Below are 57,671 nucleotides of genomic sequence, written 5' to 3' on the forward strand. Positions count from 1 at the left end.
ATAGGAGTGCAATCCTTAAAAGAAGACGATTTAAAAAAATTAGGTAGAACTCATGATTGTATGCAGGCTATTAAAACAATTGAGGCGGCAAATACGATTTTTCTACGAGTGTCATTTGATTTAATATATGCACGTAGCGGTCAGACATTAAAAGACTGGCAAGAAGAATTAAAACAAGCTATGCAGCTCGCTACCTCGCATATTTCTCTTTATCAATTGACTATTGAAAAAGGCACGCCGTGTTATAAATTATTTAAGGAGGGTAATCTGATTTTGCCGCATTCAGATGCGGCAGCTGAAATGTATGAATGGACGAATCATTATCTAGAATCTAAAAAGTATTTTAGATATGAAATATCTAATTATGCTATGATAGGGCATGAATGTTTGCATAATTTAACTTATTGGAATTATAATAGCTATTTAGGTATAGGCCCCGGAGCTCATAGTAGAATCATTGAATCCTCAAGTTCGGTATCGGCAATTATGATGTGGCATAAACCTGAAAAATGGTTAGATTCGGTTAAAACAAAAAATGTTGGTATTCAAACTAATACTAAGTTAACATATCAAGAGATTATTGAAGAAATGCTAATGATGGGTTTACGCCTTAGCAAAGGTATAAATATTTCTACATTGGAGCAGAAATTAAACACGAAATTAGAGAATATTTTAGATATGAATAATCTTAAGCATTATCAAGCGTTAGACTTAATTAGACTAGATGAAAATATCTATCTTACCGGCAAAGGTTTAATGCTGTATAGCTACATAGTACCTAGATTGATTATATGAAAATTATTCAAGTAATTTTTAGTATGGAGCAGATCAAAAAATTAAAGATTTCAAAGGGCACAGAGCTTTAGATTGGATAGCGGTGGATACTAATAGAACTTTACATGCTTCTGACGCAGAATACTATACTGCTTTATTTGTTGCCCCATTTAAAACTAAACTGAAAATTATAAAAGAAAGAAATAGCATAAAGACTCAAAACAAAGAAAAGAAATAAAAAAGCTTCTCAATTCTCACCGTTAAATTTTTATAGTGTTTCTATTTATACTTCACAAGTTAGGATAAAAATTTTTTTATTATTTTTTGGGGAGTCCATGTAGTCTACGACTGTGATGTTGTTGCATGTATCGGACAAACGCATACGATTTCATACTATAGTTTGACTATTTATTATATCTATAAAAACAACTTCTGATACTAATAATTTTAGTATTTTAAGCTGGATACCACGATCAAGTCGCGGTATGACAACTGCAAAATCGATCCATGCAACAAGATCCTATCTACTAGACAATTACCACTATTCTATGAATGCTTGCAATCATATTTTTACGTGATTTACATAAAGCCACAGGAGCTTAACCCCTGGCATCTTTATTTATTAATTCTAGATTAGGTTTAGGCATAAATTAAATAAAGGAATTGCGAGTAGTATTAGCTATGTTTGATAAAAATAAAGATTTATTGATTCTAAAAAATACAAATGCAACAAATAAAGAAAAAATTTAAAAAAAGTTTTTCTTTTCATCACCATTTCTAATAATATTATTAATGTTTTTTTATTATCTTCTTAATATCTTAGAAGTAAAATATTTCTAGATTTTTTAACTAATTAAGCTGTTAACTCTAAATTTTCTTACTGAAAATTATAGAGATACGACAAATTATCTTCACTATTTTACTAGTTATTTCTGCAAATATTGCCTCAGTACTATCATTCATTATAGCAATATTTTTATGTTCAATTTCATCAAGTCGAAATTTAATAATATTATTTAATAATTCTGGCTCAACATTTTTATTTTCTAAATAATTTATTTGCTGTTCATAATGTTTTTCTATTACTTCTTCTACACTCGCAGTAATAAGCATCGCCGTTTTTATTCCCATCAAGGAAGATAAAGCACCAAGTAAAAATCCATAATGATGCCAAAAAAATAATAAAAACGTAGGTCTTACTTCTTTTGCCAGTAATTTTTTTGCAAAATAATTTAAATGCACTTCTTCATGGTCAAGCATTTCTTTAATCAATATATAATCATTTTGAGATTTAATATATTTTAGTTGTCCTTGATAAATTCTTTTTGCACCATATTCTCCGGCATGATTAACTCTAATTATCTCGTGAATTTGTTTGTCAGGGTCAGAAAAATCAGGTCTAGGCATAATGTATACTCGTTTAATTTGAAAAATTGGCTACGTCATCTTATAAGAGCTACGGTGCTCACGTATTAAGTATACGCTCCGCGCCTCGCCTTATAGTCTCCTTGCTCTTTTCCAAATTAAACTTCGTCTACTCTTCATTTACTTTGGAGTATACTTTGGAATAAATCGAAACTAGCAGGATTTAACTTATAATCCACTTCTGCCTGTTGTAGCACTTTTAAAGTCTTTAGACATTCAGTGAGGCTAAGACCGTTTGCTATCTTCGTAAAATCATTAATATACTGATAGAAAATCGGTGGTGATAATGATTTTATTGCGAGTTCCAAACACTCACCGTTTTTTACTTTCGACAAAACTATATATAAATTTAAATAATGCCTTATTAAGGCTCTAATAATTAAAATTTCATTGATATTTTGTTTTTTTAATATGTCAAGCTCTTGCAGAAAATTACTATAATCTTTTTTTGAAAAATACATTGCTAAATCACTGCCGTTTGCCGTAATTTCGCTACTTATAACTTCTAGAACGTCGTTTAAAGTAATTTCGCGTGCGTCGTGAACAAAATATATTAATTTATTTATTTCACTACAAATTAAATCATGATCACCTTTTAAATGAGCTTTTAAATAAGTGATAGCTTCTTTACTTATAACTTTATTAGTTTTTTCTACTTTACCTAAAATAATTCGTTCAATTTTTGCTTCATCGTCATGATAACAAGCAACTGCCGCTAAATATTCTTCCGTTTCAAAAAACTTTCTAATGCTCCCACTAGAAGTCATTTCTTCACCTATAAATACAGGAAAATTTATATAATCACTGTTTAGAATTGTTTTTAAATTCTTATCGATTGAATTCCCAACTGATCTGATTTTAATTAATTCTTTTTGACCAAAAAAATTAGACGAATTAAGTAATATTTCTAAAGATGAAATATTAAGATCTGCGTATTCTATAGAAGTTTGTAGCATATTTAAGCTTTTTACTAAATGCTTACAAATTTTTTCTATATAACCTTTATCAGGACCATATAGTAAAAGAGCTCTAATCTTTCCGGATGTTATTAGTTCAAATAATCTACCTATTTGTGACAAATAAAATTTCATAGCTTAACTATTTTCGTGTAAAATATAAAATTAATCTGCTACGAATTTCTTCTGCTGCTTGATATGCCAAGTCTATTCCTGTTTTATCTCTTTCAACATTTGTTGCATATGGTGTACAAATAGCATTATATGACGTGTTTTGGTAAAACTTCTCTTCAATTAAAACCTTTTGGCTTTCTATATCAATTAATTTATATCTAACTAATTGATTAATATATCCCCTTAAAACATTGGAGTTTTTTTCAATAGTAGTAGCAGGCATAGTTGTTGCGATAAGCTTTACTTTAAGCAGGTATTTTGCTTGTGCTTTCTGAGGTAAAATACTAGTTAAACGATGATAAAACTCAGCTCCTTCAATTGTTTGAATTGGTTCAACTTCAATAGCTTCTAAATCATTATTTCTACTGTATTTTTCACTATATACCGGTTTTAAATTACAACTGCTCATTAGAAAGAATATAATTATTACAAATAAAGAACGCATATATTAGATTAAGATTGGTTTTTTATATTAATAACAGTTTATTTCGATTTTGTGAAAGAAAATTATAATAATTAGCATTGATTAATATTTATAGTAATAAATGTTAATTTATGTTGACACTAATAAGTGAGGCTTGTATGCTTTCACTTCAAAAATTTTAAGGTATTTAGATGTCATTAAATAAACTTATTCTAAGTATTGCAATACAAATACAAATAGTTTTGGTAAAAATAAGAACATGTTTCCCCCTACTAGAAACAGTAACTTTAACAAAATATAGCTCAACAGAAAATATTGAAACACTCAAAGTAAATACAGATGAAGTTAAAACTGTAAAGATTACAAAAGAGGATTTAGACAAATCTTTTGAGTTATATGAAGAAAAATTGGTAATATTAGCACAAAAACTATCATCACAAACATCAATTAGTTATGATGCTTATAACCCTCAAACAGCGTATTACCCATTGATAGGAGAAGATGGAAATATCAAGTATATCCCTATTACTGAATTATAATTTTTTAAGCTTTAAATTTAATCGGTAAGTTTTACATACTTACCGTTTTTTATTAAAGAACTCTCTATATCTTCCTTGCAAATCTAATACTCTATGTTAAATTTACAAGGAAGATGCTTGTCTGATAATTTACAAATTTTTTATACAAGCTCCATTATTGTATGCTTATTTTTCCCGATTATAGACATATCGTCTTCTAAATATTTGTGCATATCTTCTGCCCAACCGTACCATGGTTCTATATTAAGCCGGTCTATAATATCTCGTTCACAATTTTGCAATATTTCTAATATTGCTTTACTAGTATTATAATATGATGGAGTAAGACTTGAAGCATCTTTGATCATTACTAAATAAGGATTTTTTGCTAATAAAGCTTTGATAATCTCTTTGTTAGCAATTCCTGTAACTGCTGAATGTAACACTGTTGAATCGTTATAGGTTATCTCTGTTACGTATTTAACTAATTCTAATATTTTTTTCAACTAATGTTTGTTCTTTATCCTCAACCGCATCATGTAAGATATATTATTTTTATCAAATAGAAATGCTGTTAGTGCAGCTGCATCATTCTTGTCTATTAATGCTTTGAATTTTTTGAAGAAGCTTCTTTTTTAGAAACATCCAGCTCTATATCATCATCTGAACGTGGTGATGTTAGTGAATCCTGAGTATTAGAGTTATTACTATTTTTTGTAAAAAACTTAAAAAAAGATGTTTTTTGTTTTATCTACTGTAGGTATTTGTTCTTTAGTCATTAATGCTCCTAAATTTATTAATTATTTTAGGAGGAATTGTTAATTAGTATGTTTCTTAGGTAGTGAGTAAGGGGCATTTTTCTGTCATTGCGAGGAAATTGTATAGCAATTGACAAAGCAATCTCATGAGTTTGTTATTATTTCATGAGATTGCCACGCAGCCTACGGCTGCTCGCAATGACGGTTTTAGTATGTATCCACGCAACAATGCTGTCTCGCTTTTGCAGGAATAACATAAAGAATATTTATCAATCCACACAAAAATGACCTAGTTTAGTTGGCGAACTACTCTGAGCTAATTTGCAATTCTCCTAAAATATAAGATTATAAATTTAAGAATAATAACGCAACAAACCAAGTTGAATTATATATTACTTCATTGATTAAGAATTGTTAATTTATCACAATGTCATTAGTTACTGAAGTTTTATATTTTCCATATCCCAATCATAAGAAATAGTATTATACTTTAATATATAAGGCTTAGTATCTATAGAATCTAGAGTTACATCAGCAATCATATCATTATGCGACGAGATAAGTTCATTATAACCGAAATTAGCATAATAAGGTTGATAATTTCTAAATCTAACCGTTATAAACTTCTCTTTAGTAATAGCAGGTAAGAATTTCACCAAATCATTAAGATTACTTAAAGCTAAATCTTTCATCTCAAAAATTTGCAATCTATAAACATTTTTATAATCTTTAGTAAAAAACGTTGGTATAGAGCTAAAGCTACTACCGGATTGAACGGAAGCTATACTTAGAGCTTTAAGCGGAATACCTGATTTATTACTAAAATAATCATCGGCTTCAAAAAATACTGCACCGCCGAAATTGATCATTTTAGCGATTTTATTATTGTTCACATCATATAAATCTACTGCTTGTTCTAGCTTTTTTCCGTCACGAAATATAGTAAGTTTAATAGCTATTCCTTTGAAATTATCCATTTCTCTATCAAATAATGCTAGATTGCCGCCGAGTTCCTTATCATTAACTGCCCAAATAATATCACCGGCTTTTAAAGATTTTTCGGCAGGTGATCCGGCTAGAACTGCCTTAACGCTTATCACTCTATTTCTACTATCAGGAAATTTCTTTATATATTGATCCATTTCTTCTTTAGGGAAATTGTGATGTCTAACTGCTTTATTTAAAGAATATAATTCGCTTATTATTCCTATATGTTTTCTGCCTGGTTGTTTATTATTCTTTAAACTTTCTAAAGTGCGAACTACATAATCACCGTGCAGCGCTAGAGAATGAGTTTTACCGCCACCATATAATACTCCTATAGCCTCAATCTTATCGTTTAATACCGGTGAACCGCTAGCACCTCCTGTAGTATTTAAATTAATAACATAAGTACATTGCGGCATTAAACCTTCAATATTATAAAGATCGGATAAATAACCGGTATGGAAAGAAAAACCTTTTGCTTCTGTGTTACCGACTACAAAAACCTTTTGATTTAATTTTGGAAGTTCGCTTGCAAAAGATATTTGTGTTGCTGATGCCGGTATATCTTTACTCTCTACTTTTAAAACGGCATAATCTTGCCAAATATCGTAATAGATAAGTTTTGCTTCTGCCTGCTCACCGTTATAAAAAGTAACAAAATAAGTTCCGATAGACGCACCGCCGACAACATGAGTATTAGTAATTATATAACCGTTGTTCTTATCGTTGATAAATCCCGTTCCAGTCCAACTACTTGTATCGTCATATGCCGATACGGCAATTCTAGTATCGATCGTTACGATTGCTTTCTTTGCTTTTTCAAATATAATAGTGCGTGTTTCGCTAGATGCTAAAACTATATTATTTAGGAAAACTAAATTAATAATAAATAAAAGTTTTAGTAAAATCGGTAGTTTTTTCATTGTCACCTCTTGTAAAATTATTTAAGCCGCACTATATCAAATCAAAAGTCATAATAAAATAAAAAAAAGAAAACGAGGAATCTTATGGGAAAAGTAATAGGTATCGACCTTGGGACTACCAACTCTTGTGTTGCGGTTATGGAAGGTAAAGAACCAAAGGTAATAGAAAATGCAGAAGGTGAAAGAACTACGCCGTCAATAATAGCTTTTGCAAACGGCGAAAAATTAGTCGGGCAAGCTGCTAAGAGGCAAGCAGTAACTAACCCTCGCAATACTATATATGCGGTAAAGCGATTAATCGGTAGAAATTTTATCGATCCTATGGTTAGGAAAGACCAAGGTATTGTACCGTATAATATAGTTAAAGCCGATAACGGGGATGCATGGGTCGAAGCGGATAATAATAAATATTCACCAAGTCAAATTAGTGCATTCATTTTACAAAAAATGAAAGAAACTGCTGAGAATTATTTAGGGGACCAAGTAACACAAGCAGTAATTACCGTACCTGCTTATTTTAATGATGCACAGCGTCAAGCAACGAAAGATGCCGGTAAAATAGCAGGTCTTGAGGTCCTTAGAATAATCAACGAGCCGACTGCTGCAGCTCTTGCTTACGGTTTCGAGAAATCGGCAAGTAAAACTATTGCAGTATACGATCTTGGCGGCGGAACATTCGATGTTTCAATTCTTGAGATCGCTGACGGTGTTTTTGAAGTGAAATCAACAAACGGTGATACATTCCTTGGCGGTGAAGATTTCGATACAAGAATATTAAACCATTTAATAGATGTATTCAAAAAAGAAAACGGTATAGATTTAAGTAAAGATCCTTTAGCACTTCAACGTTTGAAAGAAGCCGCAGAAAAAGCTAAGAAAGAGCTATCTTCTGCAGTAACTACCGATATTAATTTACCTTATATTACGGCTGATGGTAGCGGTCCAAAACACTTAAATATTAAATTTACTAGAGCTGAACTAGAAAAATTAGTAGATGATTTAATTGAAAAAACAATTGAGCCTTGCCGTAAAGCATTACAGGATGCAGGTTTTAAAGCTTCTGATATTCAGGAGGTAGTATTAGTAGGCGGTATGACTAGAATGCCGAAAGTACAAGAAGCCGTAAAAAAATTCTTCGGACGTGAGCCGCATAAAGGCGTAAATCCCGATGAGGTTGTAGCTCTCGGTGCTGCTATTCAAGGCGGAGTACTTAATAAAGAAGTAACGGATATATTATTATTAGACGTTACACCTCTATCCCTTGGCATTGAAACTCTTGGCGGCGTATTTACAAGGTTAATCGATCGTAATACTACTATACCTACTAAGAAAAGTCAGATATTCTCAACTGCTGATGATAACCAGCATGCTGTAACTATTAGGGTATTCCAAGGTGAACGTGAAATGGCAAAAGATAATAAATTACTTGGTCAGTTTAATCTCGAAGGTATACCTCCTGCACCAAGAGGTTTGCCGCAAATAGAAGTAACGTTTGACATTGATGCTAACGGAATAGTGCATGTTTCAGCTAAAGATAAAGCAAGCGGTAAAGAGCAGAAAGTAACTATTCAAGCTTCCGGTGGTCTTAGTGATGCGGAAATTGAACAAATGGTTAAAGATGCCGAACAAAATGCTGATGAAGACAAAAAGCGTAAGGAACTTATTGAAGCAAAAAATGCTGCCGATAGTTTAGTTTATTCTACTGAAAAAACTCTTACAGAATATGGCGATAAATTATCATCAGACGATAAAGGAGCTGTTGAAGAAGCGCTAGCCGCTTTAAAAGCCGTGCTTGAGTCGGAAGATGCTGCTTTGATTAAAGAAAAGACCGAAAGTTTAACTGCAGCTAGTATGAAAATCGGTGAAGCGATGTATAAAGCACAAAGCAAGAGTCAACCTGCTGAAGAAAGTGCCGCTAATGATGAAAAAATAGTCGATGCCGACTTTCAAGATGTAGAGAAGAAGTAGAAGTAATTTCGTCATTGCAAGCAGCCATAGGCTGCGTGGGCAATCTCGTTAAATATCCTGAGATTGCTTCGTCAAATTACTATGTAATTTCCCTCGTAATGACGTTACAATCTCATTTTATAAATTAAATTATGTCACAAAATTATTACCAAATACTAGGGGTTAGTAAAACAGCTAGCCAAGCTGACCTTAAAAAAGCCTACCTCAAGCTAGCCAAGCAATATCACCCTGATACTACTGATGCTAAAGATGCTGAAAAGAAATTTAAAGAAATCAATGCCGCTTATGATGTTCTAAAAGATGAGCAAAAAAGAGCTGCTTATGACCGTTTGGGACACGATGCTTTTCAAAATCAACAATCACAAGGGGGAGGAGGGAATCATGGCGGTTTTCACCCTGATATTAACGACATATTCGGTGACTTCTTTAGCGATTTTATGGGAGGTAGCAGAAGATCATCACGCCCAACTTCAGCTAAAGTTAGAGGCTCAGATTTAAAATATAATCTGACAATTAACCTAGAGGAAGCATTTCACGGTATAGAAAAAAATATTAGCTTTTCTAGCGCAGTAAAATGCGATACTTGTCACGGTAGCGGTTCTGAAAAAGGTGAAACCGTAACTACTTGCGATGCTTGCAACGGTGTTGGAGCGACTAGAATGCAGCAAGGATTCTTTACGATCGAACAAGCTTGTCATAAATGCCAAGGTAACGGACACATTATAAAAAATCCTTGCAAGAAATGTCATGGCATGGGACGTTACCATAAACAACGAAATTTATCGGTAAATATTCCTGCCGGTGTTGAAAACGGTACTAGAATAAGACATACCGGAGAAGGGGAAGCAGGTATTAGAGGTGGTAATAGCGGTGATTTATACGTTGATATAGCAATAAAACCACATGATATTTATAAAGTAGACGGAGCACATCTACATTGTAAACTACCTATTAGTTTTGTGAATGCTGCTCTTGGAGGAGAGATAGAAGTACCGGTAATTGAAGGCGGGAAAGTAAAATTAACAATTCCTGCAGGCACACAAAACGGTGATCAATTAAGGCTACGCAGCAAAGGTATGTCTAAAATGAGATCAACTATTAGGGGTGATATGCTTGCGCATATTCATGTTGAAGTACCTAAAAATTTATCTAAAAGACAACGTGAATTACTAGAAGAATTCAAACAAGAATCCATAAATGAAAAAGAAAATGACGGCAGCTTTTTTAATAAAATGAAAAGTCTGTGGTCGTAAATTTTATTTACCTTTCCTATAGAAATGAAACCTCCAATATTATAAAATATTATTTGCATAATATTACCCGAGGTTTTTATGCCTTATAAAAATAATAACGATTTACCTGATTCAGTTAAAAATCATCTTTCGAGCTATGCTAAGGATATTTATCGTGCAGCTTTTAATCATGCATTTGAACCATATAAGGATGTCGATAAAAGACGTGGCAATGATTCTCGAGAGACAGTTGCATATAAAGTAGCATGGTCGGCCCGTAGAAAAAAATACCATAAAAATGATAAAGGACATTGGGTAGAGAAATAAATCCCAGAAGACCTATTCAGAAACTCTACTTCTAGGGGTAATTTGTACGTCGAGCCGGTACTCGAATCCTTACAAGTGTACGCTGCAGTTCTGCGTTCTGTGTTTCCTTCAAATTTCTCCCTATAAACGAGTTTCTGAATAGGTCTAATTTATAAGTTTGTGAGATTTTAAATTGAATCCTTGAAATTCTGTAAGCCTATATGTATATTTAGTTATTAACTGAATTTAAGTTCTTATGAAATTAACAAAATTATTGAGTACCTTTTTAGTTATAGGGTTAGTTTTAGGCGGGTGCAAAAACAAAAAAAACAGTGATGACATAGTAGTCCCTATCCCTACCCTTTATAATGAAGGTATTAACTTATTGGAAAAGAAAAAATATAAGAAAGCTGCAGAAGAATTCGGAAGAGTATTTTACCAGCATCCAGGTAATGAAATGACGCCGCAAGCCGAATTGATGCAGGCTTATTCTTTATTTCTCGCCGCTCAATATGAAGAAGCGGTTGATGTGCTTGATATGTTCATTAATTTGCACCCTGCAAATGTTGATATTGCTTATGCATATTACCTTAAAGCATTATCATATTATATGTTAATTTCAGACGTAAATCATGATCAATCTAGAACTTTCCTAGCTAAAGATAGTTTTGAAGACGTAATAGCAAAATTCTCAAATACTAAATATGCTATTGATTCATCTTTAAAAATTGACCTAGTAAACGATCATTTAGCAGGTAAAGAGATGATGGTAGGTCGGTTTTACTTAAAGAAAAAGAATCCGATGGCAGCTATAAATAGATTTGAAGAGGTAATTGATAATTATCAAACTACTTCTCACTCGGTAGAAGCTCTTTACCGTTTAGCCGAGAGTTATATGATGCTCGGACTTCTGGATGAAGCAAAAAAATATGCCTCAGTGCTAGGTTACAACTATCCTAATAGTCAATGGTATAGTTATGCGTACAGGCTAGTTCAGAACCACCAAAATTAAGCGGCATATGTTCTGCAGCCTCTCAGTTAAAAACTTCATTCTGATAGACGAGCTGGAAATTGAGTTTAATAAAGGTTTATGTGTTATTACTGGTGAAACGGGAGCCGGTAAATCTATTTTACTTGATGCTATTTTATTTTGCTTAGGTTATAAAACTTCAAATAATATAATAAAGCGTGGAAAAGATTACGCTGTTGTTAATATAATATTCTCTTTAAATGAAGAAATAAAAAATTTTCTGATTCAAAATTTTATTGAACCTGAAGAGTTATTGTTTGTAAAGTATCTGCAAAAAGCCGAAGGGCGAAAAAATTTTTTCATTAATAATCAAGTGGTTACTAAAGCTCTTATGCAGCAATTAGCTACTTATTTATTCGAGTTTCATGGACAAAATAATAATATTTCTCTTCTAGAAGCAAATACGCAGCTTGATATTTTAGATAGTTATGGAAATCTTTTGGACTTGCGAGCGGAGCTTTCCAAATGCTATCAGACTTGGCAAAATACTCGGAAAGAAATGGCCGAAATAACACTTAAGCAAAATTCTATAGAACAAGAAATTGATTATTTGAGCTTTGCAACGGAAGAATTAACTAAACTGAACATTCAAACAGGTGAAGAAGAAAAATTAGCAAATCTACGAAAAGATTTGCAAAATAAAGATAAGGATTTACAGCTAATAAAAGATATTCTAGAACAGATTAATAATCCTGAAATAAATACATCGATTAATAGAGCAGAGAAATTATTAGCAAGGCAAGGCAACAATGAGCGTTTTGAAGCTATTGTTACAAGTTTAGAGGAAGCCTATAATAATCTAGAAGAAGCACGCCAAGAATTATCAAATCTGTTAGATAGTTTTAATTATGAGGAATATAATCTTGAAGAAACAGAAGAAAGATTATTTTTAATAAAAGCTATTAGCCGTAAATATAATGTTCCTGCTGATGAGTTAGGTATATTTTTAGATAAATCTTTAGAGCAGCTCAGTATATTAAAAAACAAAATAGCAAATAGTAATGAGTTGAAAGCTCAAGAAGTACTACTGCAGAAAAAATATTATGAACTAGCGAGTAATTTATCTGCAAAGCGTCTTATTGTTGCAAAACATCTAGAAGAATCGTTGCATCAGGAGCTAAAGCAGCTTAAAATGGCGAAAGCAATTTTTGAGATTGAGATAAATGCTAAAGAACCAACAGCCGACGGTAATGACGATATTGTGTTTAAAGCGTCTACTAACCCGGGAACGGCAGCTGCAGCAATTAATAAAATCGCTTCCGGCGGTGAATTATCAAGATTCATGTTAGCTTTAAAAACTTCTTTGTTTGATAAAATGGTAAAACCATCTATTATATTTGATGAAATAGATGTCGGGATTGGCGGGGAGGTCGCAGATAAAGTAGGTGAGCGATTAAAAAAACTTAGTAGCGTTACTCAAGTAATAGTTATTACGCACCAGCCGCAAGTAGCAGGTAAAGCGGATTTGCATATAAAAATCGAGAAAACACAGCTAGAGAAAGAAACGAAAGTAACGGTAAAAGCTTTAAATTTAGCTGAAAGACAGGAGGAACTCGCCCGCATGATTTCAGGTAAAACAGTCACCAAAGCAAGTTTAAACGCAGCAAAGGAGTTGTTGCATTTGTAATAGGCACTAGCGGTACGGTTTTCATGTCATTCCCACGAAAGCGAGAATCCAGTAAAATTTTTTATAGGTTTTACTGGATTCTCGCTTTCGTGGGAATGACATAATAGGGGACATATGAACAACAACTACATAAAATTAGAAAACAAATTTGCAACCATCTCACATTTTAATAATATCTTAAGCATATTATACTGGGATGTTGCCGTAAATATGCCTATGGGTTCAGGTGAGAGTAGGACAAACGAAATAGTAACTTTAACGTTGCTAGTTTATTCTATGCTCAAATCTCCTATTCTAAAGGAGCTACTTAGCAAAGCAAAAGAAGAATCAAAGAACCTTGATGAATGGCAGAATGGTAATATTAGAGAGATTGAGAGAAAAGTAACAGATGCAAATTGTATTGACGAGCAACTACAAAAGAAATTGGTAGCAGCTACTACTAAAGCCGCACTTGTTTGGCGAGAAGCAAGAAAACATAACGACTATAATTTATTCAAATCACACTTACAAAAAGTCTTAGATTATACGAAAGAAGTTGCTAAAGTACGAGCAGATGCTTTTAATTGCGGATTATACGACTCATTAATAGATATGTTTGATCCAAGCAGAAAAAGTAGCGAGATCAAACAAGTTTTTGCAGTACTTAAAAAAGAACTCCCGCAGCTCATAAATAAAATTTTAGAAAAACAGAAAACCGAGAAAGAACTAGTAAAGCACAGTGAACTAGCTCCTGAAATGCAAAAGCGTATCGGAAAACGTATTATGGGAATTATGCAGTTTGATCTAACAAAAGGACGATTAGACGAATCGACTCATCCTTTTTGCGGTGGAACGCCAAACGATATACGTTTAACTACTAGGTATGATAAAGATAATTTCATAAGCGGTTTAATGGGAATTATTCATGAAACAGGACATGCTTTATATGAGCAGAATCTACCGGAAATGTATAAAGGGCAGCCGGTTGGGCTTGCTAAAGGTATGGCCTTCCATGAAAGCCAATCTTTATTTATGGAAATGCAAGTAGGTAGATCAAGAGAATTTACCGAATTTTTAGCTAAATTACTTAGAGACGAATTTGCTTTTAAAAGTGAAGAATATTCAGCGGCAAGTTTATATAGAAAAATTACAAGAGTTACGCCTGATTTTATAAGAGTAGATGCGGATGAAGTAACTTATCCGATGCATGTAATATTACGTTTTGAGATAGAGGAAATGCTTATCAATGGCGACTTGAATCTCGATGAGTTACCAAGCTGTTGGGATAGTAAGATGCAGGAATATTTAGGCGTTAAACCGGTAAGTTTTAGTAATGGCTGTCTTCAAGATATTCATTGGTCACACGGAAATTTCGGTTACTTTCCCGCCTATACAAACGGTGCAATTATTGCATCAATGGTGATGGAAAAAGTAAAAGAGATGCATTCAAATATAAAAGATGATATATTAAAGGGTGATTTTAGTAATCTAAATAATTATCTAAATAAGAATTTTAGAAATCTCGGTTCGTTAAAAAATTCAGCCGATTTGTTGAAAAGTGCTAGCGGTGAGGAAAAAATTAGCCCTGAGGTGTATATAAGATATTTAGAAGGGAAGTATTTATAGTAATAAAATCGTTATTGCGAGGAAATTACGAAGTAAGTGACGAAGCAATCTTGGGAGAATTGCTGAGATTGTCATGCTCCTTGCAGTCGCTCGCAATGACGATTAGGTATCCTCGCAATGATGGCTTATGACAAAAACTAAACAATACAAACAATAATATGGAAGAAGACTTTAAAAAAACAGGTTATTTATTTGGCGGGAATGCTGTTTTTGTTGAAGAGCTATATAAGCAATATCTAGCCAACCCTGCCTCGGTTGATCAAACTTGGCAAGAATTTTTTGCCGGCATTAAGGATAATAATACTTTACTCAATAAAAGTACGGCAAAAATAATTATTCCTAATGAAATAAAAAAAGAATCGTTAAATAATAATTTATCTTCTGAAGACTTAAATAGTTTAAAAGCTAAGGAAATGATCAATGCTTATCGCAAGCATGCTCACTATTTAGCGAATCTTGATCCGCTTGGCCTTGAGCTACGTAAAACAAAAAATGATTTAAAGCTTAATATAGAAACTTTTGGTCTTGATAGCGGTCAGCTAGAAGAAAATATCAATATTACGGATGAATTTGTCGGTAATTGGAACTGTAAATTATCTGAATTAGTGACCAAGTTTGATAAAGTTTATACAGGTTCTATAGGTGTAGAGTTTGAGCAAATAGAAAATGTAGCAGGGAAAAACTGGTTATATAATAAGCTAGAAAGCGAAGTTACGTTTTCTTCTGAAGACAAAAAAACTATCTTAAATGATTTAGTAGAAGTAGAAGGGTTTGAGCAGTATTTACATACAAAATTTCCCGGAGCTAAGCGTTTTTCCGTTGAGGGTGGTGATGCTTCTATAGTTGCTATGAGTAAAGCTATAGATTTATCCATGCATCATGGCGTCTCAGAAATCGTTATCGGTATGGCACATCGAGGGAGATTAAACGCTCTAACTAAAGTAGTAGGTAAGCCATATAAAGCCGTTATTGCGGGTTTCATAAGTGGCAGCGTATTTCCTGATGAGCTAAATGTTTCAGGCGATGTAAAATACCATTTAGGCTATTCGTCCGATAGAATTCTAGAGGATAAGAAAATACACTTGTCACTAGCCGATAACCCTTCACATTTAGAAGCGGTAAATCCTATAGTTGCAGGCAAAGTAAGAGCAAAGCAAGATATGCTTGGAGATACTAAACGCAGCAAAGTCAAAGCTATTTTAGTGCATGGCGATGCTGCTTTTTGCGGTCAGGGCGTGGTTGCCGAGAGTCTATCAATGTCACCTTTAGCTGCTTATGATATTGGCGGGATATTGCATTTCGTCATTAATAATCAGTTAGGTTTTACAGCTAATGCTGCAGATACTAGAGCTAGTAGATATTCTACGGAGTTTGCTAAAATCATAGCAGCCCCGATTTTACACGTTAACGGTGACGATATAGAAGCAGTGTTAAAAGCCACCAATATTGCGGTAGAATACAGGCAGAAATTCGGTAAAGATGTTGTAGTAGAAATTATTTGTTACCGTAAATATGGGCATAATGAGGGCGATGAGCCGATGTATACTCAAGGCAAGATGTATAACATTATTAAAAACAAACTGACCCCTGGAAATATTTACGCAAATAAGTTAGTAAAAAGCGGTGTAATCGACAATAATTATTTTGCTAAGTTAAAAGAAGAATTTAAAGCAAAACTAGATAAGGCATATGAGCAGGCAAAAAGTTATAAGCAAGAAGCACATTTCTTAGGCGGATTATGGCAAGGTATTTCTCGTACTCGTACACAAGCTACAATAACGGGTATCAATAAAAAAACATTACACGATTTAGGAACTAAACTATGCGAAATACCGAAAGATTTTGCCGTTAATCCAAAACTTGTAAAACTATTTGAAGCTCGAAAAGCTACTCTAACAGCTGATCAACCTATTGATTGGGCGACGGCAGAGCAGCTAGCTTTTGCAAGCTTGCTTGCTTCAGGCACAAATATAAGGTTAACCGGACAAGATTCGGGACGCGGTACTTTCTCGCATCGTCATTCAGTATTGCACAACCAAATTGATGGTACTACCTATATACCTCTAAATAATTTATCTAAAGAACAAGCAAAATACGAGGTAGCCGATAGTAATTTATCTGAATATGCGGTGCTTGGTTTTGAGTATGGTTATTCACTCGCAAACCCCAAAAATTTAGTTTTATGGGAAGCACAATTCGGTGATTTTGCTAATGGAGCTCAGATTATTTTTGACCAGTTTATTTCAAGCAGTGAGACTAAATGGCTTCGTATGAGCGGGCTTGTAGTTTTGTTACCTCATGCATTTGAGGGACAAGGACCGGAGCATAGTTCGGCAAGGCTTGAGAGGTTCTTACAACTGGCGGCTGAGAACAATATATATGTTACATACCCTACTACCCCTGCTTCGATTTTCCATCTGCTACGTCGCCAAATACTTGATGATACCCGTAAACCGTTAATCGTAATGTCGCCAAAATCATTATTACGTCATAAATATGCCGTATCTAAACTTGATGAGCTAGGTGAAAATACTACTTTCTTACCGGTTTTAGATGAAGTAACTAAAGTAGATACAAACAATATTACTAAAGTAATTTTATGCAGCGGTAAGGTATATTACGATCTATTTGAAATGCGTGGCAATAACAGTAATATAGCGATTATTAGGCTTGAGCAATTATACCCTTTTGAAAAAAAACTTGTAGCATCGCTATTTAAAAAATATAATAGGACGCAGGAATTTATTTGGTGTCAGGAAGAACCAAAGAATATGGGAACTTGGTGTTATATAGTTTCTCACTTAAACGATGCTTTAAAAGAAGCAGGAATTAATAATGAATTTAAATATGTAGGTAGAGAGGAATCAGCCTCTCCGGCAGTAGGCTCGCTGCAAGCACATAATAAACAGCAAGAGAAGCTATTAAGGGCAGCATTGGGAATATGATTCTTAGGGTATTGCCTAATAATCATCATTGCGAGCGACTAAAAGGAGCTTGGCAATCTCAGGAATTTGCCTGAGATTGTTTCGTTGACGCTTATAGCGTCTTCTCGCAATGACGATAAAACTATACAGGGCGATGCTATACAAATATAGGAGTAAAATAAATTATGAGCGTTAAAATTGTTAAAATTATAGTACCGTCGCTTGGGGAGTCTGTAACGGAAGCCACTATTGCCAAATGGTATAAGAAAGAAGGCGATTCGGTTAAAACCGATGAATTACTGTTAGAAATCGAAACCGAAAAAGTGACTTTAGAAGTTAATGCTCCTTGCAATGGTACTATAGGTAAAATATCGAAAACTGACGGTGCAAATGTAGCAGTTGGCGAAGAAATAGGCGAAATAAATGAAGGGGCAGCTGCAAATACTGCCGGTACTAATAATGAATCTGCTCAAGCTCAAGCAGTGACGCAACCTACTTCAGAAAAGCCTGTAGAAAAACCTCCCGTGGCTAATAATACTCTTGCTCCTTCTGTACAAAAATTAGTTACCGATAATAAGCTTGACCCCAATAATATAAAAGGAACAGGTAGAGATTGTAGAATTACCAAAGGTGACGTGCTTGCAACAATAAACGCTATGGCTAGTTTTGCTCCTGCAATAAGTAAATCTAATGAAGAAAGAGTGCAGCGTGTTCGTATGTCACGCTTGCGTAAAACTATTGCACAGCGTTTAAAAGATTCACAAAATACAGCAGCTATTTTGACTACTTTTAATGAAATCGATATGTCAAAAGTAATTGCTTTGCGTAATCAATATAAAGAAGAGTTTGAGAAAAAGCACACTGTAAAACTTGGGTTTATGTCTTTCTTTGTTAAAGCAACAATTGAAGCTTTAAAGCTTATTCCGTCGATAAATGCTGAAATAGATGGTGATGATTTAGTATATAAAAATTACTATGATATAGGTGTAGCTGTCGGAACAGACCAAGGGCTTGTTGTCCCCGTTGTTAGGGATGTCGATAAAATGGGATTTGCCGAAGTGGAGAAAGCTATAGGAATTTTGGCTAAAAAAGCTCGTGAGGGTAAGCTTTCTATGGCTGATTTGTCAGGTGGGACATTCTCGATTTCTAACGGGGGTGTATATGGTTCATTATTATCTACACCGATTATTAATCCTCCTCAATCAGGTATTCTAGGCTTACATAAAACCGAGGAAAGAGCTGTAGTTATAGACGGTAAAATTGAAATACGTCCGATGATGTATATAGCTTTATCTTACGATCATCGTATAATTGACGGGAAAGAAGGAGTATCGTTCTTGGTAAAAATTAAGCAGCTTATTGAGAATCCTGAAAAGTTATTGTTAAATTTGTAAAAAATTGTCATTGCGAGCAGCCCTAGGCTGCGTGGCAATCTCATGAAATAATAACCAAACTTCTGAGATTGCTTCGTTAATTACTTCGTAATTTTTCTCACAATGACGTAGCCTCGTTTTTACTCTTTGAAAAAAAAGTAAAATCATTCAAAGAAAGGAAGTATATAATAATGATAAAATGTACTCGTCGTATTGAGTTCGATGCAGGACATAGAATTATAGAACATCAAAATAAATGTCAATTCCTGCACGGTCATCGTTATGTTCTTGAGATCGCTATAGCTGCAAACAAAACCGATAAACTTGGTATGGTAATCGATTTTGGTTTAATTAAGGATTTAGCTAAAAAATGGATTGATGAAAATTTTGATCATAGCTTAATCCTACATCAAGACGATAAGGAAATGGGGCAGCAAATAGAAAATTGTACTGGTCAAAAAATATATTACATGCAAAATAATCCGACTGCAGAAAATATAGCGATGCATTTAAAGAATGAAATTTTTCCTAAACTTTTCGTAAGTCAAAACTTCTTTGTAACGAGCCTCAAACTATATGAAACACCGAATTGTTTTGTTGAGGTTTAGGCATGCAAGATTGCTGTTTAATTTTAACTACTACTAATGATTTGCAAATTGCCGAGAAAATAGCATCTGTTTTGTTAGAATTAAATCTTACTGCCTGCATTCAAATTGACGATGTCAAAAGTTACTTTAGATGGAATGGTAGAGTAACTTTAGAAACTGAATATAGACTTGTAATTAAAACAAAATCTTCTAATTATAACGAAATAGAAAATAAACTTCTGGAAATTCATAATTATGAATTACCGCAAATAATAAAAATAAATATTGACTATGGCTTTCCAAAGTACTTAGAATGGATTAATCAAAATAATAAACAAACTTATAGTTGAGTAAATTTAAAAATTAAGTAAATTATGAAATTATGGCAAAAAGTTACCTTAGGATTAATCTTAGGTATTATATTTGGTATATACTTACCACAATATGTTAATTATATTAAACCTATCGGTGACATTTTTTTACGTTTGATCAAAATGATCATTACCCCTTTAATTTTCTTCAGTTTGGTTTCCGGTATCACTAGTATGAATGATAATTCTGCCCTTGGTAGAGTAGGAATGAAAGCGGTAGCCGCTTTTTTAGGTACTACTTTTTTTGCCACGGTTTTTGGACTCACTGTTGCCTTAGTATTAAAGCCAGGAGTAGGCGTACATATAGATTTCACCTCTTCAGGAACGACAAGCAGAACTTCATTTAATATAATTGATTTTTTTGTAAATATCGTCCCTAATAATGCTGTTGGGGCTTTTGCAAACGGTAATGTCTTACAAGTTGTATTTTTTGCTATTTTTGTTGGAATTACCTTAAACAAAATGAAATCTATCGGTGAACCTATTACTGATTTAATGCATGTAATGTCAAAATTAATATTAAAAATGATATCGTTTGTTATTCAATTGTCCCCTTACGGTGCTTTTGCTTTAACAGGCTGGATTGTAGGCATGCAGGGAGTTGAGGTAATGATTAGTTTATCGAAACTTGTTGTAGCGGTAGTTGTGGCGATGACATTCCAATATTTAGTTTTTGGCTTACTTATATGTGTATTCTGTCGTGTTTCACCTATACCTTTTTATAAGAAAAGTTTTGAGTATCAAATACTTGCTTTTTCTACTTCAAGTAGTAAGGCGACTCTTGCAACTACTATGCAAATTTGTCGTGAAAAGCTTGGCATTTCAGAGTCGAGTACTTCGTTCGTACTTCCGATAGGTGCGTCAATTAATATGGACGGTTTTGCTATAAATTTATCTCTTACCACCATATTTTTTGCTCAGATGATGGGAGTAACGCTTGCTCCTCACGACTATTTAGTCATTATTCTCACCTCAACACTTGGATCTATCGGTGGTGCTGGTATTCCCGGTGCCTCTTTGATAATGCTTCCTATGGTTCTTTCTTCAGTTCACTTACCTATAGAGGGAGTAGCAATTATTGCTGGTATTGACCGAATACTTGATATGCTACGTACTACTATCAATATTACCGGCGATGCAACAATTACTATGATTATAGATAACAGCGAGGATACTTTAGATAAGGAAGTATATTTATCTTAATGATATTGCTAACTCAGACCAGACATTGTCATTGCGAGCAACTATAAGCATTGTTGTCTGAATTGAAAAATGTGTTTTATGTTCTCCCCGCGTAGGCGGGAATCCAAGGAAAAGCGAAATTAAAATATAGTTAAAATTTCCTGTCTTATTTTCAACTTTAAAAACTATTGATTTTAGAATCTAAAGTGTGTATTACAATGGTTATATTAACTTAAGGTTGGAGTACGTTGGAGTACATGTTAAAGTTCCTAAATAATACAGTACAATCAAAAAGGTTTGTATCTATAAATAATAGAACTTCAGTAAGTGATATACCTGAATCGTTTTGGTATTCTATCGCTGAAAATAGCTGTGATATTAATTGGGGAAATATACCATTACAAAAAAGTCCTTTTCAGATTGTTACTACTCAAGGCTTAATTCAAGTGTTAAAACTCAAAACCATAATTGAATTTGGAAGTTTTAAAGGAGCTTCTACCCTTTGGTTAGCAGATATACAAAGTTTATCGGTAAAAGACGGTAAAGTTATTAGTATAGATATCGATTTTGAAAATATTGATCAAGCCGTAACAGAAGATAATAGAATAGAATTTTTACAAGGTGATTCTAATAAAGTAGAGGCAATATTCCCAAAAGAGAAAATATCTGAAATAGTACATCCTATACTTTGAATAGAAGATGCTTATATTAATACTATAGGTATTTTGGAATATTTTCATAATAATCTTTTTGCAGAAGGGGATTATTTCATAATTGAAGATACTAATATTGACTATAATGAATGCGTGCTATGATGTTTGGAGGAAAATTTTAGATGAAAAAACTTGTATAGCAAAATTAGAAAATTTAAACAATAAAATCGTTAGATTAACTCGCTGGTTAAGATTTATATTTAGTAGATACAAAATATGTAGATCCTTTCAGTATTATTAGTGCTTCTAAAAATTGGAACTCAGTTATAAAAAAGATTTAGATAAATTATGAGAAAGGAAATTTATCTAAAAAATGTTAATATTAATATTGATGAGGTTTTAAACAATTTTACTAAAAAGCCATATAAATCTACTGTATTTTTTAAAAATTTTTTAGAAACAAAATATGTAAATTATACAAAAAAAATTAAAAATGCCGTAAACAATAATGCAGAAATTATACATATAAAAAATATCAATCAAAAAAATTATAATATAATGACTCTCTATGACGGTGAGGTACGGATTAGTGGAATAGAAGAATTAATTTGTCATATGTATGGAGTAATAGGGATACTTGGTAAGTGATAACTTATCTCCTATAGTGGACTATTTAATTTGGGGGATTGTACATAAAAGACATGAGAATCTACCTATAAGTATATATTAGCCTTAAAGATATATTAAATCACTTGAGCTACCAAGATATCTTAATCGGGCTTAGTAATGAATTTACAGTAACAAGTACAGATTCTTTTTCATGTAAAATAGTGAGCAAGTAACTCCCTTTATTAGTAGAACATGCTACCGGTTATTATAGCAGAATAAAAATGGATGCTATTCCTGCAACACAAAGAGCAGCAGGGTTTTTAAATCAAATTAGAGAAATCGTAGATCAAAAATCTACGCAAAACTATATATATGTTACGTCCGGTGTGTTATATTAAGCAATAAAACGGTTTTACGTAAAAGAGATAGCTATAGTCCTAAATGGGATGGAAAAGACCGTTATTTTATTAGAATATATTCAGTGAAAGATATAAACCAAGGTATATTAGCAAATGTTGCTCAACCTTAGATATAGGTATAATAACCATCATACCAAGATGGCTGTAAGACAACAACCTCCATTATACTTCATGATTTTACTCACTTATAATAATAGACCCCTGGTATAACTTAATATTAAGTTTTGACAGATTGGTCTTGCAACAATGGAGCTTAAACATTATTAGCGGTCTATATATTAGTTGAATAATATAAAGAGTCAAGAGATTTAAGTTGTCATTAATAATAAATAATGTAATTCTGAGTTACGTGGTATATTTTCTATATAATTTGCTTCTAGCATTTGCTTTTACATCAATAATAATTTATATTTATTTTCACTCATGCGAATAGCAGATTACTTTTGTAGTTTATTATTGGTGATAATTAGGAAATATAAAATAACAATATGAGTCAAAAGATAATTTTAAATAATTCATATTCTATTACTAAATTGCACTTATTCCATATAGTAGACCCAAGCCCTTGGCCCGTCCTAACATCTTTTGCTTTACTTCTTTTGGTTATAGGTGGCGTCTCATTCATGCATGGCTACAAATTTAATATATATATTTTATCTGCAGGGATTATTTCAGTAAGTTACTGTTTATATTCTTGGTGGAGAGATGTAGTGAAAGAAGGAATAGTCGAACATCAGCATACTAGTCCTGTTAGAAAAGGTTTACAAATAGGTATGGCGTTATTTATCTTAACGGAAATAGTATTTTTTAGTGTATTTTTTGCTTCTTTTTTTAAAGCAAGTCTATCACCCGTAGGTCTTTTAGACGGTGTATGGGTTGTAAAGCAGGGCATTTGGCCTCCACCTACAATTAAAACTTTTGAGTCGTTTGATATTCCTTTTATCAATACTTTAATACTACTCTTATCAGGCACTACCATTACTTGGGCTCACTACGCCTTAAAAGAAAAAAATCAAAAAGATTGTGTAACTGCACTTGCTCTTACCATATTGCTTGGAATATTTTTTACAACTATGCAGGCATATGAATATTACCATGCGGCGTTTAAATTTACAGATGGTATATATGCTTCTAATTTTTATTTAACCACGGGTTTGCATGGAACCCATGTAATTATAGGTACTATATTTCTAATAATTTGCTACTTTAGAGCGAAAAGAGGAGATTTTACTACAGAAGGTAATGGACATTTAGGGTTTGAATTTGCTGCATGGTACTGGCATTTTGTGGATGTGGTTTGGTTATTTTTATTTACGTTTGTTTATATATTTGGAAGTTAAATTATACTATATGTGATTATAATGTTACTTAAAATAAGTGTTTTTAAAATATTTTTGTATATTAATTAAAATTGCATATATTTAGGAGTTGATTTATATATAAATAAATTATACATTATTTTTTAAATGCTAATTATTTTATTGAGGTAAAACATATGAACTTTTCTATTCGTAAATTAAACGAAGAATTAATCGATTATAATCTATCATTACGCATATTATTTACTATTCTAAGCGTGGCTATTATTATGGTAGCTTTTGATAGCTTAGGTAGTAATGACGATCCTGTAGGTGATGCATTATGTAAGTTAATTAAAGTATTCAGAGGCAATACTGCAAGAGGTATAGCTGTTGTCGGTATAATTGTTCTGGGAATTCAAACATTAAGAGGAAAATTGCAGTGGGAAGTAGCTTTAGTGGTAGTTACTGCAATCATTATATTATTTAAAGCTCCAGATATTGTTAATATGGTATCAAGTGATACTAATAACTCAAATTGTGGTGTTTCCTAATACATAAAATTATTATATCTTTAGTAATACCCATAAGCTTTAGCTTGTGGGTATTTTATTTTTAAGTGATGTTGTTGCATAGCTCCTATGTCATTTCCACATGACATCCATTGCCTTTATACTCAGGTCAAGGGCAATATTCGTACAATACTCAATAGTGTTTTAATTGTTTTGATGGACCACGTGGTTAAACCACGGGATGACAGTGGATTTTATCGGTCTATGCAACAACGTCCTCACTTAAATAAAAGTCCTAATCTATTACCTATAACAATATCAATATATTTTGCTGTAATAGGGATCCCTTCAATATTCATTTCTAGATATATTGCTTGTTTTGCAGGGATTTTTGTTTGTAGTTTTGTAATTGATACATATTCATCTAAAGCTTGATTATTAGTATCCATTACTCTCACTTTGATTATAGGATCGGAAATTAAATAATCAGACTCATTAGATAATTTATAAAATATCTTCATACCGCCTATATGACGAGATTGGCCTAAATTAATTTCTTCTATCTTTAATTGATCATATTTACCTAAGAATTTAAAGCTATCTATTAGTAATATCACTAAACAAAAAATTATAAAGCTAGTCCATAATATTGGAAATATGTTATATTTTTTCTTAGGAGGAATATACGGGAAAATAACCGGTACATTAGCATTGTAATGATTTTTAATAGGAGTTTTAATAGTTCCCGTGTTTACTTTATCTTTAAAGTCATTTAATGTACTAATATTATAGTCTAATTTCTGATACCACAAATGGCTACATTTGGAACATTTTACTCGTCGTCCGTTAATACCTATTTGATTGCTTGTAACAATAAATCTTGTTTGGCAATTTGGGCAAGTAATATACATAGTTAATTATAATTATTATATTTGTATTATATTTGACTTTCATGATAATCTCATTTATTATTTTTGGCAATAAAACAGTTAAAAGATATGTCCTCTCTTATTAAAGAAATTGAAGAAGCTTGGCAAATTAAGGACAAACTTCTTCATGATTCTTCAAAGCTTATAACATTAAAGCAAGCTCTTAATGATAGTATAGAAAGCTTAAATCAAGGTACGATTCGTGTTTGTGAAAAGAAAGAAAATAGTTGGCAAGTTAATGAATGGGTAAAGAAAGCTATATTGCTATATTTTATCACTACGGAATCACAACTTTATAATAACAATTATAATAGTTGGTATGACAAAGTTGCTCCTAAATTTTCTGCAGATACTGATAAAAATACATTCAAAGAAGCAGCTATACGCAAAGTGCCTGGAGCTGTTGTTAGAACTGGTACTTATATAGCTAAAAATGTTGTAATTATGCCTTCTTTCATTAATATAGGTGCTTATATAGATGAGGGAACAATGATTGATACATGGGTTACTATCGGCTCATGTGCTCAAATCGGCAAGAATTGCCATATTTCAGGCGGCACGGGAATAGGTGGGGTGCTTGAGCCGTTGCAAGCCAAGCCTGTTATCATTGAAGATAATTGTTTTATCGGTGCAAGATCGGAAATAGCAGAAGGTGTAATAGTAGAGGAAGGAGCAGTAATTAGTATTGGGGTGTTTATCGGTAGCTCTACAAAAATAGTATACAGAGATACAGGTGAAATTATTTACGGCAGAATTCCGGCTTATTCCGTTGTAGTTCCAGGAGTATTACCTGCTAAGGAAGCCGGTAAGCCTGGACTTTATTGCGTAGTTATCGTAAAACAAGTCGATAAAACTACTAGAGCTAAAGTAAGCATAAATGATTTATTGAGATAGATAGATCAATGTGAGCGTTCATGGGTCATATAAAAATGAATTTTTATATTTTTTACTGGATTCCGTGAATAAATCACGGGATGACAGAGAGGAATAATAAGCCGCTTAATACTAGTGAACGGTCACAGATCAATAATGTCGCCAATTATACCATTAAGATATCCCTTTCTTTGTTGTTGTTCTGAAATATCTATTTGTTGAATTGCGTTATTATTTGGGTTTCCTACGAAAGTATTGTATGCCATAAGCATTGCATCTCGTTGTTTTTGAGGATCACGTACAACACCAGCTGCTTTAAAATATGATAGCTTAGCTGGGTTTTCACGTCCTAAATTAAATAGCATATCGCCGATTTTATTGTACATTTCCTTAAGTTCTTCATTACATGTTAGAGCTCCATTATAATCTTCTTCTTCGCTCAATATATCGCATATTTTAGAGTAGCAGCTAGCTATAGTTTGAGTTACTTCTGCTTTGTCCGAGTACTTATTTAACCACTATATGGCTTCTTTATAATATTGCATTGGTTGATCGTGTTTAGGTTCTATTAGATTACTAAGAAAAGTTTTAGCCAATAATGTAGCTGGTTTATCTAAAGCTTCTAAAACCATTACAGAGAAAAATATAACAGACACCGTACAAAATAATTTTAATGCAAAAATGAAAGCTTTAATACCTAATACTAAAGATTTCTCAAAAGAGGTAAAATTTCTTAATATAATAAGTGGTGAGAAAATAGAAGCGGTATTTAATACCCCTGTTGTTGTACCGGTAATAGTGGTAGTAGGGATCGCCACTACCTACGAGGGAATGGGCTTGGTATAGACGGTTTAGTTAGAAAGAGAAACAGTCTAAAGCCTATCGAAAATCTTTTTCTTAAAAAAAATGCTGCGGTTGCAATGGCAGTAGCTTATATTGCTCCTACTTCTAAAATAGGGAAAAAATCCGCAACCGCTGTTCAAGCTATAGCAGCTTCAGTTGACAAAAAAGAGAGTTAGCAATAAAGACTCAAGGAAAGGAAAAACTAAAAGCATTAATTGTAGAAGAAGTTTTTGAGAAATATACAACTAAAAATGCAGATGCACTTGATGGTAATATAAATCAATTAGCTCAAGCTATAAAAGAAGGAACCAATATTGAGTTCATAGGTTCTAAAAGAGAAGTAGCAAGTGGTATAGATCAGGAAACAAGAAATCTATGTGTTAGCATGAATCAAGATGCAGGATTAATGCAGCAACTGAAAGCGAATAATTCTAGGTTAGCAGCAATTATAGAAGTGGCAGCTGTAAATGAAGCAGAAGTTGCTACAAGACGTTCTGAGTCAGCAGCAAGCAGCACAAGTAGTAGCAAATGGAGACAGACGTAAGCTATGGTGGAGTAGTTGTAGTAGCTCCTGTTGCACCATTGGTTTTACCGGCAGATCCAAGAGAAGAGGACGTAGAAGAGGTAATAGCTGTTCCTGCAGTTGCAGCTCCATTAGCACCGGTACCGGTAGTTATTAATATGGAAGATGTAGGGGGAGTGCCGCCTCCGGTGGAAGAAGCATACTGGTGCAGAAATTATGATTGTTCAACGTATAGAGAGGATTGTTCTTGTAGAGGGCAATATTGAAGGCTTTGATGATGATGAAGATGATGATTATAATATAATACGGGAGCGAACAAAGTAGAAGTATCTAGTAGTACAAATAAATCAGAATCTAAGGATTCTGAAGTTAGCCTTGAAAACTCGAAGCAAGAGGAAGCTAGACAAGAAGAGGAGGCAAAAGTAGTTGCTTCTATACAGGAAGCCGCAGAAGCAAGCATTGCTGAAGCTGCTGAAGTTGTAGAAATGCAAAATGCAGTAAAACAAGACGAAGAAATGATGGGAGCAATATATAATCCGATTCATGATATCACTCAAATGAGCTGTAATATTATATCGCATAGAATGTTCTTTAGTGCTGCGGTTGCTGCGGGTGATGAAGATGAAAAAGTGTTAGATAAAAGCCTTTGGATTGCAGGTACTTACGGTACTAATACGCAACAAGGTTGTGCCGGTTATAAAGGTCATGCTTCGGGCGGTACTATAGGTATAGGTTTTGATATTGGTTCTGATAACTACAAAGATTTAGTCGGTATTGCTTATACTAAATTGGATTCAAAGTTTGAGTCTAACGGTAGCAGGTCAAATACTAATATCGATAGCCATATCGTAACTTTATACGGACAAAAAGAATTACCGAAAAACTTTATGATACAAGCTATGTTTGCTTACAATCATAATATAGTAAAGGGTAAAATCAACCATTTAGGTACTATTGCAACCGGTAAATATAAGAATTATAATTATAACTTTGAAACTTTATTAAGTTATCATCTTATGAATGGTGATATTACTCTTACTCCAAATCTTGGTATAAGATACGGCCACTCTAAAGACGATACATATCAAGAAAGTGATGTAGGTATTCAGTATTTGAGTATTGCTTCTAAAAAGCAGTATTTATAGAGCGGTATTTTAGGCGGTAAGGTAGAAGGTAGCTTTAGCACCGCAGAAAATAGCTGAAGGTTTCAGTGTTACGCCTGCACTTCAAGCATCTGTAGAACATTACTTTAATGATAATAGTAAAAAACTTAATGCTAAAGTAAAATGGAACGATAGAGAAGTTAATGAAACTATCGCATTACCGAAGCAGCCTAAAGTTGCTTATAATATCGATGCTAGCGTTTTAACTAAAAAAGATAATGTAAGCGTATTACTTGAATATAACTGTCATTTACAAAAGAAATATCAAAGCCATCAAGGCTTTATGAAGTTGAAAGTGAAGTTATAACAGCCAAAATCGTCATCGCGAGAAAAAACTGTAAGTTTTGACGAAGCAATCCAGTAAAAATGCTAATTTATAGCATTTTTTTTATTTTTTGTGGATTGCCACGCAGCCTACGGCTGCTCGCAATGATGATTATGGACCCACGCTAGCAATACACTCCCAAGAGTTGTAAATAATACTTATTACTCGTCTCTTACTACTAACACTGATATATCTGAATGACGGACGATTTTAGAAGCATTAGGTCCAAGCATATAATCTTTTAATTGTAGTCTGACTGCAGAGATTATTATTAAATCGGCTTTAATTTCACTAGAGTGCTTAATTATTTCATCATAAACGGCACCGCTACCTATATAATAATCTGTTTCAATTTCATCGGGAATATATTGTTTGATAAGCTCTTTAATTTGAGCTTTATACTTTTCTTTTTTCTCCGTTCTCCAATGTTTAGGTAAATAATCTTCAAACATTTTCATACCGAATTCAGGAATTACATACATAAAATGTAATTTTGCTTGAAAGTTCGTCGCAAGCATTAAAGCCTTAGAAAGAATACCTTTTATAGATTTTTTATCATTTAAATCTATAGGTATAAGTATATTTTTAAATATAGTATTTTCAGACATAAGATATTGTTAGTTTTTGTTTCTTACTGAATCATGTTTTGGTAGAACAAAATTTTTAGTATCGGCGAAATAGTTAATGTCCAGGTTATTTAATAAGTAATTAGAAAGTTTAAAATTTGCTACGTTTCTATGAAAAGCTCCGATAAATTTATCTAAAATATCACGCTTCGTCTCATCTCTAGTTACTAGGATTGCCGATACTTTTACTGTAGTTTGATCATCGGTAATCCCTGGATATAAGCCCTTATGAAGTATGGCTTTATGAAAAGCTCTATTTTGTTTTATTAATTCCGTTATTTTATCATTTTCAATTGAAATGAAATCAATTTTACACTTATTAGCTATTAAATTTACTAAGGGGTTAGAATGTCCAACCATCATTATTATAGCATCTATTTCCTTATTACAGAATTGATCACTAGCATCTTCATAATTAATGTGTAGCTCTTCAGGTTCCTTAGCAAATTTATATAAAGAACGTACGATATCATAAGTAATATTACTACTGGAAAATGTCGGACCGTTAGTTATTTTTTTTCCGTCAATATCAGCAAAAACTTTTATTTTATCCTCATCTTTTACAATAACCGTAAAAAACTCATCATGTAGATTAAGCACCTGACGTAAATTTTGCATTTTTTCTTGATCGTGATAATAACCTATGCCCTCATATGCTTCTACTGCAATATTAGCTTGCACTAGGGCTAAATCAATTTTGCCTTGTTGTAATAATTTTAAATTTTCTATACTACCGTTTGTTGCAACAACTTCGCATTTAATATGTTCATTATTTTTATCGTTATTTGTAATAGTCTTGCATAAATCAAGTCCAATAGCATAATATCCTTTTAAAATAGAGCCGGTACCGATTTTAATGACTTTTGGAGCAGCATAAATATTACTGCAAATAAGAAATATACTAATAATAGTCGCTAGTTTAAAATTGTTCATAAAACTAATTTGAATTATTTGCGGTATTTTGGTCTTCTTTATGTGCACCAAGTTTTAGTTCTAATAAATTAATAGAACCGATATTTATTCCTTTGTCTGAAAACTCAATATCAAACTTAGCTTTTTCTATGTTGTTGTAAGCTGAATTTGAATCATTTTGCTCTGTATTTAATGGTGCGTCGGAAGCTTTATTAATTGCTTTAGCAATAATTGTTTTAATTATTTTCTTAGAAACAATAATATTATTCGGTAATAATTTATCAACTATGGAATTATAATTTTCTAGCTCAAAATGTAGTTTTCCTTTCGGTAATTTATTGGCAAAGAGTTGTAAAGCGCCGTTTAAATTAACTTTAGAATCATTATCACAAGTAAAAATAAATCTTTCTATATTAAAATTTTGTAAAATAGCTGAATCTTCTCCGCCTTCAGCAAATTTTAAAGAAGCAGCAATATCTAAATTAGCATTTTTAAAATTCAAAATATCTTTTTCTGAATAATAATTCATGTTTAAAAATAAGGATATATTTTCCTCACTTGCTAAATTCTGTTTTCGTATAAGAAATGCTAAATCATTAATTTTAAAGATTTCTTGATTATCTTTAAATATCAATAATGCTTTATTATTTAACTGAATTGATTTTAATATTTCTTTTAAATTATCATCTTTTGATATTTTATATAAAGGTTTATTAAATTTTCCTATACCCTTTATGTCATCATCGCTGCGTACATCATAGGTAAATGTTTTGTCGCCGTAATTATCGACTTTTCTAATAAAAGGACCGAAATTAAGAGCAGCTCTTTTAGTACTAAAAGCTATATTTAAGACAATATTTTCGCATGTAAATTCTTTAGAATTTACATGATCAATTAATTTTACTTTAGGATCCGTTACGGTAATTTTCCAATTAAAAGGATAGCCTGAAAACCTAACTGCATTATAAGATATTTTAAGATTATCGGATTCAGAATTCTTAATTAAACTTACAATGTTATTTTTTATAGTATATGCAGTTGCAAACCATATTATTGTAAAGGCTAAAAACACAAAAAGAAGTATTTTACGTATCACTTTTTTAATCCATTATAATTTTATATTACGAGTAGCAGAAGGAAGGCGTACTTTTATGCCGTCTAATTCTTCGGTTAAAATAATTTGACATCCCAATCTAGAAGTATCGGTAAGACCAAAGGCTAAGTCAAGCATATCTTCCTCTGCTTCCGTAGGTTTTTTTAATTTGTTGTAAAATTCTTCTTCTAAAATAACGTGACAAGTAGCACAAGCAAGCGATCCTTCACAAGCTCCCTCAAGGTCTAGATCGTTACTATGGGCAATTTCTAAAATAGAAAGCCCTATTGGTGCTTCTACTGTTTTTGCTTCTCCATCATTTATAATAAATGTTACTTTTATTTTTCCTGACATTCTTCTTATTTTTCCTTATCTAAATTAGTGCGATTATATATAACTGAGGCTATTTAATTTGATTGATACTTTTGCCTTTTAGCAAATCATTAATTATTATATTAAACTTTGTATCCATAGATTTTTTTATTTTGGATTTAAACTCTTTAATAGAATTATTAATTAAGATCCGATCTCTAGCGTGTGCGGCTTCTTTTATATTATCTAATAAAGAATTAATTATAGATATCTCACTTTCCGATAATAAAGTTGTTAATTCCGCTATAGCACGTTCTATGCTAAAGATTAAAGATTCTGCTTCAATTACTGCTTCTTGTAATAATCTTGTATTATAATCTATTTTAGCATTTTTATACGCATTTTCTAACATAATATCAATCTCCGTTTTATCAATACCATGATTTGGCTTTACTTCTATAGCATGTGATGTATTACTGATTTTCTCATAAGCAGAAACGGATAATATACCGTCTGCGTCAATAGCAAAAGTAACTTCGGCTCTAATATATCCTGCTTTCATAGGAGGAAGTCCCTTTAACTCAAATCGGGCTAAACTGCGGCAATCGGCAGCCATTTCACGTTCACCTTGCAATATATGAAATTGTATACCGGTTTGATTGTCGACATAAGTCGTAAATTCTTTTACTACCGAAATAGGAATCGGAGTATTATGCATGATGATTTTTTCAACTATACCGCCATATAATTCCATACCCAGTGATAAAGGTGTGACATCAATCAATAATGAATTTGTATGGGGTGCTATTAAATTTTCCGCTTGTAATGCAGCCCCCCATACAACTGCTTTATCAGGATCGATATCTGATAGAATATCTATTTTAAATGCTTTATATAATTCGTCTTTTATTAAAGGCATGCGGGTCGCCCCCCCTACTAAAATAACTCCGTCTATATTTGGATTTCCTGCTTGTTCTAAACACTCTTGAGCTATATTGATAGTACGTGCTACTAAAGGTAAAATTAATTGCTCTAATGTTTGTTTATTAATTGATACATTATCATTATGAAAACTATCTTTATATGTTAAAGTTTCTTTTACTTTTTTTGCAAGTTGTAAAGTATCTATAGAATTAGGTAAATCAAATTTATTGCAAAGATATTGTGTAATTACTACATCTATATCGTTGCCACCAAGCATATTATCGCCGTTTGTTGCTATAACTTGAAAAATACCTTCTTGTATATTAAGAATAGATACGTCAAAAGTGCCGCCGCCTAGGTCATATACTAAATAACAGCCTTTTTGATTTTTGTTTAAGCCGTAAGCATAGGCAGCTGCAGTAGGTTCGGCAATTAGCCTTAATACTTCAAAACCTGCTATTTTAGCCGCAAGCATTACTTCGCCTCTTGCTGCATCGTTAAAATGTGCAGGTACTGTTATTACTGCTTTAGTTAGATTAGTCTTTAATTGTTCTTCTGCTTGATTTTTTAGGTAAATAAAAACTTCTGCTGCAATTTCAGAGACTCTCAGTTGTTTATTTGCAAAATTTAGCTTAAGCTCACTACTATTTACATCTAGATAATCTTTAACTAACGAAAAAAGTGCCGGAGTATTTAGAATTTCTTTAAATGTTTTACCGAATAGTCTTTTAATAGAACGCAGTCCTTTATTATTACCTATAGTAAAATTGTTACTTGTAAAATCTATAGTAGTTGGGATTAATTCTTTATCATCTATAGATTTGATAACTTTAACTTTTCTATTAGCTGCAATAGCTATTAATGAGTTAGTAGTGCCAAAATCGATACCGACTGCTATTTGTCGTTCTTGCTGAAAATCAGCTTGCTCCGGTTCCCTAATTTCTATTATTTGCATGATTTTATTTTTTCTTGCAGTTTATGCAGCAATGTCCCAATATATTTAAGCTTGCTAGTTTTTATAGTTGCGTCTGATAGATTTTGTTCTTCAAAAGCTTGTTTTAAAGAATCAATTTCAAGCTTTTTCATTAATTCATATTTGTCTTTTATTTTTTCTAAATCACTAAATAAGGTAGTATTTTCGATTATTTCCATTTCATCCCAGAATATGCTTAATTCTATCGGCGAAAGTAAACTACGTGTTTTTTCGTCATTCAAATTTATATTTTGCAAAAGCAGCATATATTCAGCACGCTTTAATGCATCTTTAAGAGTAGAGTAAGCGTTATTTAATTCAGCCGCAGTAATTAGATTTTGTTCCTTTTCCTGCAAAGTTTTTGCTTTATCGGGATGATATTTTATCTGCATAGCAAAATATTGCTTTTCTAATATCTTTAAATTAATATTATACTCTTGTGGAAGTCCTAATAATTGAAAATAATTTTGCACTTTTCCTTTTTTGTAATTCTAAACTGCTCTATCATATATCAAAAATTAAAAAAATACAATTATGGAAGTAGATCTATTACATTTTGAAAAAAAATATCATAACTGTATTGTGGCAGGTATAGATGAAGCAGGTAGAGGACCGCTCGCAGGTCCGGTAGTAGCAAGTGCCGTTATAATAGATAACGCCAATATTATAACGGGCATTAAAGATTCTAAAAAGCTTTCCAAAAAGAAAAGAGAATTACTATATGAACAAATCACTAGTAATTATGTTTGGGCAACTGCTATTATTTCTCATACCGAAATTGATGATATTAATATATTAGAGGCAACGAAAAAAGCTTGTTCTATTGCTGTGGCAAATCTGAGCCTTGAGCCAGAAATAGTGTTAGTTGACGGTAATATGCAGTTTAAGGATGAAAGATTTGTCAGTATAATTAACGGTGATAATTTATCATTATCGATTGCTGCGGCTTCTATTGTTGCAAAAGTTACTAGGGATCGTTTGATGCGAGACTTAAGTGCTGAATTCCCCCAATATTTATGGCACAAAAATTCCGGCTATGGTACCAAAGAACATATTGAAGCTATTAATATACACGGCTTATCACCGTATCATCGTAGGAGTTTTAGGTGTTGTTAATGGTATTGCCTGTGTGGACACTGAATCGTCATTGCAGCCATAGGCCTTGCGTGGCAATCTCATGAAATAATAACAAACTCCTGAGATTGCTGCGTCAAAATTTACAGTTTTGCCTCGCAATGACGATTTTGGTATCCACAACGCACACCATTAACTCAACTCGAGTGCTGCCTCTTCTAGAGTTTTTAGCTGATCACGAAGTTTTGCGGCGTGTTCAAATTCAAGATTACTTGCGGCTTTAAGCATTTCTTTCTTTAATTTATCAATATGGATTTTTAGCTTAGTAGGATTATCAAATAAAGTATGAGTTTGTTTTTTATCAAGCTTACTATCGATTTTCTCAAATTCTGCTAAAGCGTGAATAGCACGGTTGATGGTTTTTGGAATTATGCCGTGTTTTTCATTATATTCCTGCTGAATTTGTCTTCTACGCAACGTTTCACTAACGGCTTTGTCGATAGATTTAGTCATTTTATCGGCATAAAGTATAACTCTACCCGCGCTATTTCTTGCAGCCCTTCCTATTGTTTGTATTAACGATACTTCCGACCGCAAAAAACCCTCTTTGTCTGCATCAAGTATAGCAACTAAGCCGCATTCAGGGAGGTCAAGCCCCTCCCTTAATAGATTAATACCGACTAAAATATCAATAGTACCTTGTCTTAAATCTCGTAAAATTTCTATACGCTCTAGAGTATGAACGTTAGAATGTAAATGAGAAGTTTTATATTTTAGCTCCTGCAAATAGGCGGTTAAATCTTCTGCCATTTTTTTAGTTAAGGTGGTGACTAGAACACGAAAACCTTGAGCGATAGTGTTTTGAATTTCGCTAATTAAATCCTCAACTTGGTTAGTAGCGGGTTTGATAATACATTCAGGATCAAGCAGCCCCGTAGGTCTGATAATCAATTCTACAACCGTGCCGCCGGTTGCTTCTAACTCGAACGGTCCTGGAGTTGCAGATACAAACACAGTTTGTGGTCTAAATTTGTCCCATTCTTCAAATTTTAAAGGTCTGTTATCAAGTGCAGAGGGTAGACGAAACCCATGCTCTACCAAAACTTCTTTCCTTGCTCGATCGCCGTTATACATTGCTCTAATTTGCGGTATGGATACATGGCTTTCATCAACAAATAATAATGCATCTTCTGGTAGGTATTCGAATAATGTAGGAGGCGGCTCACCGGCATTACGTCCTGTGAAAAAGCGAGAGTAGTTTTCAACGCCTTTACAGCTGCCGGTTTCCGTTAACATTTCAAGATCATATTGAGTACGTTGATTTAGCCTTTGAGTTTCAAGTGGTTTGTCTTGTGACTTTAAAAACTCTAAGCGTTTTTGTAATTCTTCTTCAATACCTGATATGGCATGATTGACCGTTTCTTGAGGCATCACAAAATGTGAATTACCAAAAACCATAGCTTTATCGAGCTTAGCAAGTTTTTCACCGGTTAGGGGATCAAATTCATAGATATATTCGAGTTCATGACCGAAAAACGATAAACGCCAAGCTTTATCGCTGTAATGTGAGGGGAAAATATCGATGTTGTCGCCTTTAACTCTAAAACAGCCACGCTCAAATCCGATATCGTTACGCACATATTGTAGATTTATCAAATCGTTTAGTAGCTGATCACGAGGGTAGCTTTGACCAGGCTCTAGATTAACCATCATTTGGTAATATAAATCGGGCGAGCCAAGCCCGTAAATACAGGAAACGGAAGAAACTACTATAACGTCACGACGCTCTAATAGCGATCTTGTAGCGGAATGACGCATTAAATCAATCTGTTCGTTAATGGCTGAGTCTTTTTCTATAAAAGTATCGGTGCGTGCTATATAAGCTTCGGGCTGGTAATAATCATAATATGAGACAAAGTATTCAACGGCATTCTTTGGAAAAAGTGATTTCATCTCTGAATAGATTTGGGCAGCTAAAGTTTTATTATGAGCCATAATAAGAGTAGGACGATTAGTTCTCTCTATAATATTTGCCATAGTAAAGGTTTTGCCTGATCCCGTAATACCAAGCAACATTTGTGAGCGTTTTTTGCTACTTAAACCTGCTATAATTTCATCTATTGCTTTTGGTTGATCGCCTGCTGGTTTATATTCTGAGATAATAGAAAAATTATTCATGCATTTTTACTTGCTTTAAAAACTATAGTTTAAGATAATATATTAAAATCTAACAAAAAAATATAACATTATGAATAAAGTAGTATTACACACAATTATTATTTATACTCTCGCTAGTTGTCCTTATTGTATAAAAGCTAAAGCATTGCTTGATAAGAAAAATGTTGCGTATGAGGAAATTGAAGTAAGTAATTTTACTCAGGAAGAGAAAGAAAAATTTATTAAGAAATCCGGTGGAAAAAAGACCGTCCCGCAGATATTTATAGATAATATGCATATTGGCGGTTGTGATGCTCTGTTTGATCTTGAAAAAGAGGGGAGGCTAGATAAGCTGTTAGAAAATCAGCCAAAGAAGACTTCACCTGCTGCCGGAGCTTAATTAATAAAAACGTCATTGCGAGGAAATTACGAAGTAATTGACGAAGCAATCTAAGGAGTTTGTTATTATTTCATGAGATTGCCAAGCTCCCTACGGTCGTTCGTAATGACGATTTAGTATCCACGCGAGCAATGCCCGCTCGCAATGATGCTGAAAACTACAAAAACTTCAAAATGTCTAAAAACAAAACTCACAAAAATTCATTCTATCTACTTCTGCCGTATTTATGGTCGAAGGATTTTGATATACGCCTGCGTATTGTTACCTCTCTTATTTGTCTAGTCATAGCTAGAGTAATAAATATTTTCGTTCCTATTGTTTATAAATATATAATAGATGGGCTAAATAAAGATGGGCTAAATAAAAACTTTGCTCTTTCGGTTATTATCGGGATTATTGTTGCATATGGCGGAACAAAAATACTTGTTCAAATTTTCAGTGAATTACGAAATATCATTTTTTCAAAAGTAGGGTATCAAGCAACTCGCTTAGTTGCTCTAAATGTCTTTAAGTACATGCATAATTTAAGTATGCGTTTTCACATTACTAGAAAAACAGGGGGCTTAAGTAGGTCAATAGAGCGTGGTACTAAAGGTATTGAAGCGGTACTGCGGTATTCGTTATTTAATATTTTCCCGACAAGCGTAGAAATTATATTAGTAAGCGGGATGTTATGGTATGTTTACGGTATTTGGTTTGCCGTAACTATTTTAATAACAATGATAGTTTATGTTGGTTATACTTGCCTAATCAGTACTTGGCGTATTTCTTTTGCAAGGGAAATGAACCAAAGCGATAATACCGCCAATAGTAGAGCAATCGATAGTTTACTGAATTTTGAGACCGTTAAATATTTCGGTAATGAAGAATATGAGGCGATAAAGTTTAATGAGGCTTTACAAACTTATGAAAAATCAGCTACTAAAACTACTAACAGCCTATCGATTTTAAATATCGGGCAGGATGTTATAATATCCTTAGGGCTTGTGAGCCTTATGATACTTTCAGCAAATGCTATTAACCAAAATAAAATGACCGTCGGCGATTTAATAATGGTTAATACTTATCTATTTCAGCTATCAATTCCGCTTTCAATACTTGGCTTTGCTTATAGAGAAATTAAAAACGCTCTAGTTAGTATAGAAGATATGTTTAAGCTGCTTGATATACCGGCAGAAGTGGAGGATGTTTTGAACGCTAAGGAGCTAATTATCTTAAAAGGTGAGGTTAGTTTCGATAATGTTAGCTTTGCTTATAATCAGGAACGTCCGATTTTACATAATATAAGTTTTACGATTAAGAGCGGTAAAACTTTAGCAGTAGTCGGTAGTAGCGGGGCAGGGAAATCGACGATATCACGCTTGCTTTTTAGGTTTTACGATATTAATAGCGGCAATATTACTATTGATGGTCAGGATATAAGAGAAGTCACGCAACAATCGCTGCGTAAATCTATTGGAATTGTCCCGCAAGATACGGTACTGTTTAACGATACGATATATTACAACATCGCATACGGTAATAATGCAGCAAGCTACGATGAAGTTATAGCAGCCTCAAAAAATGCTCATATTCATGAGTTTATTAGCACGTTACCCGAAGGGTATGAGACGCAGGTAGGCGAGAGAGGCTTAAAGCTTTCGGGCGGTGAGAAACAGCGCATTGCAATTGCAAGAACTATCTTAAAAAATCCAGCAATATATGTTTTTGATGAGGCAACAAGTTCGCTTGATACTAAAACTGAAAAGCTAATTCAAGCAAGCCTTAAAGAGATCTCGGCTCACCATACTACCCTTATCATTGCCCATAGACTCTCAACTATTATCGATGCAGATGAGATTATCGTTTTAGATAACGGTTATATAGTTGAGCGGGGCAACCATAAAACCTTGCTACAGCACAAATGCTATTATGCTGAACTTTGGTATAAACAGCAAGAAGAGGAACATTCTTAAAATTTATCATTATATCAACTACAAGCTTTGTTAAGTGGTTTGGTAAAACCAGCTCGATGTCATTCCCGCGGAGGTTTTGTTGCGTGGATATCAAGTCGTCATTGCGAGCGAACGTTAGTGAGCGTGGCAATCTCAGGAATTCTTCTCAAGATTGCTTCGTCAATTACTTTGTAATTTCCTCGCAATGACGCAAAAACTGATCCACGCAGGAATGACATGGATAGCTAATTGATATTTCAAAAAATTGGCTAAAATTTCTTGCAAGAATAGCGGTGACGTTATTTCGGGGTGTCAAAGTCTCTATCCTAAGTGGTATTATCAGCCGTATAAATGGTATAATCCTCGACTGCATGGTTGGGGCGATAGTAGCTATAGGGTTTAAAGTGTAAGCTTTAAACCTAAAAGCTATTATAACTGTTCTATGACGGTTCTTTGAACGTCCCAACCACCCGAAGTTAAAATCTTCGGTGGTTAAAACTTGAGCAATTTAAGTTTAATCACGGGAGCACCTACATGTTCAACAAAGATAATAAATTATTATCTAAAATATTACCGTTCTCTAAGAAAAATAAAGATTTAGAAAAACTAAGATCTAAGTTTAAACAAAGGTTAGAAGAACAGGTAACGGTAGATGAGATAACAAGAATAGAGCCGCGTTCATTATATTTAGAAAGTATAAAATAATTCTAATATATAAAAAGTTTGTTAACTCTTACGATTATGTTATTGTTTAGAAACGGTTGATGTCGTCATTGTAAGCAACTAAAGGCCTTGTTGTATGGCTCATTTATGTCATTCCCACGAAAGTGGAAATCCAGTAAAAAATGATAAAACAAAGAAAATTACATAAAAATTTAGTATATAATTTGCTTAAAAAACTAGATGCCTGCTTTCGTAGGAATGACATCGGCATCCACGCAACAATGCCCCGCAGCAACGACATCGGTAACTTAGAAACAATGCCACGATTATAAATAAAAGCAATCCTTGAAAGAAATTTATTATGGCTCTATTATTAAATATAATTCATTAAATTTAAGGCTAAGTAATCGTGACTGATAAATCTTCTTCTAATTTAGTACCGGTAAATATCGAAGATGAGATGAAAGTATCTTATCTTGATTATGCTATGAGTGTTATAGTAAGTAGAGCTATACCAGATGTTCGGGACGGCTTAAAGCCGGTACATCGCCGAATTATCTATTCCATGTATGAAGCCGGTAATCATGGTAGTAAACCTTATAGAAAATCCGCTAGAATAGTCGGTGACGTGATGGGTAAATACCATCCGCACGGCGATAGTGCTATTTACGACGCGTTAGTACGTATGGCACAAGATTTTTCCTTGCGTTTACCGCTTGTAGATGGGCAGGGTAATTTCGGCTCGATGGATGGTGATGCGGCGGCAGCAATGCGATATACCGAATCTCGAATGGCCAAAGTTTCGCATAAGCTCGTAGAGGATATCGATAAAGAGACTGTCAGCTTTAACCCTAATTACGATGGTTCTGAAGAAGAGCCTTCCGTACTTCCTGCAATGTTTCCCAATTTATTGGTGAACGGTAGCGGAGGCATTGCGGTCGGTATGGCAACTAATATCCCGCCTCATAATCTTGGTGAGGTTATCGATGCGTGCTGTTTATATATAGATAATAACGATATAGAAATATTAGATTTACTTGAGGTCGTTAAAGGACCAGATTTTCCTACAGGTTCAATGGTTTTAGGCATTAGCGGTATTAGATCGGCATATCTTACCGGTAGAGGTAGTATTATTATACGGGGTCGAGCCGAGATTGAGAATATCGGTAATAGCCGTCAAGCAATTATTATTACCGAAATACCGTATATGGTAAATAAGGCAAGGCTCGTTGAGAAAATCGCTGAAATGGTTAAGGAAAAGCGTATAGAAGGTATAAGTGATTTACGTGATGAATCGAATAAAAACGGTGTAAGGATTTTTATTGAGTTAAAGAAAGACGTAGTTGCTGAAGTAGTCTTAAATCAAATATACGCATGTACGCAGCTACAAACTAGCTTCGGTGTTATTATGCTTGCTCTTAAAGACGGGCTACCGAAAGTGATGAATTTGAAAGAAGTAATTGCAGCTTTCGTTAGTTTTAGGGAAGTAGTAATTACTAACCGTACTATATATTTACTCAATAAAGCAAGAGATAGAGCTCATATTTTACTAGGACTAACTATTGCCGTTAGTAATATCGATGAAATAATACGTATTATTAAAGCTTCAAATGACCCGAATGCAGCTAAACAAGAATTAATGGCTCGTCAGTGGGAAGCATTAAATATCCTACCTCTTGTAAAGTTGGTTGATGATAAAGCAATGTTAAACGAGCAGGGTACATGTAACTTTACCGAAGTGCAAGCTAAGGCAATCTTAGAAATGAGATTGCAACGCCTGACCACTATGGAGAAAAACAAGCTTGAAGAGGATTTAAAGAACCTCACTACGGAGATCACCGAATATCTTAATATACTCGGCTCTCGTACAAGGTTACTTGAAGTTTTAAAGGAAGAGCTCATTAAAGTTAAAGAAGAATTTGCGACTCCTCGTCTTACTTCAATTGAATTCGGCGAATTTGATCAAGATATAGAAGATTTAATTCAGCGTGAAGAAATGGTTGTAACCGTAACGCTTGGCGGGTATATCAAGCGTGTACCTCTAAGTAGCTATCGTGCGCAAAAACGTGGCGGTAAAGGAAGATCAGGGCTTTCAATGCGTGATGAAGATATTACCACGCAAGTTTTTGTTGGTAGTACCCATACTCCTATGTTGTTTTTCTCAAATATCGGTCAGGTTTATAGTTTAAAACTGTATAAATTGCCTTTAAGTAATCCACAAGGTAAGGGTAGACCGATGGTTAATATATTACCGTTGAAAGCAAATGAGCATATTACGAATATTATGCCGCTACCTGAAAATCAGGATGAGAGGGATAATTTAAACATTATGTTCGCAACTGCCAAGGGTAATATCAGAAGAAGCGATTTATTAGATTTCAAAAAGCTTCAGTCGAACGGTAAAATTGCTATTAGGCTTGATGAGGACGATAAATTAATAGACGTAAAACTATGTAAAGAAGACGAGCATATTTTACTTGCTACCAAAGCTGGTAAAGCTTTAAGATTCCCTGTTGAATCGCTGCGTGTTATTAAGAGCCGTACTTCCGATGGGGTACGAGGTATGAAGCTTGCCAAAGAGGATTCCGTAATTTCTATGACTGTGCTTAAAGGTATTAGTAGTACAAAAGAGGATAGAGATGCTTATTTATCCGTGCCGTGGGAGCAGAGATTAGAGATTGCTAAAGGTAAGGCGTTTAATCCTGAAGAACTTGGCGTAAGCTTAACTGCCCCGGCTATTTTGGAAATGGCAAATTCCGAAGAATTCATTTTAACCGTAACTGAGAACGGTTTTGGTAAGAGAAGCTCAGCTTATGGCTATAGAATTACTGACCGTGGCGGTAGCGGTATAATCAATATGGATATTAACGACAAAACTGGTTTAGTCGTCGGTGTTATGCCAGTTAAAATGGATGATGAGTTAATGCTGATTACCAATAGTGGCAAGTTAATTCGCTGTAAACTTAAGTCAGTACGTATTACGGGACGTAACACTAGCGGCGTAATCCTATTTAAGCTAGATGATGGTGAAAAAGTCGTATCTGTCTCTTTAATTGCTGAAACTTCTGAAAGTGAAGAAGATAGTGAGTTAGAGGAAGAGGGATTAGAGCAATCTGAAGAGGTATAAGGGCTGAGGCGTTGTTATTCCCGCATAGCTCTTAAAAAGCTCTCGATGTCATTCTTGCGCAAGCATTTTTCGTAGATACCTAAGTCGTCATTGCAAGGAGGTATTGTTGCGTGGATCGGTAAAACCCACTGTGTCACCCCGTGGTTAAGCCACGGGATGACAGAGGTGAAATTGCTTCACGCAACAATGTCTTGCGAGCAGCCGTAGGCTACGTGGCAATCTCATGAAATAATAAAACTCCTGAGAGTGCGGACGTACAAATTACTTTGTAATTTTCCTCGCAATGACGTTAATTTATTAATTGATCTGCTTTTAGTTAACAATACCCCCCAGAGAACTTCTAGAAAAGTATTGCACATTAATTTTTCTCTCTATAACAACTATAGATTGAATTTATGAATATGCAAATATTAACTTTTAGTCTTTTTTTTACTACTACAACCGGTCTAAGCCGGTAACAATATCTCTATATCTTTCTTTTAATTATATCCATCTATTTAAATTAACTAATTATTATTAGGTAAGTTTTATGTTGCGTAAAATGCCACTTAATTTTAATGGCTATTATCATAGCTATCATATGATTAAATCCACTAAGGAGTTTAGAAGTACAAATAGTATGTGGGTCTAATGTTGTTCTACCTTCATAAGTCATTATGTAGGTATATACATATATCAATTCGATTGATCAATGATCCCTCCTATAGAAAATGATAGCTTAAAGCCGTTATGGTTGCTTAATTTCTCTAATATTATTTCTAATGATAAAATCGTATTTAGTAGTATTATCTTAGGCTTTATTCCCTCAAAATTATGTGCTGAAGTTGCAATTGGATTGGCTTGTAAGCTAGAAGCATTTGTTGCAAAAATATTGCGATTGTTTATCTATATAATTTCCTTATTTATAATGGGCTTTATCGTAAAACTACAGTTTGATGAAGTATTAGATATAATTATTAAAGATTATATGTTCATTTTTGTGACGATCGCATTTGCTCAGTTTGGTTATATCTGTCTTGCTTATTTTAAGTAACTGTCGAGTTAAGGAATTCATATCTAGCCTTAGTAATATGATGGATGCCAGCGTCTATAAGTGGATTTAGTGCAATGTCTAGTGTTGTAAATATGCCACTTAGTATAATAGGAGCGGAAAATAATAAAAATAATCAAGCGCTCGTTCATACCATTTGTACCAATAACAGTCAATATTCATCTTGTTGGCGATTGTTTTGCCATACCGATTTTGGCTTATGCTATACTAAAAAGTTATGGATTAGCTGAACCTACTTTATTTAATTATTTTTACTTTTTATTTTGTATTGGCAAAATTTTCAGTAGCAGCTATACCAGGTGACGGAATTATTGTAATGCTCCCTATACTTGAACAATATCTAGGTTTTAATACTAATATGATGTTTCTGATTACAGCTCTTTATATCTTATTTGATCCTGTGATCACTTGTGCTAATGTTTTAGGAAATGGTGCTTTTGTTAAACGGATAGATAATATATATAGTGTAACTCAGAAAGCTTAATTTAAGCAAATTTGCATGGCGCAAGTCATGTCCCACCGCGAGCATTAATAAATATTTTAGCAATAGGACGAGGTTTCGCAAAATACTCTAGGTTCGTGCGTGCAGAAAATTAAATTATTTGTATTTTTTAGATATTTTTGAGCAAAAATTAATAAGAACGCAAGAGCCTAATATCTCTTTTTCTTTTAAAGTAATTGTTGAATTATCTATAATTTGATAAGTTAGATATTTGTGTGTCTTGAATTATTATTTTTTACGAAGAATTAGTGAAATTTTTAACTAAATCTCAAATATTAGATAATTGATTTAAAAGAAAAAAGCATATAATCTTTGTGTGGAAAGTAATATATTGGTAATAAATTATGATGTGGTTATTAATTGCGATTGGTTTAACCGTTGCGGTTCTTATTATAGGGATAGTGTCGATGGCTATCGGAGGAAAGTTTGATAAGAAATTTAGTTCAAAGTTAATGACTTTAAGAGTTTTTTTTCAGGTAGTCGCTATATTTTTATTGATTATAATGTATTGTTATAAAGTTAATTTATAAATATCTGAAAATAACTCAAAAGCTACTTAATCGATTTCTCTAATTTCTTCACGTAATTCTTCCCATTTGTCTAAAATTTCTTCTAATGTAACTTCTCCGACTTTTTTCTCTCCATCTTCAAAGTCCTTTAAATCTCTAATCAGTTTCTCTAGCTTTAATAATGAAATTTTTTTTTCATTATACTGATCGCTACAATGTTCTTCGAGTTGTTCGGCAATTTCTTCAATATCACCCCAATGCATTATTATTCCTCCTTAATTTTATGCAAGCCTTATTTATTGACATATTATCTGATATTTACTATTATTTTTACTAAATATTATTAATTCGACAAATTATTGCAAATAGGTGAGTTTATTATGCAACTATTGCCGGAATTAGGCAGGTTTGCTTTCTTTACATTTTGGTGATTTTATGGTATATTAAAATGAAATATTAAGATTTAATTATGTCAATATTACCGATAGTAACGGCACCTGATGAAAGATTAAAGCAGAAATCTCAGCCGGTTTTAGAGTTTACCGATCAAACACGAAAATTTATGGATGATATGCTTAAAACTATGTACCATGAAGACGGTGCAGGGCTTGCAGCAGTACAAGTAGGGGTATTGAAACGTATTTTAGTAATTGATATAAAAGATCATGATTCGGTAGCAAGACCAAAAGATTTTTATCCGCTTTTTATAGTGAATCCTGAAATAATAGAAAAATCAGAAGAGCTAGTTACGGCTAACGAAGGTTGTATCTCATTACCGGAGCAACGTATTGAGGTGGCAAGACCGGAATCTATAAAGATTCGGTATTTAGACTATCATGGTAAATCGCAAGAGCTTAAAGCAAATGATTGGCTTGCAAGAGTTATCCAGCATGAGTATGATCATTTAGAAGGTAAGCTTATGATTGATTATTTAAGTAATTTAAAACGAGATGTAGTACTTCGTAAGCTTAAGAAACTCAAAAATAATATAGTGTGAAAGTAATCTTTATGGGAACACCTGAATTCGCTGTTCCCGCTCTTAAAAAACTTATAACTCATCACGAAGTTAAAGCTGTTTTTACACAGCAACCTAAAGCTAAGGGCAGAGGACTTAACTTAGCTAAATCTCCAATACATCAATTAGCATTTGAGCATCAAATTCCTGTTTATACTCCTGCTACTCTTCGTAATGATGAAATAATAAATCTAATTAATAAAGTTAATGCTGATATTATAGTTGTTATTGCATATGGTTTTGTTGTGCCGAGAGCTATATTAAAAGCTAAGAAATACGGCTGTCTTAATATCCATCCATCCGATTTACCTCGTCACAGAGGAGCGGCTCCTCTGCAGCGTACTATTATAGAGGGTGACCGGAAAAGTAGTGTATGTATTATGCGTATGGATACAGGGCTTGATACAGGTGATATATTGATGAAAGAAGATTTTGATTTAGAAGAAAGAACAACATTGGAAGAATTGCATAACAAATGTGCAAATCTTGGAGCGGAGTTATTAATTAAAACACTTGCACATATCGATAATATAGTACCAATAAAACAGTCAAGTGACGGTGTTACATATGCTTATAAATTGACTAAAGAAGAAGGAAAAATTAATTGGCATGAATCCGCATATAAAATAGATTGTAAAATAAGGGGCATGAATCCTTGGCCCGGAGCATATTTTAGTTATAATGATAAAATAATTAAAATCCTTGAAGCAGAATATTTAAATGCAGATCATCACTTTACTTCTGGTACCGTGATTAGCGATAAGCTGGAAATAGCTTGTGGCAGCGGTATATTACGAGTGAAAAAACTTCAGCAAGAGAGTAAAAAAGCTTTGAATATAGAAGAATTTTTACGTGGTACGAATATTTTAAAAGATACAGTATTAAAATAAGAGTATTATTATGGGTAAAGATAAAAAAGAAGTTAGGTTTAATGATAATTGAGATGTTAAGGAGTTTACCTCAAAGCTTGAAAAGAATAGTGATATTTATTCTGTAAAAAGGAAAGTAATTAATATAGTAGATGATGAAGTAGAGAATCAAACTAAGCTACTTACGGGGACTTAATTTCTTGTGAAAAACACTCCACATGGTAAAACATCTCAATATGAAATTAGCGGCTTTATTAACAAAGCCAGTGAACATATAAACGATCCAAAGCAAATAAAAGAAATTTCAAAATTATACGTTCATGCCGTATTTACTGATTTACAGAAAAATATTTTAGGTAAATTTGATAAGAACGATAATTTAAGTATAACTAAAGATTTTGTAATTGATGAAAATCCAGTCTTTAGAAAAGACAGTAAATTATTGTTGGTTAAAACTCAAAGCGGTTTGATAAACAGAGAAGGAGACATGACAGCAGTAAATCATGTTTTACAAAAAGGCAGATTTTTGTTTGAAGATTTAGGCGGTAAGGTAGATACAAAATTAGGGACCGCAAATCTAAACAAAAAGCCGACAAAGCCTACTTTAAAAAGAGGTTAGAATAACTTTAAGCCCTCTCATAAGAAATAAAATTAAAATTATTTGAAATTAGTGTTTGACAAGCTTTAAAAATATAGATATAAAATCATCACACAAAGTTTGAAACATAAAACTTTGTAGCTGTTTAAAAAGTTGATAAAGTTAAAAACTAAATTACACCGCGATAATAAAAATTTATATCGTGAGTAGATACTGAAAATAATTGTGAAATTAATTCTGTATGCATCATGTAATCTCAAGTTAAAAGCGTAAGTAAATATAATAAGAGCATTTGGTGGATGCCTTGGCACTAGAAGGCGATGAAGGACGTAATACGCTGCGATAAGCTTCGGGGAGTTGCGAATAAACTTTGATCCGAAGATTTCCGAATAGGGAAACCTACCTAATTTATTAGGTATTGTATAGTGAATACATAGCTATATGAGGCAAACCCAGCGAACTGAAATATCTAAGTAGCTGGAGGAAAGGACATCAACCGAGACTCCGTTAGTAGTGACGAGCGAACGCGGACCAGGCCAGTGGCTTCAAAAAAATAACTAAAACAACATGGAAAGGTTGACCATAGAGGGTGATAGTCCCGTATAGGTAAAAAGTTTGAAGTCCTTGAGTAAGGCGGGACACGTGAAATCCTGTTTGAACATAGGGGGACCACCCTCTAAGCCTAAGTACTCTCTAGTGACCGATAGTGAACAAGTACCGTGAGGGAAAGGTGAAAAGTACCCCGACAAGGGGAGTGAAATAGTATCTGAAACCAAATGCTTACAAGCAGTCGGAGCAAGCGTATTTATATGTCTTGTGACGGCGTACCTTTTGTATAATGGGTCAGCGACTTAGTTTATCTAGCAAGCTTAAGCCGTTAGGTGTAGGCGTAGCGAAAGCGAGTCTGAATAGGGCGTTTAGTTAGATGAATTAGACCCGAAACCGGGTGATCTAGCCATGGCCAGGTTGAAAGTGGAGTAAAATCCACTGAAGGACCGAACCCACTACTGTTGAAAAAGTAGGGGATGAGCTGTGGTTAGGGGTGAAAGGCCAATCAAACTCGGATATAGCTGGTTCTCCGCGAAATCTATTTAGGTAGAGCGTTATAGCGATTACCATCGAAGGTAGAGCACTGAATGAGCTAGGGGGTCCCACAGACTTACCAAACTCAATCAAACTCCGAATGTCGATGAGTACAGCATAGCAGACAGACTATGGGTGCTAAGGTCCATAGTCGAGAGGGAAAAAGCCCAGACCGCCATCTAAGGTCCCTAAATCATGACTAAGTGTTAAAGGATGTGAGAAGACCAAAACAACTAGGATGTTGGCTTAGAAGCAGCCATCATTTAAAGAAAGCGTAATAGCTCACTAGTCTAAATAAGTTTTCTTGCGCCAACAATGTAACGGGGCTCAAGTCATGTACCGAAGGTGCGGGTTTATGCATTTGGCATAAATGGTAGCGGAGCGTTCCGTAAGCCTGCGAAGGTGAACCGTAAGGTTTGCTGGAGGTATCGGAAGTGAGAATGCTGACATAAGTAGCGATAAAGAATGTGAGAAACATTCTCGCCGAAAGTCCAAGGGTTCTTGCGTAAAGTTAATCTGCGCAAGGTTAGTCGGCCCCTAAGATGAGGCTGAAAGGCGTAATCGATGGGAATCAGGTTAATATTCCTGAACCTGAAGGATGTGACGAAAATAGTAAATTGTACAGTCTTATTGGATTGATTGTGCAGTGAATATTTTCCAGGAAATAACACCTTCATTATAGACCGTACCCGAAACCGACACAGGTGGACAGGTAGAGTATACCAAGGCGCTTGAGAGAACGATGCTGAAGGAACTAGGCAAATTGCATCTGTAACTTCGGAAGAAAGATGACCTGTATATGGGCAACCATATGCAGGTGGCACAAGCTAGGGGGTAGCGACTGTTTATTAAAAACACAGGGCTCTGCAAAGTCAATAGACGACGTATAGGGTCTGACGCCTGCCCAGTGCTGGAAGATTAAAAGGAGGGGTGCAAGCTCTGAATTGAAGTCCCAGTGAACGGCGGCCGTAACTATGACGGTCCTAAGGTAGCGAAATTCCTTGTCGGGTAAGTTCCGACCCGCACGAATGGCGTAACGATTTCCCCACTGTCTCCAGTATCGACTCAGCGAAATTGAATTCTCCGTGAAGATGCGGAGTTCCCGCGGTCAGACGGAAAGACCCCGTGAACCTTTACTATAGCTTTGCACTGGTGTTAGGAATCAGATGTGCAGGATAGGTGGGAGACTACGAAGCGAAGGCGTCAGCTTTTGTGGAGTCACCCTTGAGATACCACCCTTTTGGTTCTTGACATCTAACCGAGATCCTTGAATCAGGATCCGAGACAATGCATGGTGGGTAGTTTGACTGGGGCGGTCGCCTCCCAAAGAGTAACGGAGGCGCGCGATGGTTAGCTCAGGTTGGTCGGAAATCAACTTTTAGAGTGCAATGGCATAAGCTAGCCTGACTGCGAGTCTGACAAGACGAGCAGAGACGAAAGTCGGTCATAGTGATCCGGTGGTCCCGAGTGGAAGGGCCATCGCTCAACGAATAAAAGGTACTCCGGGGATAACAGGCTGATGATTTCCAAGCGTCCATAGCGACGAAATCGTTTGGCACCTCGATGTCGGCTCATCACATCCTGGGGCTGGAGAAGGTCCCAAGGGTTCGGCTGTTCGCCGATTAAAGTGGTACGTGAGCTGGGTTTAGAACGTCGTGAGACAGTTCGGTCCCTATCTGCCGTGGGTGTAGGAAGTTTGAGAGGATCTGCCTTTAGTACGAGAGGACCGAGGTGGACGTACCCCTGGTGGACCAGTTGTCGTGCCAACGGCACAGCTGGGTAGCTAAGTACGGAAGGGATAACTGCTGAATGCATCTAAGCAGGAAACCCACCTCAAAACTAGACTTCCCCATTAGAGCCGTGGAAGACCACCACGTTGATAGGTCGGGTGTGGAAGCACAGTAATGTGTGTAGCTAACCGATACTAATAGCTCGATTGATTTACTTTGCTGTGAGATTACATATGCATATAGTGTTAATGCTATAAGAGTGTAGTATCTATTCACAAAGTTATCAGGTTAAATAGCTTTATCAACTAATAAAAATGTTATTGTATAACTATATCCAGCGAAAATTATTTTGCTGAGTATCGTAGTAAAAGTTAAGATATGATGTTAAGAATTTTTTTTGAGTCGTGCAACAACATTAATAGCAAACTATAATACAAATCTCTCTTTTTAAAAGTTTGTATTGCTAGCTTGGTGGTTATAGCATGAGTGAAACACACGATCCCATCCCGAACTCGAACGTGAAACCTCATAGCGCTAATGGTACTATGTCATAAGGCATGGGAGAGTAAGTCGCTGCCAAGCTTGCAATGCAAATTTTAATTATCTTTTTTTCTCTTTATGAGATATTTTATATACATAATTTTTACCTTTCTCTATATTAGTAATGCTTACGCAATACTCAAACAAGCTTAGGTGATCAACATCGTTTATTAAAAAAACGAGATATTAATACTGCAAATCCTTTATATTTTAATGGAAAATTAGCAGTAATTTCATCTTCTGATTCTGAAAATTGGTATCATTGGCTACTACAAATTTTGCCTAGATTAATTATATTAAAAGAATCAGTTCTTGAATATGATCGTATCTATATTAATAATTTAAAATATTCATGGCAAATTAAGTCATTAGAAATAGTATTAAATTATTTAAATATACCGAGTGACTGTATAATTCAAGCTACTAGACTAATTGTTCCATCTGTACCGTTTATTCCAGTAAAAGGTACGCCTTTGCCTTTATAGTTAAAAAAAGATTTAGGAAATATTTTTATTAAAGATAATAGTAAAGCATACGATAAAATACGATTATTACCTTTTTATGTAAATCAGACAACAGAAGAGCCTTTAGAAGACGATATAAAGATCAATATTGATGAATTTATTAAGTTTCTTAGAGGAAATAAATTTTAATTAGTAATTAAAGAGCTTTTTAGCGAAAATTGATAAAATTTTTGAAAGAATATAGTAAATCACCTTAAATTAGGTGAGATTTCTATTTTATCTTTTAATTTTTTAAAAATATATCTCATACCGTAAATGGGTTAGCATTAACAGTATTCGCCATATTCTTAAAAAAATAAAATCTTATAAATCTCACCTAATTTAAGGTGATTTACTATAATATTCATTTCAACCTCTTAAGGAAGTTAATTTTTAAAATCATTATTTAATAAATAAGATTCGCTATTCATTTCATTTAGTCTTGAAATAGTACGTTTAAATTCTGTGGCTCGTGCTGAACCTTGATATATTTTATTTGGGTTATCTTCTAGGCTTATAAATAAGAGTATTTTATAGAAATAGGCATTATCGATAAAGTTGATAAATCTAACGGCTGTATTTGTATCGTTAGCATCGATAGTATGAACATCCCCCACTATAATAACGTTGAAATTTTGGCAAATATTAACATAATCGATATAGCTTAAGTCTCTTGTAAATAATTCATTATAATCTGTTACTAATATTCTTTGATACACTTTTTGAAAGGATATTTCTCTACCTAGAATCTGTATATTTTGAGGAGCAAGATTATTATCACTAATATCTGTGATAATTTTTTCAAGTTTGTTTTGGTTTTCTACAGTTAAAGGATAAATTATCCTTGCCTCTTTAACTCCTAACGCTTTATCAAATCGATAATCATGGTGATTATCTAGATATTTAACATAAAATGTATTATTGATTATCTTTATAAAAGGTAAGAAAGATTCTCGTTGTAATCCGTCTTTGTACAGATTATTGGGACTTGTGTTAGAAGTTATAAAAATAAAAATATTTTGCTTTATTAATTCATTAAATAATCTACCGATTATCATTGCATCAGTAATATCTTTAATTTCAAACTCATCTATACATAACACTTTGGTTTGTTTAGCATAGTTTTTAGCAATTTTAGGGATAATATCTTTCTGATTTGCTGTTTGTAATTTATGCATAGATTTATGAATTTCCTGCATAAAGTTTTGATAATGTATGATTATTTTAGGTGTGGTTAATTCTTCAAAAAAAGAATTCATGAGCATAGTTTTACCGCTGCCCACTGGACCGTATAAATAAATTCCGTTTTTTAAGTTGTTTTGATTAAAGAATTTGAATAAACTTTTAGGCTTATTAAGTGCTGTTGCCAGCTGTTTTAATTCTTCTCGTAAAGCAGTTTGTTTTGAATCTCGTATTAATGAAGTAGAGGATTTAATCATCCAAAATATTTTTTATCTAGTTTGTTATAGGTTTTTTCTAAAATGTTGTTCCTAGCTAAAAGCAGGAAGGCTTTGTTGCGTGGATCAATTCCGCCTCCGTCATACCGTGGTTTGATCACGGTATCCAGTGAAAAATGCTAACCTTTAGCATTTTTTTGTTATTTTTGTTAGATTGCCACACTCCTTTTAATCACTTGCAATGACGGTTGTGATTATCATTTCCTACATAAAAGTGTTGCATCGCCATAGCTAAAAAAACGCATTGCTTCTTTTATAGCATATTTATATAATGCATGCATCTCTTTAAATCCGGCAAAAGCACATATAAGCATAAATAAAGTAGATTTAGGAAAATGGAAATTAGTAAGTAGCATATCGGCTGTTTGAAATTTAAAACCTGGGGTTATGAAAATATCAGTTTCAAAGCTACCTGCTTTTATGATGCCGTTATTGCAAGAACTCTCAAGTGTTCTAAGTGTTGTAGTGCCGACTGCGATAATACGTTTCCCTTCTTGCTTTGCTTTATTGATGATTTCAGCAGTGTCAGGAGTAATAGAGCAATATTCGGTATGCATTTTATGTTCATGAATATTTTCGGTTTTTACAGGTAAAAAAGTTCCAGCTCCCACATGTAATGTTAAAAATGTAGCTTGTATGCCTTCTGCCTTAAGCTTATCAAGTATATCCTTTGTAAAATGCAAGCCTGCTGTCGGTGCTGCAACTGAACCTTCTATTTGGCTATAGACAGTTTGATAGCGGTCGTTGTCGTTTTGAGTGTTTGTCATACCGTGGTTTGACCACGGTATCCAGTCATTATTTAAATATTTTTTGGATCCTGTGGTTGTAGCCACGGGATGACATAATGAGTGTGAACGCCTAATATAAACCGGTAGCGGCATCTCACCGTATTTATTTAAGAACTCAAATACAGAAATATCATTAAGCTCAAATTTTACTTTAATCTCACCCATTGCAAGTTTTTCGGTAATAATTACCTTATGATTATCAAAATAAAATTCATCATTGACATGAAGCTTTCGAGCTGGTTTAGCAAAAGCCGACCAACTATCATCTGATAATTTTTGATTCAAATTTATTGTAATATTTTTCCCCAAATTTAACTTTGCTTTTATTACCTTACTATTATTAAAGACTAATAAGTCCCCTTCTTTTAAGTAATCTATTATGTTGTAGAATTTGGTTTTAATAGGCGGCGTAACAGCAATTAGTAAATCTGAGTTATCACGTTCACTAGATGGATATTGTGCGATCAGTTCGCTTGGTAAATCAAAGTCAAAATCAGATAGTTTCATTGTTTAAATATTAGTGGCTAAAAAAGTGATTATAACAGCATATGACAATATTTAATATAATATTTTAGTTTATTGATTGCTTACTAATAAATCAACTATTTGTTGATAAAATGATTTTTTTCTGTATGATACAAAATACTATCAATTGAATCATTAAGGGAAATACTATGATAACCGATGATATAATTAGAAATAAATTTCATGAGATATTAAGCAGTAAAGATAAAATATGGGATTTAATAATATATATAAAATAAAAAGATATGAATTTTTTAGAGAAAATTTTGTCAAAGAATTCAAAGCTTTGATTGAAGATCCAAATACAAATATTTCTAGTGTGTACAATATGGCATACTGCACTGTAGATAAAATAGCAAGATTTCCTGACACTGCTTATAGTTAAAGCAATTTGTCAAGGTGATTATGATTTAGTTGATAGTATGTTAACCGCTTTAAATATTGATCCAAATACAGAAGTATATACATTGGAAGGTGAGGCTAAATCTTTTTTATATTTTGCGTGTCATAATAATCAGAAAGGGATAGTAAGGCTTCTACTTGCAAAAGGTGCAAATATAATTCATACTGCCCTAACAGCTCAACATTTTGATATGGCCGCATTTCTAATTGAAAATGGTGCGGATCCTAATTACGTAACAGGTGACAATATGACTTATTTAGAAATATGTATGTTCCTATACCTAAAAATATAGCCATGGTAACTAAATTGCTTGCTTATGGTGCTAATATGGAATTTATGCGTTGTGAAAAAAACGCATTTAAAAGTTTAGTAGACCTAACTAGAGAGCTTCATGATAGGAAGCAGAGTACAGATATAGTAAAAGTATTTTTACAATACGGTGCTAATCCGGATATACTCGATCCTGACGGTCAAATGGTCCATGACAAGGAAGCAATTTATGAACCTCTGAAAGCTCTTTTAACGCTTGAATCCGCATTTCGTAAGAATGATTACAAGAAAATTAAGGCTATTGACAAGAAAGATTTAGCTGCATTTATTCAATGGAAAGTAGCAATATTACCGGTTGCAAAAGATGTTTCTAAGGATGAGTATATTAAAAGCCTATTAGAACTATATAAATTTTCAAATCAAATGAGTTTGGATTCGGATAATTCTATAAAACAACCATTAATAGAATTAGGAGAAAAGATAGCTAAATTGATACCGCCTTTAGAGTTTTTATGCATTTTAAAAATTGAAGATATTATTGATAGTAACGCTACAGATAGGATAGAATTACTTGAGAGTGCAATAAAAGCGATGACAGATTATGGACTACTTCAAGTTGCAGCAACAGGAAAAATAGTGGCTCATAATGATTTAATTTAAGGATTGAGGCTGGTATTATGTCATTCCTGCGAAAGCAGGAATGACATAAAACATGGGTAATACCTCCTCACACTATTAACCCTTTAACTTGAGAGTCCCATAATTTTTGATATAGCTTACTATTTTTTAGTAATTCTGCATGGTTACCGTCATCGATTATACTTCCCTTTTCAAAAACTAAAATTCTATCCATATTGAGTAAAGTAGATAATCTGTGGGCAATAACTATCACGGTTTTATTTTGCATTAAATAATCTATTGACTCTTGAATCAGGCTTTCTGTCTCGCTATCTAAGCTACTTGTTGCTTCATCGAGAATTAAAATAGGAGCATTTTTTAAGATAGCTCTTGCTATGATAATTCTTTGACGCTGGCCACCTGATAAGTTATTCCCCCGTTCACCGCACATAGTATTGTAACCGTCCGGTAGATTATCGATAACATCATGAATATGTGCAGCTTTTGCTGCTTCTATCACCTCCTCAAGAGTAGCTTCTTTTTTCCCGTATCTGATATTGTCCAAAATGGTACGATGAAAAAGCACCGGTTCTTGAGGTATAAGGCTAATGGCTTTTCTTAAAGAATCTTGAGTTACGTTTTTAATATTTTGATTATCTATTAAAATCATTCCTTCTTCTATATCATGTAACCTAGTGAGTAAACTAATAAAAGTGGTTTTCCCTGAACCTGAAAATCCAACTAGTCCTACTTTTTGTTTACTCGGTATTAATACCGATTTATTATAAAATAGATTGTTATTATGATGATAATTAAATGTAACATTTCTAAATTCAATAATCCCTTCTTTGATATCTAATGGAGTAGCGTTTTCAATATCAGTTATAATATGCGGTGCCATTAAAGATAAGCCTTGATTAAATGCCCCGACCTGCTCGAATATATCACCGATTTCTTGCGTTAAATCCCAAATATCGTCTGCTACATTTATACATAATGTTAGCACTAATACGCAATCACCTATGCTTATAGATAATTCGCTACGAAGTTTAGATAAATAATAAATCATTATAAAAATCATTATTGAACAAGAAGTCCCAAGAGCATAACGCAATTTGAACATAAAGAATTGCATAGTTTGCTCATCGGCTATGGCATTTTCTACTCTTGTTTCTAGATGTTGACGTTCAAATTTATGGGCTGTAAACATTCTAACCGCATTAATGTTGCTAATTGCATCTACGATACTACCGGCAACAAAAGATTGGCTTCTAGCATAATTTAATGAGTATTTATTGATTTTATCCGAGAAAAGAACACTAAGTCCTAAAAAAACCATAATCCATAAAATAAATATCGTAGCAAAAACGTAATATACCGAATATAAAGCAATTAATGCAAATACAATAATAGCGAGTTTACGAAGAATTTTTTCACCAAATATTGAAATAATCATCTCAAACGATCTTGCAGTTTCGGTAATACGATTGCTAATATGTCCTGCTAGATTATCCTGAAAGAATTTATGGCTATGATATTGGGTATAATTATAAAGTTCATTTAGTATTTTCCCTTTTATTACGGGTATAGTCTTGAGATACAAATAATCATATGAACGATATGCTATATTAATACTCTCCCACCACAGAGCATAAAATACTGCCCAGTAAATCATGGCAGATAAAAGATTATTAGTGTTCTCATCGCTGAAAGATTCTATTAAA

53 protein-coding genes, 2 rRNA genes and 4 pseudogenes (2 of these 59 only partly in view) are annotated in these 57,671 nt (G+C 33.6%); 39 read left to right on the forward strand and 20 right to left on the reverse strand.

What is annotated here, in order from left to right:
- Nucleotides 1-795: the 3' portion of a radical SAM family heme chaperone HemW gene (hemW, locus tag ACPKKV_RS02535; protein WP_392506043.1), read on the forward strand. 369 nt of this gene lie to the left of the window's left edge; 795 of the gene's 1,164 nt are visible here — the last part of the coding sequence; its start codon lies beyond the left edge, outside the window; the stop codon is at nt 793-795.
- An 846-nt stretch (nt 796-1,641) separates the two neighbouring features.
- On the opposite strand, the gene ACPKKV_RS02540 is transcribed toward hemW, so the two are convergent.
- From ACPKKV_RS02540 to ACPKKV_RS02550, 3 genes are all read right to left on the reverse strand, one after another.
- Nucleotides 1,642-2,181 carry a demethoxyubiquinone hydroxylase family protein gene (locus tag ACPKKV_RS02540; RefSeq protein ID WP_392506044.1) on the reverse strand — a complete coding sequence of 180 codons (540 nt, stop codon included), beginning with the start codon at nt 2,179-2,181 and terminating at the stop codon, nt 1,642-1,644.
- Between the two features lie 134 nt (nt 2,182-2,315).
- The gene (gene holA / locus ACPKKV_RS02545; protein ID WP_392506045.1) at nt 2,316-3,290 is read right to left on the reverse strand and encodes a DNA polymerase III subunit delta; all 975 of its coding nucleotides are present in this window, start codon (nt 3,288-3,290) and stop codon (nt 2,316-2,318) included.
- 7 nt (nt 3,291-3,297) lie between these two features.
- Nucleotides 3,298-3,774, reverse strand: coding sequence for a hypothetical protein (locus ACPKKV_RS02550; protein WP_392506046.1), 477 nt, complete (start codon nt 3,772-3,774; stop codon nt 3,298-3,300).
- A gap of 170 nt (nt 3,775-3,944) precedes the next feature.
- On the opposite strand from ACPKKV_RS02550, the gene ACPKKV_RS02555 reads away from it, so the two are divergent.
- Nucleotides 3,945-4,292: a hypothetical protein gene (locus tag ACPKKV_RS02555; protein ID WP_392506047.1), complete on the forward strand. Its 348-nt coding sequence runs from the start codon at nt 3,945-3,947 to the stop codon at nt 4,290-4,292.
- Between the two features lie 140 nt (nt 4,293-4,432).
- On the opposite strand, the gene ACPKKV_RS02560 is transcribed toward ACPKKV_RS02555, so the two are convergent.
- Entirely contained in the window at nt 4,433-4,717 is a 285-nt protein-coding gene (locus ACPKKV_RS02560) for a hypothetical protein (protein ID WP_392506924.1), read from the reverse strand.
- A 749-nt stretch (nt 4,718-5,466) separates the two neighbouring features.
- Nucleotides 5,467-6,960: a S1C family serine protease gene (locus ACPKKV_RS02565; protein WP_392506925.1), complete on the reverse strand. Its 1,494-nt coding sequence runs from the start codon at nt 6,958-6,960 to the stop codon at nt 5,467-5,469.
- 63 nt (nt 6,961-7,023) lie between these two features.
- Here ACPKKV_RS02565 and dnaK point away from each other — a divergent pair, with 63 nt between their 5' ends.
- From dnaK to ACPKKV_RS02580, 3 genes are all read left to right on the forward strand, one after another.
- Nucleotides 7,024-8,907, forward strand: coding sequence for a molecular chaperone DnaK (gene dnaK / locus ACPKKV_RS02570; RefSeq protein ID WP_392506049.1), 1,884 nt, complete (start codon nt 7,024-7,026; stop codon nt 8,905-8,907).
- Between the two features lie 131 nt (nt 8,908-9,038).
- A complete protein-coding gene (gene dnaJ, locus ACPKKV_RS02575) occupies nt 9,039-10,160 on the forward strand; it encodes a molecular chaperone DnaJ (RefSeq protein WP_392506050.1) in 1,122 nt (373 codons plus the stop codon).
- 78 nt (nt 10,161-10,238) lie between these two features.
- Nucleotides 10,239-10,466, forward strand: a complete 228-nt coding sequence (locus ACPKKV_RS02580) for a ChaB family protein (protein ID WP_392506051.1) — start codon at nt 10,239-10,241, stop codon at nt 10,464-10,466.
- A gap of 20 nt (nt 10,467-10,486) precedes the next feature.
- Here ACPKKV_RS02580 and ACPKKV_RS02585 read toward each other — a convergent pair.
- Nucleotides 10,487-10,600, reverse strand: a pseudogene (locus ACPKKV_RS02585) (palindromic element RPE1 domain-containing protein); the annotation flags it as partial.
- Nucleotides 10,601-10,701: 101 nt separating this feature from the next.
- Between ACPKKV_RS02585 and ACPKKV_RS02590 the strand changes: the two are divergent.
- From ACPKKV_RS02590 to ACPKKV_RS02645, 12 genes and pseudogenes are all read left to right on the forward strand, one after another.
- On the forward strand, nt 10,702-11,457 hold the full coding sequence (locus ACPKKV_RS02590; RefSeq protein WP_392506052.1) for an outer membrane protein assembly factor BamD: 756 nt from the start codon (nt 10,702-10,704) through the stop codon (nt 11,455-11,457).
- Nucleotides 11,458-11,464: 7 nt separating this feature from the next.
- Entirely contained in the window at nt 11,465-13,102 is a 1,638-nt protein-coding gene (gene recN, locus ACPKKV_RS02595; RefSeq protein ID WP_392506053.1) for a DNA repair protein RecN, read from the forward strand.
- A 114-nt stretch (nt 13,103-13,216) separates the two neighbouring features.
- The gene (locus ACPKKV_RS02600) at nt 13,217-14,707 is read left to right on the forward strand and encodes a carboxypeptidase M32 (protein WP_392506054.1); all 1,491 of its coding nucleotides are present in this window, start codon (nt 13,217-13,219) and stop codon (nt 14,705-14,707) included.
- A 158-nt stretch (nt 14,708-14,865) separates the two neighbouring features.
- On the forward strand, nt 14,866-17,652 hold the full coding sequence (locus tag ACPKKV_RS02605) for a 2-oxoglutarate dehydrogenase E1 component (protein WP_392506055.1): 2,787 nt from the start codon (nt 14,866-14,868) through the stop codon (nt 17,650-17,652).
- Between the two features lie 164 nt (nt 17,653-17,816).
- Entirely contained in the window at nt 17,817-19,025 is a 1,209-nt protein-coding gene (gene odhB / locus ACPKKV_RS02610; protein WP_392506057.1) for a 2-oxoglutarate dehydrogenase complex dihydrolipoyllysine-residue succinyltransferase, read from the forward strand.
- A 170-nt stretch (nt 19,026-19,195) separates the two neighbouring features.
- Complete coding sequence (locus ACPKKV_RS02615) at nt 19,196-19,612, forward strand: 6-pyruvoyl trahydropterin synthase family protein (RefSeq protein WP_029374620.1); 417 nt, start codon at nt 19,196-19,198, stop codon at nt 19,610-19,612.
- Between the two features lie 2 nt (nt 19,613-19,614).
- Complete coding sequence (gene cutA / locus ACPKKV_RS02620; RefSeq protein WP_392506058.1) at nt 19,615-19,941, forward strand: divalent-cation tolerance protein CutA; 327 nt, start codon at nt 19,615-19,617, stop codon at nt 19,939-19,941.
- A 24-nt stretch (nt 19,942-19,965) separates the two neighbouring features.
- Nucleotides 19,966-21,165 carry a dicarboxylate/amino acid:cation symporter gene (locus ACPKKV_RS02625; RefSeq protein ID WP_392506059.1) on the forward strand — a complete coding sequence of 400 codons (1,200 nt, stop codon included), beginning with the start codon at nt 19,966-19,968 and terminating at the stop codon, nt 21,163-21,165.
- 236 nt (nt 21,166-21,401) lie between these two features.
- Nucleotides 21,402-21,731, forward strand: a pseudogene (locus tag ACPKKV_RS02630) (CmcI family methyltransferase); the annotation flags it as partial.
- Between the two features lie 414 nt (nt 21,732-22,145).
- Nucleotides 22,146-22,445 carry a hypothetical protein gene (locus ACPKKV_RS02635; RefSeq protein ID WP_392506060.1) on the forward strand — a complete coding sequence of 100 codons (300 nt, stop codon included), beginning with the start codon at nt 22,146-22,148 and terminating at the stop codon, nt 22,443-22,445.
- Nucleotides 22,446-23,313: 868 nt separating this feature from the next.
- Nucleotides 23,314-24,165 (forward strand): cytochrome c oxidase subunit 3, encoded by an 852-nt coding sequence (locus ACPKKV_RS02640; RefSeq protein WP_392506061.1) that lies wholly within the window; start codon nt 23,314-23,316, stop codon nt 24,163-24,165.
- 155 nt (nt 24,166-24,320) lie between these two features.
- The gene (locus ACPKKV_RS02645; protein ID WP_392506062.1) at nt 24,321-24,677 is read left to right on the forward strand and encodes a TrbC/VirB2 family type IV secretion system protein; all 357 of its coding nucleotides are present in this window, start codon (nt 24,321-24,323) and stop codon (nt 24,675-24,677) included.
- Nucleotides 24,678-24,913: 236 nt separating this feature from the next.
- Here the strand turns inward: ACPKKV_RS02645 and ACPKKV_RS02650 are convergent, their stop codons facing one another.
- Complete coding sequence (locus ACPKKV_RS02650; protein WP_392506063.1) at nt 24,914-25,546, reverse strand: MJ0042-type zinc finger domain-containing protein; 633 nt, start codon at nt 25,544-25,546, stop codon at nt 24,914-24,916.
- An 87-nt stretch (nt 25,547-25,633) separates the two neighbouring features.
- Here ACPKKV_RS02650 and dapD point away from each other — a divergent pair, with 87 nt between their 5' ends.
- Nucleotides 25,634-26,458 carry a 2,3,4,5-tetrahydropyridine-2,6-dicarboxylate N-succinyltransferase gene (dapD, locus tag ACPKKV_RS02655; protein WP_392506065.1) on the forward strand — a complete coding sequence of 275 codons (825 nt, stop codon included), beginning with the start codon at nt 25,634-25,636 and terminating at the stop codon, nt 26,456-26,458.
- A gap of 122 nt (nt 26,459-26,580) precedes the next feature.
- Here the strand turns inward: dapD and ACPKKV_RS02660 are convergent, their stop codons facing one another.
- Together ACPKKV_RS02660 and ACPKKV_RS02665 are read right to left on the reverse strand one after the other, a co-directional pair.
- The gene (locus tag ACPKKV_RS02660) at nt 26,581-26,880 is read right to left on the reverse strand and encodes a hypothetical protein (protein WP_392506066.1); all 300 of its coding nucleotides are present in this window, start codon (nt 26,878-26,880) and stop codon (nt 26,581-26,583) included.
- Between the two features lie 75 nt (nt 26,881-26,955).
- On the reverse strand, nt 26,956-27,255 hold the full coding sequence (locus ACPKKV_RS02665) for a hypothetical protein (RefSeq protein WP_392506067.1): 300 nt from the start codon (nt 27,253-27,255) through the stop codon (nt 26,956-26,958).
- Nucleotides 27,256-27,665: 410 nt separating this feature from the next.
- On the opposite strand from ACPKKV_RS02665, the gene ACPKKV_RS02670 reads away from it, so the two are divergent.
- The 3 genes from ACPKKV_RS02670 to ACPKKV_RS02680 all read left to right on the forward strand — a co-directional run bounded on the left by ACPKKV_RS02670 (nt 27,666) and on the right by ACPKKV_RS02680 (nt 28,948).
- Entirely contained in the window at nt 27,666-27,824 is a 159-nt protein-coding gene (locus ACPKKV_RS02670; protein ID WP_392506068.1) for a hypothetical protein, read from the forward strand.
- On the forward strand, nt 27,809-28,069 hold the full coding sequence (locus ACPKKV_RS02675) for a hypothetical protein (RefSeq protein WP_392506069.1): 261 nt from the start codon (nt 27,809-27,811) through the stop codon (nt 28,067-28,069). The genes ACPKKV_RS02670 and ACPKKV_RS02675 overlap by 16 nt, the downstream gene beginning before the upstream one ends.
- 219 nt (nt 28,070-28,288) lie before the next feature.
- Nucleotides 28,289-28,948, forward strand: coding sequence for an autotransporter outer membrane beta-barrel domain-containing protein (locus tag ACPKKV_RS02680; RefSeq protein WP_392506070.1), 660 nt, complete (start codon nt 28,289-28,291; stop codon nt 28,946-28,948).
- 504 nt (nt 28,949-29,452) lie between these two features.
- Here the strand turns inward: ACPKKV_RS02680 and ACPKKV_RS02685 are convergent.
- From ACPKKV_RS02685 to hscB, 6 genes are read right to left on the reverse strand one after another with little or no spacing between them, the layout of a single operon-like run.
- Nucleotides 29,453-29,899 carry a universal stress protein gene (locus ACPKKV_RS02685; RefSeq protein ID WP_392506071.1) on the reverse strand — a complete coding sequence of 149 codons (447 nt, stop codon included), beginning with the start codon at nt 29,897-29,899 and terminating at the stop codon, nt 29,453-29,455.
- A gap of 9 nt (nt 29,900-29,908) precedes the next feature.
- Nucleotides 29,909-30,850 (reverse strand): TAXI family TRAP transporter solute-binding subunit, encoded by a 942-nt coding sequence (locus tag ACPKKV_RS02690; RefSeq protein WP_392506072.1) that lies wholly within the window; start codon nt 30,848-30,850, stop codon nt 29,909-29,911.
- A gap of 4 nt (nt 30,851-30,854) precedes the next feature.
- Nucleotides 30,855-31,925, reverse strand: coding sequence for an RP198 family tick cell line-upregulated protein (locus ACPKKV_RS02695; RefSeq protein ID WP_392506073.1), 1,071 nt, complete (start codon nt 31,923-31,925; stop codon nt 30,855-30,857).
- A 12-nt stretch (nt 31,926-31,937) separates the two neighbouring features.
- A complete protein-coding gene (locus tag ACPKKV_RS02700; protein ID WP_392506074.1) occupies nt 31,938-32,276 on the reverse strand; it encodes a ferredoxin family 2Fe-2S iron-sulfur cluster binding protein in 339 nt (112 codons plus the stop codon).
- 49 nt (nt 32,277-32,325) lie between these two features.
- Nucleotides 32,326-34,113, reverse strand: a complete 1,788-nt coding sequence (gene hscA / locus ACPKKV_RS02705; protein ID WP_392506075.1) for a Fe-S protein assembly chaperone HscA — start codon at nt 34,111-34,113, stop codon at nt 32,326-32,328.
- The gene (hscB, locus tag ACPKKV_RS02710) at nt 34,104-34,604 is read right to left on the reverse strand and encodes a Fe-S protein assembly co-chaperone HscB (RefSeq protein WP_392506076.1); all 501 of its coding nucleotides are present in this window, start codon (nt 34,602-34,604) and stop codon (nt 34,104-34,106) included. Before hscB ends, hscA begins: the two co-directional genes overlap by 10 nt.
- Before the next feature lie 61 nt (nt 34,605-34,665).
- On the opposite strand from hscB, the gene ACPKKV_RS02715 reads away from it, so the two are divergent.
- The gene (locus tag ACPKKV_RS02715) at nt 34,666-35,247 is read left to right on the forward strand and encodes a ribonuclease HII (protein WP_392506077.1); all 582 of its coding nucleotides are present in this window, start codon (nt 34,666-34,668) and stop codon (nt 35,245-35,247) included.
- Nucleotides 35,248-35,397: 150 nt separating this feature from the next.
- Here the strand turns inward: ACPKKV_RS02715 and uvrB are convergent, their stop codons facing one another.
- Nucleotides 35,398-37,383: an excinuclease ABC subunit UvrB gene (gene uvrB / locus ACPKKV_RS02720; protein WP_392506078.1), complete on the reverse strand. Its 1,986-nt coding sequence runs from the start codon at nt 37,381-37,383 to the stop codon at nt 35,398-35,400.
- Between the two features lie 70 nt (nt 37,384-37,453).
- On the opposite strand from uvrB, the gene grxC reads away from it, so the two are divergent.
- From grxC to ACPKKV_RS02760, 8 genes and pseudogenes are all read left to right on the forward strand, one after another.
- On the forward strand, nt 37,454-37,762 hold the full coding sequence (gene grxC, locus ACPKKV_RS02725; RefSeq protein ID WP_392506079.1) for a glutaredoxin 3: 309 nt from the start codon (nt 37,454-37,456) through the stop codon (nt 37,760-37,762).
- A 173-nt stretch (nt 37,763-37,935) separates the two neighbouring features.
- The gene (locus ACPKKV_RS02730) at nt 37,936-39,717 is read left to right on the forward strand and encodes an ABCB family ABC transporter ATP-binding protein/permease (RefSeq protein ID WP_392506927.1); all 1,782 of its coding nucleotides are present in this window, start codon (nt 37,936-37,938) and stop codon (nt 39,715-39,717) included.
- Between the two features lie 513 nt (nt 39,718-40,230).
- Nucleotides 40,231-40,401, forward strand: a complete 171-nt coding sequence (locus tag ACPKKV_RS02735; RefSeq protein ID WP_392506080.1) for a hypothetical protein — start codon at nt 40,231-40,233, stop codon at nt 40,399-40,401.
- A gap of 367 nt (nt 40,402-40,768) precedes the next feature.
- Nucleotides 40,769-43,486 carry a DNA topoisomerase (ATP-hydrolyzing) subunit A gene (gyrA, locus tag ACPKKV_RS02740; protein WP_392506081.1) on the forward strand — a complete coding sequence of 906 codons (2,718 nt, stop codon included), beginning with the start codon at nt 40,769-40,771 and terminating at the stop codon, nt 43,484-43,486.
- A gap of 691 nt (nt 43,487-44,177) precedes the next feature.
- On the forward strand, nt 44,178-44,519 hold the full coding sequence (locus ACPKKV_RS02745) for a transporter (protein WP_392506082.1): 342 nt from the start codon (nt 44,178-44,180) through the stop codon (nt 44,517-44,519).
- Between the two features lie 210 nt (nt 44,520-44,729).
- Nucleotides 44,730-45,021: pseudogene (locus ACPKKV_RS02750) on the forward strand (cation:dicarboxylate symporter family transporter).
- Nucleotides 45,022-45,120: 99 nt separating this feature from the next.
- A pseudogene (locus ACPKKV_RS02755) lies at nt 45,121-45,263 on the forward strand (peptide deformylase).
- A gap of 120 nt (nt 45,264-45,383) precedes the next feature.
- Nucleotides 45,384-45,569, forward strand: a complete 186-nt coding sequence (locus ACPKKV_RS02760) for a twin transmembrane helix small protein (protein ID WP_392506083.1) — start codon at nt 45,384-45,386, stop codon at nt 45,567-45,569.
- 26 nt (nt 45,570-45,595) lie between these two features.
- Here ACPKKV_RS02760 and iscX read toward each other — a convergent pair whose 3' ends face one another.
- The gene (iscX, locus tag ACPKKV_RS02765; protein ID WP_392506084.1) at nt 45,596-45,811 is read right to left on the reverse strand and encodes a Fe-S cluster assembly protein IscX; all 216 of its coding nucleotides are present in this window, start codon (nt 45,809-45,811) and stop codon (nt 45,596-45,598) included.
- 206 nt (nt 45,812-46,017) lie between these two features.
- On the opposite strand from iscX, the gene def reads away from it, so the two are divergent.
- The 6 genes from def (at nt 46,018) to ACPKKV_RS02795 (ending at nt 51,868) form a co-directional block, all read left to right on the forward strand.
- Nucleotides 46,018-46,545 carry a peptide deformylase gene (gene def / locus ACPKKV_RS02770; RefSeq protein ID WP_017443240.1) on the forward strand — a complete coding sequence of 176 codons (528 nt, stop codon included), beginning with the start codon at nt 46,018-46,020 and terminating at the stop codon, nt 46,543-46,545.
- Nucleotides 46,542-47,453, forward strand: coding sequence for a methionyl-tRNA formyltransferase (gene fmt, locus ACPKKV_RS02775; RefSeq protein WP_392506085.1), 912 nt, complete (start codon nt 46,542-46,544; stop codon nt 47,451-47,453). Before def ends, fmt begins: the two co-directional genes overlap by 4 nt.
- Before the next feature lie 181 nt (nt 47,454-47,634).
- Nucleotides 47,635-48,051, forward strand: a complete 417-nt coding sequence (locus ACPKKV_RS02780) for a hypothetical protein (protein WP_392506086.1) — start codon at nt 47,635-47,637, stop codon at nt 48,049-48,051.
- Between the two features lie 250 nt (nt 48,052-48,301).
- Nucleotides 48,302-51,062 (forward strand): 23S ribosomal RNA (locus tag ACPKKV_RS02785).
- Between the two features lie 248 nt (nt 51,063-51,310).
- Nucleotides 51,311-51,425 (forward strand): 5S ribosomal RNA (rrf, locus tag ACPKKV_RS02790).
- A 236-nt stretch (nt 51,426-51,661) separates the two neighbouring features.
- Complete coding sequence (locus tag ACPKKV_RS02795) at nt 51,662-51,868, forward strand: glycosyltransferase family 61 protein (protein ID WP_392506087.1); 207 nt, start codon at nt 51,662-51,664, stop codon at nt 51,866-51,868.
- A 404-nt stretch (nt 51,869-52,272) separates the two neighbouring features.
- Here the strand turns inward: ACPKKV_RS02795 and zapE are convergent, their stop codons facing one another.
- Together zapE and queA are read right to left on the reverse strand one after the other, a co-directional pair.
- Nucleotides 52,273-53,325: a cell division protein ZapE gene (gene zapE, locus ACPKKV_RS02800; protein WP_392506088.1), complete on the reverse strand. Its 1,053-nt coding sequence runs from the start codon at nt 53,323-53,325 to the stop codon at nt 52,273-52,275.
- Nucleotides 53,326-53,540: 215 nt separating this feature from the next.
- Complete coding sequence (gene queA / locus ACPKKV_RS02805) at nt 53,541-54,638, reverse strand: tRNA preQ1(34) S-adenosylmethionine ribosyltransferase-isomerase QueA (RefSeq protein ID WP_392506089.1); 1,098 nt, start codon at nt 54,636-54,638, stop codon at nt 53,541-53,543.
- A gap of 229 nt (nt 54,639-54,867) precedes the next feature.
- Between queA and ACPKKV_RS02810 the strand changes: the two genes are divergently transcribed.
- From ACPKKV_RS02810 to ACPKKV_RS02820, 3 genes are read left to right on the forward strand one after another with little or no spacing between them, the layout of a single operon-like run.
- Nucleotides 54,868-55,041 carry a hypothetical protein gene (locus ACPKKV_RS02810; RefSeq protein WP_392506090.1) on the forward strand — a complete coding sequence of 58 codons (174 nt, stop codon included), beginning with the start codon at nt 54,868-54,870 and terminating at the stop codon, nt 55,039-55,041.
- A 37-nt stretch (nt 55,042-55,078) separates the two neighbouring features.
- Nucleotides 55,079-55,351, forward strand: a complete 273-nt coding sequence (locus tag ACPKKV_RS02815; RefSeq protein ID WP_392506091.1) for an ankyrin repeat domain-containing protein — start codon at nt 55,079-55,081, stop codon at nt 55,349-55,351.
- Entirely contained in the window at nt 55,324-55,989 is a 666-nt protein-coding gene (locus ACPKKV_RS02820; protein WP_392506092.1) for a hypothetical protein, read from the forward strand. The genes ACPKKV_RS02815 and ACPKKV_RS02820 overlap by 28 nt, the downstream gene beginning before the upstream one ends.
- 67 nt (nt 55,990-56,056) lie before the next feature.
- Here the strand turns inward: ACPKKV_RS02820 and ACPKKV_RS02825 are convergent, their stop codons facing one another.
- Nucleotides 56,057-57,671, reverse strand: the 3' portion of a protein-coding gene (locus tag ACPKKV_RS02825; RefSeq protein WP_392506093.1) for an ABC transporter ATP-binding protein. Its footprint extends 155 nt past the window's final position; only the last 1,615 of its 1,770 coding nucleotides appear in the window; its start codon lies beyond the right edge, outside the window; the stop codon is at nt 56,057-56,059.

Origin of the sequence: Rickettsia finnyi (assembly GCF_049668125.1) — a bacterium.
GTDB classification, from domain to species: Bacteria; Pseudomonadota; Alphaproteobacteria; order Rickettsiales; family Rickettsiaceae; genus Rickettsia; species Rickettsia kotlanii.

What these genes read in the sequence shown, in the direction of transcription:
- ACPKKV_RS02540 (WP_392506044.1), bottom strand. Translation starts at nt 2,181, where the DNA reads ATGCCTAGACCTGATTTTTCTGACCCTGACAAACAAATTCACGAGATA.
- holA (WP_392506045.1), bottom strand. Translation starts at nt 3,290, where the DNA reads ATGAAATTTTATTTGTCACAAATAGGTAGATTATTTGAACTAATAACA.
- ACPKKV_RS02550 (WP_392506046.1), bottom strand. Translation starts at nt 3,774, where the DNA reads ATGCGTTCTTTATTTGTAATAATTATATTCTTTCTAATGAGCAGTTGT.
- ACPKKV_RS02555 (WP_392506047.1), top strand. Translation starts at nt 3,945, where the DNA reads ATGTCATTAAATAAACTTATTCTAAGTATTGCAATACAAATACAAATA.
- dnaK (WP_392506049.1), top strand. Translation starts at nt 7,024, where the DNA reads ATGGGAAAAGTAATAGGTATCGACCTTGGGACTACCAACTCTTGTGTT.
- dnaJ (WP_392506050.1), top strand. Translation starts at nt 9,039, where the DNA reads ATGTCACAAAATTATTACCAAATACTAGGGGTTAGTAAAACAGCTAGC.
- ACPKKV_RS02580 (WP_392506051.1), top strand. Translation starts at nt 10,239, where the DNA reads ATGCCTTATAAAAATAATAACGATTTACCTGATTCAGTTAAAAATCAT.
- ACPKKV_RS02590 (WP_392506052.1), top strand. Translation starts at nt 10,702, where the DNA reads ATGAAATTAACAAAATTATTGAGTACCTTTTTAGTTATAGGGTTAGTT.
- recN (WP_392506053.1), top strand. Translation starts at nt 11,465, where the DNA reads ATGTTCTGCAGCCTCTCAGTTAAAAACTTCATTCTGATAGACGAGCTG.
- ACPKKV_RS02600 (WP_392506054.1), top strand. Translation starts at nt 13,217, where the DNA reads ATGAACAACAACTACATAAAATTAGAAAACAAATTTGCAACCATCTCA.
- ACPKKV_RS02605 (WP_392506055.1), top strand. Translation starts at nt 14,866, where the DNA reads ATGGAAGAAGACTTTAAAAAAACAGGTTATTTATTTGGCGGGAATGCT.
- odhB (WP_392506057.1), top strand. Translation starts at nt 17,817, where the DNA reads ATGAGCGTTAAAATTGTTAAAATTATAGTACCGTCGCTTGGGGAGTCT.
- ACPKKV_RS02615 (WP_029374620.1), top strand. Translation starts at nt 19,196, where the DNA reads ATGATAAAATGTACTCGTCGTATTGAGTTCGATGCAGGACATAGAATT.
- cutA (WP_392506058.1), top strand. Translation starts at nt 19,615, where the DNA reads ATGCAAGATTGCTGTTTAATTTTAACTACTACTAATGATTTGCAAATT.
- ACPKKV_RS02625 (WP_392506059.1), top strand. Translation starts at nt 19,966, where the DNA reads ATGAAATTATGGCAAAAAGTTACCTTAGGATTAATCTTAGGTATTATA.
- ACPKKV_RS02635 (WP_392506060.1), top strand. Translation starts at nt 22,146, where the DNA reads ATGAGAAAGGAAATTTATCTAAAAAATGTTAATATTAATATTGATGAG.
- ACPKKV_RS02640 (WP_392506061.1), top strand. Translation starts at nt 23,314, where the DNA reads ATGAGTCAAAAGATAATTTTAAATAATTCATATTCTATTACTAAATTG.
- ACPKKV_RS02645 (WP_392506062.1), top strand. Translation starts at nt 24,321, where the DNA reads ATGAACTTTTCTATTCGTAAATTAAACGAAGAATTAATCGATTATAAT.
- ACPKKV_RS02650 (WP_392506063.1), bottom strand. Translation starts at nt 25,546, where the DNA reads ATGTATATTACTTGCCCAAATTGCCAAACAAGATTTATTGTTACAAGC.
- dapD (WP_392506065.1), top strand. Translation starts at nt 25,634, where the DNA reads ATGTCCTCTCTTATTAAAGAAATTGAAGAAGCTTGGCAAATTAAGGAC.
- ACPKKV_RS02670 (WP_392506068.1), top strand. Translation starts at nt 27,666, where the DNA reads ATGAATCAAGATGCAGGATTAATGCAGCAACTGAAAGCGAATAATTCT.
- ACPKKV_RS02675 (WP_392506069.1), top strand. Translation starts at nt 27,809, where the DNA reads ATGGAGACAGACGTAAGCTATGGTGGAGTAGTTGTAGTAGCTCCTGTT.
- ACPKKV_RS02680 (WP_392506070.1), top strand. Translation starts at nt 28,289, where the DNA reads ATGCAAAATGCAGTAAAACAAGACGAAGAAATGATGGGAGCAATATAT.
- ACPKKV_RS02685 (WP_392506071.1), bottom strand. Translation starts at nt 29,899, where the DNA reads ATGTCTGAAAATACTATATTTAAAAATATACTTATACCTATAGATTTA.
- ACPKKV_RS02690 (WP_392506072.1), bottom strand. Translation starts at nt 30,850, where the DNA reads ATGAACAATTTTAAACTAGCGACTATTATTAGTATATTTCTTATTTGC.
- ACPKKV_RS02700 (WP_392506074.1), bottom strand. Translation starts at nt 32,276, where the DNA reads ATGTCAGGAAAAATAAAAGTAACATTTATTATAAATGATGGAGAAGCA.
- hscA (WP_392506075.1), bottom strand. Translation starts at nt 34,113, where the DNA reads ATGCAAATAATAGAAATTAGGGAACCGGAGCAAGCTGATTTTCAGCAA.
- ACPKKV_RS02715 (WP_392506077.1), top strand. Translation starts at nt 34,666, where the DNA reads ATGGAAGTAGATCTATTACATTTTGAAAAAAAATATCATAACTGTATT.
- uvrB (WP_392506078.1), bottom strand. Translation starts at nt 37,383, where the DNA reads ATGAATAATTTTTCTATTATCTCAGAATATAAACCAGCAGGCGATCAA.
- grxC (WP_392506079.1), top strand. Translation starts at nt 37,454, where the DNA reads ATGAATAAAGTAGTATTACACACAATTATTATTTATACTCTCGCTAGT.
- ACPKKV_RS02730 (WP_392506927.1), top strand. Translation starts at nt 37,936, where the DNA reads ATGTCTAAAAACAAAACTCACAAAAATTCATTCTATCTACTTCTGCCG.
- ACPKKV_RS02735 (WP_392506080.1), top strand. Translation starts at nt 40,231, where the DNA reads ATGTTCAACAAAGATAATAAATTATTATCTAAAATATTACCGTTCTCT.
- ACPKKV_RS02745 (WP_392506082.1), top strand. Translation starts at nt 44,178, where the DNA reads ATGATCCCTCCTATAGAAAATGATAGCTTAAAGCCGTTATGGTTGCTT.
- ACPKKV_RS02760 (WP_392506083.1), top strand. Translation starts at nt 45,384, where the DNA reads ATGATGTGGTTATTAATTGCGATTGGTTTAACCGTTGCGGTTCTTATT.
- iscX (WP_392506084.1), bottom strand. Translation starts at nt 45,811, where the DNA reads ATGCATTGGGGTGATATTGAAGAAATTGCCGAACAACTCGAAGAACAT.
- def (WP_017443240.1), top strand. Translation starts at nt 46,018, where the DNA reads ATGTCAATATTACCGATAGTAACGGCACCTGATGAAAGATTAAAGCAG.
- zapE (WP_392506088.1), bottom strand. Translation starts at nt 53,325, where the DNA reads ATGATTAAATCCTCTACTTCATTAATACGAGATTCAAAACAAACTGCT.
- queA (WP_392506089.1), bottom strand. Translation starts at nt 54,638, where the DNA reads ATGAAACTATCTGATTTTGACTTTGATTTACCAAGCGAACTGATCGCA.
- ACPKKV_RS02810 (WP_392506090.1), top strand. Translation starts at nt 54,868, where the DNA reads ATGGGATTTAATAATATATATAAAATAAAAAGATATGAATTTTTTAGA.
- ACPKKV_RS02815 (WP_392506091.1), top strand. Translation starts at nt 55,079, where the DNA reads ATGTTAACCGCTTTAAATATTGATCCAAATACAGAAGTATATACATTG.
- ACPKKV_RS02820 (WP_392506092.1), top strand. Translation starts at nt 55,324, where the DNA reads ATGTATGTTCCTATACCTAAAAATATAGCCATGGTAACTAAATTGCTT.